Below are 55,508 nucleotides of genomic sequence, written 5' to 3' on the forward strand. Positions count from 1 at the left end.
CGCAGCAACTGGCCGCGGCGGCGCCAGGAGCCCACGTGGTCAAGGCTTTCAACCTCTGCCACGAGGACGTCTGGCGCATGCGGCCGCCCGTCTTCGACGGGCGACCACTGGCCGTACCGGTCTGCGGGGACGACGAGACAGCCCTCGCGCGCGTACGCGAGTTGGTGCGGGACGTCGGCTGCGAACCCGTGGCCGGCGGCGGTCTCGAACGTGCGGGACTCCTGGAAGCGACCGCTGCGCTGTTCATCGCCCTGTGGGTCGGCGAGGGAGCGGATGCCCAGGCAATCGCACCTCCGCTGGCATACGCGGCCGGACCGAGCCACCAGGAAACGGAAGGCGGCACGGGGGCTTTCCGTCAGGAGTTCTCATAGCAGCAGAGCGGGGACACGGAAACACCGCGCCCAAACGTCTGACCTGCACACATACGGCTGTGGCCCGCGAACACACCAGGTGCTCGCGGGTCACAGCCTCAGGAAGACCAGCTGGTTCAGACAGTGTCCGGGGCGACGCCCTGCGCGCGGGCGAGAGCAGACAGGACCCGTTCAATCGTGTCCAGACGGTCGGTGATCGACCGCTCTCCCGGCGCGCCGACGGCGTTGGCGAGGGAATCGATGTTCCCGAACGCCGTGCGCTGCTGCTCACGGATCTTCGTCAGCTGCGTCCGGCCAGTGCGGAACGCCTCCGCCTCCAGGTCCCGCAGCCGCTCGTCGTGCGTCGCCGTCTCATTCGCCATGCCCACTGTCCTGCAAGGCCCGCGCAGCCCGATCAGCCGCCCTGGCGAACGAGCAGGACCGACGTGATCAGGTAGAAGATCGGCAGGCCGACTGTGGGCATGTCGGTGTAATGCCCGCAGTCGGCCGGGCTTCGCCCTTGGAGAGGAGCCTGGCCCATCAGGCCGTCACCAGGTGACGCCCTTCTCGGTCAAACCCATACTGGAAACGCTCGCCTGGGTAGATGTGCTCGGTGTTCAGCTCTGGTCTCCGAGCCTGTCGGGCCCCAGCTCCGGCTCAAGACCGACTTCACCTGCGGCAGCCGGGCTGGGGCCCGCGCGCCATGAGTCGGTGCCAGCGCGGCAACGGCGCCGGCCGGATACCGGTCCGTCCATGCCCTCGTATCGGCCGGCCCAGTGGCGGGGCCAGGGATGGTTCTCGATCCAGTAGCTGAGCAGACTGGCGGCGGCCACCCCGGCGCCGTAGGCGGGACCGCGGAGGAAGTGTCCGGCGGCCGCTCGGCGCTGCCTGCTGGCCCACGGGCCGCGCCGGGAGCGGGGTGGCGGGTCGGCGGGCGGTGTGGGTGTGGTCACGGGCGGGTCCCTTCTGCGGACACAGCGAAGGGAGCCTTCCCGGGCGAGGACGGCGCCCTGGGTGGGCTCCCTTCTGCGGCTGTGTGCGATCAGTGGCTGGTGAGTTCGCGCAGTTGGTCGGCCAGATGCCGGCCACATTGTCAGTTCGTGACGTAGGCCACACCGCCCTGCGGTTTAGTCGCAGGTGAGGCCCCTCCTCGTACGGGTGGAACTCACCAAAATACCTGCCACGCAAAGGGGTTTGATGCTAGGGCAGCTCAGCTGTGCGCAGGCTGCCAGACCCACGCATGTGAGCGGATACGGCGGCCCCCTGCACTGGGAAGCCGGAGCGTCCAGCGGCCGGACAAGTCGAACGGGTCGGCGAGTCGCCGCCCCCTGAACGAGGACTGGACCCGCCGCTACGGGGGAGAGCGACGGGCCAGCCAGCCCCACGGTCCCACACCGCCGGCCGACGCGCACCCCGTTCGTGAAGCAGAAGCAGGAGTCCTCAGCCGAGGCCCAGCCTGCTGAGCGCGGTGGTCCAGTCAGTAACGATGGCCTGCTGCGCAGCCGCCAGGGTGACCTTCCCCGAGCAGACGGCCGTGTGCAGCTTCGTCTCCACGGGGTCCTTCTTGTTGTTGATGCCGCCGCCGGGCTTGTGTCCCGGATCGGCGGGCTCCGCCCACAAGTTGCGGGTGTCGTTGGGGTCGCCCCCGAGCTGCAGGGAAAGCAGGTGGTCGTACTCGGCATCCTTGAGGCTGCCCGTGTAGCTGTAGGAGGCGGCGTTGAGCCTTTTCTCCTTGCCGGTGACAGAGGCCGGCGGGCGAACCCCCTTGGTGTAGCCGCCCTTGGCGCAGGCCGTCGACGTCAAGTTCGCCTGCGTCACCGCCGGCGAGATCGCACCCGGCGTGCACGACCGGTCCTCGAGGGGCTCGCCCTTCTCGTACCAGTAGTGACAGCTGCCTGCGGGCGGCGGCTGCTGCTACTGCACCGTGTACGTCGTCTGCGGCCCCGCACCCACCGGGATCTTCGTCGTACCTGCTGGTACGGCATTCTCAGAGGGCCCCGCCGCCGCTCCGCCCTTCCCTGAGGTGTCCGCCTCGGAGTGTGAGCCCGATGAACAACCTGCCAGCAGCAGGAAGGAGAGCAGCCCCGGCGGCACGGCGCGGCGGATGGAACCCATGACGTCCCCTCACGAACGAGCGACAACTGGGCACATGCTGCCCCACCCGGAGGTTCGCCTACCGCCCACCCCCAGGCGCACAGAGGCTCGGGGACCGGCGCACCCGTGCCAACCGCATCCGCTCCGCCGGCACTGACGCACCCCGACATCGCGGCTCCGCAGCCGTCTTGAAGTTGAATCACGGCATGCGGAAATGAGGTGGATGGGCGCTGATCGCCATGTCTGAGACGGGAGTGGAGCGTCCGGTTCGTCGCTGTGGATCGTGTCGGATGAGCAGTACGCCCTGACCCGACCCAAGGTCCAGGTGCAGATCTATCCCACGATTGGCCCAGTCAGACACTCTTCAAATGGACCACATGTCCGGACCACTGCTGCATAGGCTCGGCACCAATGCGGCTGACACCACGAGCGACCTCTGCAGGGATCCCGAGATCGACACTGCTGCCTGCTGTGGATTTCCGGCTCGTACCTCCTGGTCGGCCGGACTGAGTGAGAGGACAAAGATCTGCTGTGAAGGCGTGCGGAGTATCCGGGGCCGAGAAGGAAGCCGCCCTGCTGGAGTTGCCCGAACCGTCATCGCCCGGGCCCGGTCAGATCCTGGTGGCGGTTGAAGCGGCCGGTGTCGGCCCGTGGGACGAACTGCTCAACGGCGCCGGCTGGGACGTGGGACTGCGCCCCCCGGCGGCACTGGGAGTGGAGGGCGCGGGCAAGGTACTGGCCGTCGGCGCGGGTGTCACCGGGTTTGCCGTGGGCGACCGGGTGCTCGCCCACGAGGCCCCACTGCCCGGGGGAAGCGGCTTCTGGGCCGAACGCGTTCTGATCAACGCGGATCACACGGCGGCCTGCCCACCCGGGCTGGACGCCGTGCACGCGGCGGCGCTGCCGGTCAACGGACTCACCGCGTGGCAGGCCCTGGAGAAGCTGGACCTCAGCCGAGGACAGCGGCTCCTGATCACCAACGGAGGCGGGGCCACCGGCGCCCTGGCCATCCAGCTCGCCGCGGCCAAGGGCATCGAGGTGACCGCGACCGCCTCTGCTGCCGCCACACAGCGCCTGCTCGGTCTGGGAGCGCTGGAGGTCGTCGACTACCACGACCCGAACTGGCCGGCCAAGGCACGCGGCGGGTTCGACGCCGCCCTCACCATCGCCACCGGCACGGCGGACGCCGCGCTGCCTTTGGTGCGGGACGGCGGCCGACTGTGCTCCCTGACCTCCGACGCGCCTCCGCAGGAACGAGGCATCACGAGTTGGGACCTCTACCTCGAGCCCAACGCCGCGCAGCTGGTCCAGATGGCGGAGCAGGTCGCCGCGGGAACCTTGAAACTCGCACCGCAACCCCTGCCGCTGAGTGAGGGACCGGCTGCGTTCGCCCGGGTGGTATCCGGACGGGCCGGCGGTAAGAAGATCGTGCTCACCCTGCCATGACCCGACCGGGCACCGCCCGATAGGACCACGACTGGGAGGACCTCGCCGCCTTCGACGGCGCCCCCATCACCCAGCCGTCCCTGTTCATCGGCGGCAGCCTGGACGCTTCCACGACATGGCTCGCCTACGCGATCAAGGAGTACCCGGTCACGCTGCCGAGCCTGGTCTCCTCCCACCTCCTCGACGGCTGCGGCCACTGGATCCAGCAAGAACGGCCCGACGAGGTCAACCGACTCCTGACCGCCTGGCTCGCTGCCTTGCCCACCTGACGCACCCCCCAGCGGCGCCCAGTGCTGTCGAAACACGGGTTCTGGCTCGCTTTCCGTGAAGCGGTCACACACTGTTCAGTGACGTCGGCCGCTGAGATGATCGCTGCTCAGCCATAGCTGAGGAGTCGGGGCCCCAGATGAGTAGCTGGTCGCCAGAGGTAGATGAGGTGTTGAAGGCGTCGGGATGGACGCCTGGACGGAAGGTAGACACGGCCCGCTGGCGATCCATGTTCGAAGCGGTCGCCCTCTCCATGCACGACGCTGCGGAAGCCTTCCTGCAAGAGTTCGGCGGTTTGACTGTGAACGTCAGCGGACCAGGGATCAGCTGTGCACGCACGCCATTCGAGCTGGACCCCGAGCTGGCCTGGGGCGAGGATGACCGATTCACGGAGTGGGGCGAAGCGATCGGGCGCCGTCTTTACCCGCTCGGCGAGCTGGACCACGGCCGGTTCTTCCTGGGCATCGATGAAGTGGGCGTGATCTATCTCGTCGCGACCTGGGTTGCCAGCTTCGGACCGATGCCTCACGCCATGGAGAACTTGGTTCTCGGCGTGGCTCCTCGCCGAATCGATGAGGGGTACGAGCCAGCGGGACAGCCGTCCTGACGCGTCGGTCACCCGTAGAGCGGTACTCGCTTTCGGAGGAGCAGGAATCCGGCACCGCCGAACATCTGCCGTTTAGGCATCTTGATCCGGTTGACGTGGCCCTCTACGACACCCGAATTCCAGGGCAGGGTGAGACCGGCGATGACAGCGTCGCGGGCTCGGTCGATACCAGCGGCGAGTGTGTGGAGGCCGGGCAGACCGGTCACGCCAGCCCTTTGGCCTGCGACTTCAGGTTGGCGGATGCTCACGCAGTGGAGTGGATGCCGGGCATCGTCGGTGCGCACCACGGCATCGGGTGCGCGGCATCGGTGCGCTCAGTGGCCGGCCTCCCGGCCGCGGTGCGGTCCGGGCTCCTGCGGGCGGTGCGCCCGCTGGTCGTCCTCGCGCACCGGGTGCACCGGGTGCGTTCCATCGGCATCGTCCTGTTCGGCGTCGCGGTCCGTGCGAGCGCGGGAGGCGTCAGCCGCCTTGGTGAACGCGGCCCGGAGGTGGCGCAGCCGCTCGGCCGTGAGGTCGAGGGCTTCCACGTCCGTGCGGGACGCCCGCAAGGCCCGCAGCGCCGTCATGTCGACCGCCTCCCGAGGTTCGGCCTCCGGCTCCTGGTCGTCGTGCTCGGGGTCGGTGGCCCGAGCAGCTGCTCGGGCATCGCCGGCTGCTGGTGCGCGACGACGTCGTACGCCCGGCCCCGCGCGACGGTGACGGTGGTGCGCAGCTTCTCGCGGAGCACCGCGCCGGCGAGGACGGCCCGCTCGTACTGCAACGGGACACCGGGTATCTCCCACTCCCCCGGCTCCAGGTCCGAAGGCCGGGGCGCGGCCGACGTGCCCGGGTCGGCCAGGGGCTGCCGGTCACGGTCCTGTGCGGTGGTCGGCGGACGTCGGGCGGTGGCCGCTACGCCGTGGTGTGGCGGCGTCTGCGGACGACGTACACACCGAGGGCGGTGAGGACCAGCAGGCCACCGGACGCGCCGAGCCAGCCGGTGCCGGGGCCCGCGGTGACGCTGTGCTTGGCGACCGGACGGCCAGTGACGATCAGCTGGCCGGTCCTCTTCACCCGGCCGTGGTGCGCGACCACGGTGACCGGGTACGTGCCGGACGTGAGACCGGTGCGAACGGTGGCCATGGCGTAGTAGCGCGGGTCGTCGCCGTCCGCGGCCTTGGTGTCGTCGCGCCGAAGGTTGACCGGTTTGGTGAACGCCGGGGAGGTGGCGGAGAGCCGGTTCTCCTCGCCGGGGTCCGGATACGTGTCCTTCCACAGCACGTAGACCCTTCCTCCGGCGCGGACCCGGTAGCCGTGCTCGCTGGCGGTGTCGAGGTCGAACGTCGGGGAGAAGACCGGACCGCGGGCCTTGCCCAGGTAGTCGCTGTCACCCGGCCGTGCAGCCCGTACCGTGAGGGACTTCTCGGCGACCCGGCGGCCATCCGGTCCGTACAGGTCGAAGGCGTACGTACCGTCCTTCACGTCCGGGCGGAGGTACGGCTGGCCGGTGAACAGGCGGGGGGTGTAGTGGTCGTACCGGTTGTCGTGGACGAGCCGGACCGGATCGGCCAGTGCGGTGGAACGCACGGTGAAGTCGGTACCGGTCTCTCCCGGGTACAGGTCGTCGAACTCCGTGTCGATCTGCTCCCCCGGCCGGGCGGCTGTGCCGTAGAGAGCCCGCACCTCGAACGACGGACGCATGGACGGCAGAACTCGGATCTTGTTCCGGGCCACGGCACGGTCACCGATCTTCGCGACGAGCGGATACACACCCGGCTTGTCGGACATGGCCAGCGTGACCACCGCGTCGAAGCGACCGTCGTCGTCGGACCACTTGAAGGCGACCGGGCCGGAGAACGCCGACGAGGTGGCGGTCACGGCCTTCGATCCCCGCGGCACCCCCTCCAGGGACAGGTCCACGAGTTGCCCGGGGCGGGCCCAGTCACTGCCGAACATCTCCACGTCGAGCTTCGGACCGGAGGCGGCGAACGCGATCCCCGTCGAGACACCGCCACACAGCAGGATCCCCGACACCAGCGCGGCCACCCGCCTGGACCATCCCATTGCGCTCCCCTACTCGTCGTGACGGCTCCGGCTCCCCGCCGGGGGCCCGTCGCACATGTAGACGTAAGAAACAGGACAGTTGGTTGTCCGCCGGACACACTGACACACCAGGCGCACAGTCCGTGGCCCGCCGCCATGGTGAGGCGGCGAGCCACGACGGATACGGCGAACCGGGCGGTCGGTCCACCAGGTTGACCGCGCACGCCGAGGTCGCGCAGACCTCCTCGACGATCTCGGCCAGCACCGGCTGTGGAATGGAGTCGTCCAGGGTCAGTGCGACCAGTGCGTCGCCGCCCTCGGTGGTACGGGCCACCTGCATGCCGACGATGTTGATCCCGGCGTCACCGAGGATCCGGCCGATGATGCCCACGATGCCGGGGCCTGATCCCGCCCCACACACCACTCACACCCGGAACAGCGGAGAGCAGCAGGCGTCGCTACGGGTCGCTGACGGCACCAGATCCCGGGCTGAGCGCGGGGGTCGTGCCGTCCTGTCGGAACGGTGCCCTGTCGGCTGGAATGTTCACCGCTGTGCGGGCTCTTGGATGTGCTGACGCACGGCGGACACGGTGTGGGTGGTCTGCGGTCCGGATCGGGAGCCTGTTCCCGGGCGGCGGAGCGGACAGGGAGGGTGTCGGAGATGTCCGGCCTGTTCGCGACCGCTCCGAAGAGCGCTGTGATCCGGTCGGCGAAGTCAGGGCCCGGTAGAGGGATATCCGAGTCGGGTTCACGCAGCCGGCCGACAGTGACGGCCGTGGAGACGTAGGCCATGAGTTCGGTGACGGCGGCCGTCCGGGGAGCGCGGACGGTGTCCTTGGCCAGGTGCCGCAGGACCCTGAGAAGGGTCGTGATGGACGTGCTGGTGACGGCGTGCGCGCCGGGGTGCCGTACCGGTGCCGACCAGCGCTCCCGGTGCCTCTGGAAGTCGGCTGATTCAGGTGGCGGTTGCAGTCTGACGCCGAAGCAAGGCATACCGCGCTCAAGGTTCACGATCAGCAGATCTGGTTTCGGTGACGCTCAGGGGCTGGGTACGGTGCGTTTCGGATCGGCCTATGCCGAAATCGAGAGCTGGTCGGACACGAGCATCAATGCCTACGTTCCGAACGGCCTTTCATTGGGGACGTTCAAGGTTTCAGTGAATGGCGCCAGCGGAGCCGATGCCGGTGGATCCTCGTTCGACGTCGACGTCGTGGACCTGGGTACTGCGCTGCCACGGACGGGTTGGACCGAAACGGCTTCAAACGCAAGTGCTGGCGACGCGCCCGGAAACATGCTGACTGGACCAAGGTTTCTTCCATGACAATCGGCCAACGCGTCCAGGCGGTGTCCTTCCCGACGCAGACAGCTCGCTACATCAAGGTCATCAATACCGGCAATGTCGCGAGTAACTGGTGGTCGATCGCAGAGTTCAACGTATACGACTGACCTCGGGCGCGGCCCCGTGCGTGTTCGGTGCAGAGTTCTTCGACGCCGAGCTCGAGAGGCTGCCGAGCTACGTGTCGACTCGGTTTCGCACCCTGCTCTGTGCGCTCCGCCCGGCGTACAACACGGTGGGTGTCACCGACGGCACAGTGACACCCAAGGGCAACGTCTACAACCACGTGAGCAGTTGCTTGGCTCGGGCATTGGTCTCCGCCGGCATGACGCCTGGCAGCCGGTCACCAACGGAACCGTGCAGTCGGCGCGGTCGTCAGCTCTTGACGGATCGCACTGACTCTGGAGTTGGGCTGCGCATGCCCGCCCGGTCGGTGTCCTTGGCGAAGGTCAGATCTGTCGCCGTCAGGGGCGCTTGGGCAGGCAGGTGGGGGCGGGGCAGAGCCGTGGGCGGGTCGGCGCCCAGGCGTTCGCAGGTCAGCGCGGAGACGAGGACCGCTTCGTCCATGGCGATCTTCAGCACGCCCGGGTCGGCTGCGGCCAGCGTCTGCGGGGTGTGCAGTCCGTGGCGGGTCAGCGCGCCGAGCAGCCCTGCGGTGAACGCGTCGCCCGCGCCGACGGTGTCCACCACCGCGACCTTGCGGCCGGGACTGCTCAGGCTTCCCGCACCGGCGTGGAAGGCGTGAGCGCCGTCGGGCCCGTCGGTGATGACGACGAGCAGTGCGCCCAGTTCAAGCCAGTGAGCGGCGGTCCGCTCGATCGGCGCGTCCGGGTAGAGCCACTCGATGTCCTCGCGGCTGGCCTTGACCAGGTGGGCGATGCCGACGCCGCGTTCGACGACCTCCCTGCCGTGCTCCGGGTCGCCAAGCAGGGCGGGGCGGACGTTGGGGTCGTAGCTGATCAGTACCGTGCCCTCGGCGCGCAGGCGCTGGACGACGGAGTGGATGTGCTCGGCGGCCGGCGGGGTCCAGGAGGCGACCGAGCCGAAGTGCAGTACGGCGGTGTCCTGCGGGGTGCGGGCGGCCTCCGTATCGGTCCACTGCCAGTCCGCGGTGCCGTCCAGGTAGAAGTCGTAACTCGCCCTTCCCTCCGCGTCCATGGAAACCACGGCGAGCGTGGTGGGCTCGGCGGCTGCCGGGGCGTAGGTCAGGTCGACACCCTCGACGGTGGCATGCGTGCGCAGCATCCTGCCGAAGGTGTTGTCGGCCAGGCGGGCCATGAGCGCGGTGCGGTGTCCGAGCCGGGCCAGGCCGACTGCGACATTGAACGGGCTGCCGCCGGGCCGGGCGCGATAGTCCCCGGGCGCGTCGAGTTGGACCAGATCGATGAGGGCCTCGCCGATCACGGTCACGATCGGGGACGGCTTCGGCACATGCGTCGGCTCAGTCATGGAACGGCCCTTCGGCTGGGATCTCGCCGGAGCCCCGCTGGATCAGCCGGGTCGGCACGGTGACGGTGCGGGTGGGCGACTCGTCGCCGTCCAGCCTGCGGAAGAGCATCTCGGCGGCCGTCCTGCCCACCTGCTCGACGTCCTGGGCGATGACGGAGATGCCCGGGCTGAGGATGTCGGCCAGGGGGAAGTCGTCGAAGCCCACCTGGGCGACGGTGTCCTGCAGGCCCATGGCGCGCAGTGCGCGGACGGCGCCGACGGTCACGAAGTTCTGGCTGGTGAACAGCGCCGTCGGTGGATCGGGCAGCGCCAGGACCTGCTCGGTCGCGGCGATCGCGGCCTCCTCGCTGGACCCGACGTGGCGGACGATGTCGTCGTCGTACTCGATGTGCGCGACTTCCAGGGCGTGCCGGTAGCCGTTGAAGCGCTGGGCTGCGGTGGGGATGGAGGCCCGGTCGCCGAGGTAGGCGATGCGGCGGTGGCCGGTCTTCAGCAGGTGGTTGACGGCGGTGATGGCGCCCTGCCGGTTCTCGGAGACGACGGCGTCCGCGTCGAGAAGGCCGGCCTCGCGGTCGACGAAGACCATCCGGGTGCCGGTGCGCTGCTCGCTGATGAGGTAGCTCTGGTCGCGCCCCGCAGGAACGATCACCAGCCCGTCGACCCGGCGGTCGATGAGCGCCTGGGCCAGTTCCCGTTCGCGGGCCGGATCCTCGTCGAGGCTGCCGACCAGCACCAGCACTCCGCGTTCCCGGGCGACGTTCTCCACGGTGCGGGTCAGGACGGCGGAGAAGGGGTTCGCCGCGTCCTCGACGAGCATGCCGATGGTGGCGGTGCGGCCGTCGCCGCGGCGCAGGCTGCTGGCGGTGAGGTTGGGGCGGTAGCCCAGTTTGTCGGCAGCCTCGCGGACCCTGGTGACGATCGCCGGATCGACGGTGGGGACGTCGTTGAACACGCGCGAGACGGTCTTGATGGCCACTCCGGCCAGCGCCGCGACCTCACGCATGGTGGGGCGGCTACGGGTGGACCGGGGCGCGGCCTCGCCCTGAGTCATCGTTGTCTCCAACCGGTTGTGCGTTACCTACTCGTTGCCCGCGCATGTCTATCAGCGTCTTGACGGGCTCGTCCATACAGGCCCAGTATCTCGCCCAGTCAACGTTGTCTCAGCGTCGGCCAAAAGACGGCTCCGAAAGGGATCAAGCCATGAACATCTCCACCAGCCAGGTGCCGAGCCGCCGCGGTCGGCGTACCCGGGCGGCAGCGATCGGTGTCACCGTCTGCCTCGGCGCCACGCTCGTGGCCTGCGGTTCTTCGAACGGGAGCTCCTCGTCGTCCGCGTCGGGCGGCGGCAAGGTGGGGGTTTCGCTGATTCTGAAGACGCTCACCAACCCGTACTTCGTGAGCATGGAGAAGGACGCCAAGACCCAGGCGGCCAAGGACAACGTGAGTCTCACGGTGGCGGCGGGCAACAGCGACGGTGACACCCAGACCCAGATCACCGCCATCGACAACGCCATATCGCGCGGCGACAAGGGCATCCTCATCACCACCAACGGCGACGCTGTGAACGCCGCCCTGAACCGGGCCAAGCAGGCCGGCCTGTTCGTGATCGCCCTGGACACCGCGCCCAACCCGCCCAGCACCGCGGACATCACCTATGCCACCGACAACGAGCAGGCGGGCAAGCTCGACGGCCAGTACGCGGCGGCCGCCCTGAACGGCAAGCCGGCGGTCATCGCCATGCTCGACCTGTTCAACAACCAGGTCGTCTCCGTGGACATCAACCGCGACCACGGCTTCCTGGAGGGCATGGGCATCGACCCGGGCAGCAAGACCGAGAACGGCAAGGAAGCCAAGTCCGGCAAGTACACCGGCGGCAAGGGCGGCGGCTACACGATCGCCTGCCACCAGCCGACCCAGGGCGCCATCGACGGCGGCCGTACCGCGATGGAGAACTGTCTGTCGGCCAACCCGAACATCAACGTCGTCTACGCGATCAACGAGCCCGCGGGCGAGGGCGCGTACAACGCGCTCAAGGCGGCCGGCAAGGAGAAGAACGTCGCGATCTACGCGATCGACGGCAGCTGCGCGGGCCTGAAGAATCTCACCAGCGGCGAGTTCGCCGCCGACGCGGTGCAGTACCCGGGCAAGATGGCGGCCCTCGGCGTGGACTCGATCGCCAAGCTGGCCCGTGGCGGCAGCAAGCCCAGCGTGACCAACGGCAAGTCCTTCTACGACACCGGCACCGCCCTCGCCGCCGCAAAGCCCCTGGGCGGCCTGACCGTGCAGTCCCCGTCGCAGGCCGCCTCCGCCTGCTGGGGCAGCTGACGCCCCGAGCGGGTGCCACCGCCCCCGACCGGGCGACTGCCCCCGAGTCAGGCGACTGCCCCGAGCCGGGTGCGGCACCGGAAGCCGTTCTGACGGCACCGGCGCCGCACCCGCACCACACGAGCCCATGAGCCCGTACCAGGGAAGACACCGGAAGGACCCCCTGTGACCACTCACGTGGACCCTCAAGCCGCACCGGCACCGGCGGAGGAGTTCCTCAACCGGCCCGCCACCCTCAGCCAGCGCATCCACTCGGTGCTGCACCGTCAGCCGGCGCTCAGCCCGGCCATCGTCCTGGTGCTCGCCGCCGTGGTGTTCTCCCTGGTGAACGAACGCTTCTATGCGTTGCAGAACCTCTCGCTGGTGGCCCAGCAAGTGGCCGTCATCGGTTCGCTCGCCGTCGGACAGACGGTCATCATCCTCACCGCCGGCATCGACCTGTCGATCGGCGCCGTCATGGTGCTGGCCTCGCTGCTGATGTCGAAGCTCGTCGCGGACAGCCACTGGCCCGGTTGGCTCGCCCTGCTGGCCGGTGCGGTCGTCGCGATAGCCGCCCAGGCCGTCAACGGGCTGCTGGTGACCAAGATCAAGCTGCCTCCCTTCATCGTCACGCTCGGCACCCTCAGCGTCTTCACCGCGATCACCCTCATCTACGCCAAGGGCCAGACCATCTCGCTGCAGCCGGGCAACATCCTCATGTGGAGCGGCCAGACGGTCTCCCTCGGCCAGCTGAACCTGACCTACGGCGTGCTGCTCATGATCGCCCTGTACGCGGTGGTCGGCTACGCCCTGCGCTACACCGCCTGGGGACGCCACCTCTACGCGGTCGGCGACGACATCGAGGCGGCCCGCCTCGCCGGCATCTCCGTCAACCGTGTCCTGCTCAGCGCCTACATGCTGGCCGGGCTCACCATCGCCGTGGCGGCGTGGGTCCTCGTCGGCCGGGTCGGCGGCGGCGACCCCAACAGCGGCCTGAACGCCAACCTGCAGTCCATCACCGCCGTCGTCATCGGCGGCACCAGCCTCTTCGGCGGACGCGGAGTGGTCTTCGGCTCGCTGATCGGCGCGCTGATCGTCCAGGTCTTCGTCAACGGCCTCGCCTTGGCCGGCATCGACCCGAACTACCAAGTCCTCGCAGTCGGCGTCCTCGTGATCGCGGCTGTCTCCGTCGACCAGTGGATCCGGAGTGTGAAGTCGTGACGACCGCCACCGCCCCCGTTCTCGAGGCCAAGGGCCTGGTCAAGGTCTTCGGCAGGGTCGTCGGCCTGAACGACGTCGACCTCACCCTCTACCCCGGCGAGGTCCTCGCCGTCATCGGCGACAACGGCGCCGGCAAGTCCACCCTGATCAAGTGCCTGTCCGGGGCCCTCGTACCCGACCAGGGAAGCATCCTCGTCGACGGCAAGGAGGTCCACTTCAAGCGGCCCCAGGACGCCCGCGACGCCGGTATCGAGACGGTCTACCAGACCCTCGCCGTGGCCCCTGCCCTGGACATCGCCAGCAACCTCTTCCTCGCCCGCGAGATCCGCCGCAAGGGCATCCTCGGCTCAGTGTTCCGCATGCTCGACACCGGCGAGATGAAGAAGCAGGCCGCCGACCACATCAAGCGGCTCGGCATCGGCACCCTGCAGAACATCAACCAGGCGGTGGAGACGCTCTCCGGCGGCCAGCGCCAGTCCGTCGCCGTCGCCCGCACCGCGGCCTTCGGCGGCCGGGTGGTGATCCTCGACGAACCCACCGCCGCCCTCGGCGTCCGCGAGACCGGACAGGTCCTCAAACTCGTCCGCGACCTGCGCGACCAGGGCCTCGGCGTCATCCTCATCAGCCACAACATGCCCAACGTCTTCGAGGTCGCCGACCGCATCCACATCCAGCGACTCGGCGGCTGCGCGGGCGTCATCACCCCGCAGTCCCACTCGATGGAGGACGCGGTGGCCATCATGACGGGCGCGAAGAAGCTCGCTCCCGAGGCGAGCTGAAGGGAACCACAGGGGACATGACCGCCGAGTACCGGATCACCGAGGACCGCCTCGGCGGCGAACCCACCCTCGTCGTCTCCGCGCCGGACGGTTCGGCACACGCCGTGCTCGCCCTGCGCGGAGCGACCCTGCTGAGCTGGCAGGTCAGGTGCGGAGAGGCCGGCCCGCTGAAGGAGTTGACGGACGGCTACCGCGACGAAAAGGAACTCCTCTGTCAGGACGGCGTACGCGCCGGCCTGATGGCCCCCTTCACCAACCGCGTAGCCAACGGCCGCTACCGCTACGACGGACACGACCACGACCTGCTCCCCGGCCGCCACGGGGACCGCACGATCTACCACGGCTTCGCCCGCGAGACACCGTTCGAACTCGTCCACGCCACCACGACGGCCGACTCCGCCCGACTGCTGCTGCGCACCACGAGTATCAGACCGGGCCGGTACCCCGGCTACCCCTTCGCCCTCGACCTCGAAGCCGAATACACCATCACCGGCCGCGAGTTGAGCATGGTGATCCGGGCGACGAACATGGGCGACACCACCGCCCCCTACGCGGCGGGTTGGCATCCGTACTTCGCTCTGTCGCAGTCCATCGATGACCTGGTCCTGCAGATCCCCGCGCACACCGTGATCCGCACCGACGCCTCCCTCATCCCACTGGCGGGCGACGCCGCCCTGCTCCCTCTCGACCAGTGCCCCGAGATGGACTTCCGGATGCCGAAACGACTCGGCGACGCGGTCATCGATGCCTGCTTCGCGGACCTGACTCCCGGCCCTGGCGGCCGGATCGAGACAGTACTGACCACCCCCCCGACCGGCGAGGAACTGCGGGTCTGGCAGTACAGCGGGAACATGCACGTCTTCACCGGAGACACCCTGGCCCGCGACCGGCGCGCCTCCATCGCACTCGAACCCGTCGAGACGATGACCAACGCCTTCAACCGCACCGAACACGCCACCGCCCTTGCCCTGGAACCCGGTCAGCGAAGGGAGTTCAGCTTCGGGGTCGTGTACGGGGCTTCGGGAACCCAAGGCTGAGCTGGGGCCCGCCGGTAAGCCTTGTTGGACTCGAACCCACAACCAATGGATCAAGAGTCCTGGCCAAGGCTTGCCGGGTGGTTCCGGATGCTGCTTCGCTTTCCGGAACCACCTGGTCAAAGCAGGTGTGCCGTGATGCCCGGTGCGGCTCGTGACGGCCCGTGTCGCAGTGTTCGCTCACGCATCGCTCACGCAGAAGAGCCCGGCTGAGCAGCGGTTCCGCGCGAAGACCGACCGCCGCCGCACAGGGCCCGATCACCTGCTGCCAGCGGGCGCGTCCCGTGATCGGGCGGCAGAATGGATCCGTCCCGGCCACTGGATGGCGCGAGGAGCGGACATGGAGATCAAGCCTCGGGCGGTCGTCCTCCCCAAGGAGACGGATCATCTCGAACAGGGGAAGTACGGGCCCGTTTTCCCCAGGACTCCGGCGTGCTACGGGTTCACCATCGTCGCGCGGGTCAAGCCCGGTCACGCCGATGCGATGCGCCAGTACGGCTACGCGCTGGCCGAGGCGCTGGAACAGGATCCGTACCTTCTGGCGCCGTTGAAGCTGCACTACCTGCGCTGGGTGCTCTTCGACGACGACACCCGCTTCATGTACCAGGGGATCTTCGACACCGACTTCGACAAGTACACCGAGGACGCCATCGCGCTGTTCTCGAAGGCGGGCGTGAGCACGGCGTTCGAGCATCTGGAGGGGTTCCCGGAGGACTGGCGGACCAATCCGGAGGCGTTCGTCAGGTTCGTCCGTGAGCACCACTGTCCGAGCTTCATCGAGTACGGGGAGTATCCGTACGTGACGGCGGACGAGATCAAGAAGGCGTTGCGGATCAAGAGCGCTCTGTCGGAGATGCTCGACCAGATGCAGTGAGGCTGGGAGCTGGGCGATGAGCGAGACCAGAACAGCGCGGGTCTACAACCAGCGGCACGTTCCGAGGAAGTACACGCCGACCGGGCGGCGTGTGAGCGTCTACGTGTCGTGGAGCTATCCGGCCGAGGCGGGCCGGAACGCGGCCGAGCTGGACAACCGGTTCTCCACCCTGACGGAGGTGCGCCGGGTGGCGTGGCCTGCGTACGAGGACCCGAAGTGGTCGGACCCCTATCGGTTCCAGCAGGGCATCGCGGGCTCGCTGGAGCTGTTCTTCTGGGCCTGGGTGCCGTTCCAGGACTTCGTCGAGGAGGTGACGGGGCATCCCGTCCCGGTCTACCAACGCATTGACCAGGCCGGATTCCATACCCCGCTGGATGAGCGGGTGCTCGACGACACAGACGTGCTGTTCGTCTTCGGACTGGACCACATGATCACCAGGCAGGAAGCCGAGCCGGGGGAGATAGGGGCGCTGCGGGCCTTCCTCGCCCGGGAGGAAGCCCGCCTGGTTCTGGGGCCCCACCACGACGTGGGCGCGTCGGACGATCTGTCCGTGCGGGAGGTGGAGTACCGCCACCACGGCGATCCCCTGGTGCCGCGCCAGCAACGGTTCGCCACCTACGTCAGGGACGTGATGAAGGGCCTGGGCGTGCCGGTCATCAACCGGTACGGGCTGCGTCCCGCCACCGGTGAGGGCAACCGGATCGCTCCTTTGTCGACCGTCAGGGATCTGGACGAGAAGGGGTGGCTGAACGGGGTCACGAACTTCAACTTCCACATGCACCTGCCGCACTATGCGGTGACCAGTGATGAGCCGAAGGCCATCCATGTGCTGGCCCGGCAGCCGATCGACACTTCCCGGCCCCATCCGTTCACCGACGAGGGGAACAGCGAGTTCAACATGTTCCTGTGGATGCCCCCGGGCGGTGACCGCGCGGCCGATGTGCTGCTGGCCGACTCGACGATCTTCAGCACGCTCTTCGGCGCCGACGACAGCCTGCGGAATTTCTGGCGCAACCTCGTCTCGTAGCGATGCCGCAGGGAGGCCGACGTGAGCGCACCCACCCACGTCACACTCGAAGTCGACGACATCCAGCGCGGGGTCCTCAGCCCACGCCCCACCCCGTATGCGGCGACGTACCTCGTCTTCCGCATCGACGACCGCGCCCAGGGCCGGGAGCTGATGCGGCGGGCGAGCGCGGCGGTGACCTCCGCCGCCGACACCTCCAGTCCCCTGGGGGACACCTGGGTCAGTGTCGCCGTTACTTGCTGGGGCCTTGAGGCCCTGGGCGTGCCACGCTCATCGCTGGAGTCGTTCGCCTGGGAGTTCCGGCAAGGCATGGCGGCACGCGCACGAGCGCTGCGCGACGAGGGCGACAGCAGCCCACAGCACTGGGAAGCACCGCTCGGTACCCGCGACGTCCATGTGGTGATCACGGCGATCGCACCCGACCCCCCTCGCCTGGAGGCGGCCATCGACCGCGCCCGTCCCGCCTACGAGCGTCTCTCCGGCGTGACGGCCATCTGGAGGCAGGACTGCTACGCGCTGCCCACCGGGAAGGAACACTTCGGCTACCTCGACGGCGTCAGCCATCCAGCCGTGGAAGGCAGCGGCATCCCAGGGTCCAACAGGCTGGAAGCGCCCCTGAAGAGCGGCGAGTTCGTGCTCGGCTACCCGGATGAGATCGGCGGTGTCCAGACGCCTCAGCCGGCCGTGCTCGGGCGCAACGGCAGTTATGCGGTCTTCCGCAAGCTCCACCAGGACGTCGCCGAGTTCAGACGGTATCTGAGGGACAACTCCGCCGGCCCCGAGGACGAGGAGCTGATTGCGGCGAAGATCATGGGCCGCTGGCGCAGCGGGGCCCCACTGGCGCTCGCCCCGCGGCACGACGATCCCGGCCTCGGCACCGACCCCCACCGCCGCAACACCTTCCTGTACCAGCAGGACGACCCGACGGGATTCACCACGCCCGGCAGCTGCCACATCCGCCGGGCCAACCCGCGCGACGCCTCGGTGGCCGGGGAGGTACGGCTGCACCGCATGATCCGGCGCGGCGCCGTCTACGGACCGCCGCTGTCGGAAGGCGTACTGAAGGATGACGGAGCGGACCGCGGTCTGATGTTCGCGTTCATCGGCGCCCACCTGGGCCGGCAGTTCGAGTTCGTCCAGTCGCAGTGGATGAACGACGGCGTCTTCTTCGGGGCCGGCAACACGAAAGACCCCGTCGTCGGCGCCGCCGAGGGGCAGACCGGCTACACCATCCCCCGACGGCCCGTGCGGCGCCGCCTGGCCCCGCTGCCCCGGTTCGTCGTCACCTGTGGAGGCGAGTACTGCTTCCTGCCGAGCCTGAGCGCCCTGCGCTGGCTCGGGGACCTCCACGACTGACCGGGCGGACAAGCGCCATGGACACCCTGCATCTCGTCCTCAACTCGGTCACCGTCATCTTCATCGCGGCCACCATGTTCGCCGCCGGCCTGCGCGCCACCGTCCCGGCACTGCGTGGCGTCTTCGCCGACGTCCCCCTGCTGTTGCTGGCACTGATCGCCAACATGGTGGTCATCCCGCTGCTCGGCTGGGGCATCGGTGCACTGTTCGGTCTCCCCTCGGCCGCCTTCATCGCCCTCGTCCTGATCGCCTCCTCCCCCGGCGGCCCCTTCGGGGCGAAACTGGCGACCATCCAGCAGGGCGACATCGTCGCGGGCGCGGCAATGCAGGTACTGCTCGCCTCCCTCGGCAGCCTCACCTTCGCCCCCACCGCCAACGCCATCCTCACCGCCGCAGACATCGGCACCAAGGTCTCCCTCGACGTCGGCGCGCTGGTGCGAACGGTGGCGCTCCTGCAACTCGTCCCCTTCGCCATCGGCCTGCTCATGCGCCGCTACGCCGAACCCACCGCACAGGCATGGCACCCCACGGCAGCCGCGGTCTCCAACATCACGTTCCTGATCGTGTTGGCGGGCATGCTGCTCGGCAGCTGGCACGACGTCGCCGACCTCTTCGGCTCACTCGCCCTGCTCGCGGGCTTCCTGCTCGCCGTCTTCGCCTTCGCCCTGGGAACCCTGCTGGCCACCGGCCCGATGACACGCCGCACCACCATGGGCGGCGTCGCCTCGGTGCGCAACGCAGGCCCGGCCCTGGCCGCCATCGGCCTCGCCTTCGCCGACCAGCCCGCCGTCCTGGGCGCACTCGCCGCGATCCTCCTCAGCGGCCTCGCGGCAGCCCTCCCGATCGCCACGCTGCTCAGCAGGCGCAGGAGTGCTCCGGAGACGCCGCAGGAACTCGCTGATCAGGCGGCCACTCAGTGATTCGCTTCCCGCAAAGGCCGACAGCATGGACTGGGCGGCCAGAGAGGCGGCGAAGAGCTGCACCCGCACGTGCAGCCGGAGTCCGCGAGCTGGTTCCGGATCCGACGACAACCGTGGCCAGCGGCCCAGGGCCCCCGGCGCTCCTCCGACTCTTTCCATCCGTCGAGTGACACCTGAAGACCACCGCTGAGGTAGCGGTACAGGGCGCTGGCAGTGGTATCGACGAATTCCCGGGGGATGGCCTCGGCATCGACCCAGCGTACGTGGGCGTGCTTGCGTGGTTCGCGGTTTTCGGGCTCGCCGGTCCATTCGTGGGCTGTGAAGACGACGGTGACGAAGCCGTTGGGGGCTTCCACGCCCCAGGCACCGTGAATGATGTGGGCGACCTTGAGAAACTCCGGCTTCACGATCAGGCCGGTCTCCTCGTACAGCTCGCGCACCGCGGTCTCGGTGATCGGCTCACCGGGCTCGCTCTTGCCGACGGACGGGTGGGTCATGCAGGCTCGGAGGGCTCGATGAGCCCTGGGCCACGCAAGTGGTTGACGGCCGATGCAGAGCACGAGGCCGGGCCTTTGCACGTAGGAAGGTCCGTCGGTCACTACGGCTTTCGATCGCCAGCCAGACCACTGTCGCCATGCGACGCGGACCGGAGGACTCCGTAGCGACGTGAACTTTCCGGGTGTCGGCGTTTCAGCCGGGGCGGCTGATCGCTGCCATTGATCAGGCACCCTGTGCGGTCACCGTTAATGTCGCGGAGGCGAGGGCACGACCGCGGAGGCGGCCGTGCGCCTACGGATGCCCAGCGACCCACGATGGATGCGATGTTGGTGGCCGGTGACGGTCGCCGCCCGCGCACACTGGGCGCCCCGGCAGCCGATGAACTCGGCAGCAAGTCCTGCGAGGATCATCCGACGCACAGGCCACCACCTGTGAACAGACGTGGACGCCCATGATCCAGTCAAGCTCACAGCGCACCCCCCGATGCGCTCCCCCAGGCCGCCCGCGAGACGGCAACCAGTCGACTGCGGTCAACGGCCGACGGTACCATGATCGCACACTTCTCGAACATGTGTACCGATAATCGAGTGTGAGGCGACACCTGCAGGTGAAGGGCCGACCCGACCTGCTCGGCACTGACCCATCAACGAGAACGCAATGCCCGACCGACGCGCCCCCACCCCGTTGGCGGCCGGCCCCCGGCGGGTCTGCTGTGCCCCTTGCGCCGTCTACCGCATCCGGGGTGCGCCCACGTGAACGGTGTCGCAGAACACCGGGACCACATGCCTGCCCTGTGGGTCGGTGATGTGCAGGGATGCGCCGTAGTCGGTGTGCGCGGGGTGCGGTGGTAGAACCTCGATGCGTGGGTCGTCCTCGACCGGGATGGAGCAGGAACCGTCTGCGGCAGGGGCCGCAAGGTAGAAGAGCGGGAAGTCGACCGTCTTGTCATGATCCAGCACCAGCCGGACCGGCGCCTTCGCTTTCGGCTCCGACCAGACGGCCGGCCCTTTGCCCGCGTAAGCGTGCAGCTCCGGGTAGCCGTTGAAGGCGCAGGGTGCGGTGCTGGTGTTGGTCGCGCTCAGCAGAGCCGTCGGCGCCTTACTCGACTTGTCGGCAAGGCGCGTCAGTCTCCACCGCAACTGCTTCATGGCGCACGCGGCACCTGACCGCACGGCTGCCGAGGCCGAGGGCGACGCGGACGTCCGTGACGGCTCAGAGGCCGGCGCTGTCGTCCGTGACGGTCCCGAGGTTGGCCGCGCGGCAACACGGTGTTCTGGACCGCATGCCGCAGCAGCCACAACCACTGCCAGGCTGATCGCGGAGACCACCGCTGTTCGCCGTGCCATGAGTACATCCCCCTGGTGACGCATCCCTGCAGAGGCTGGGTGCCCCCACTTCTGCCTCCCGGTCAGGGAGATGCACGCGCCTGCATGAAGGTTCCCGAGTCTGACGCCCCCAGGTGGATCGTCGTCACCCAACGACCCCGGGCAAGCCCACCGCTGCGCCTTCGGCACCGGAGTCGGCGAAGGCGGCTCGTGATCGTATGGCTCAACGGAACCCATGGCGCAGGCAAGACGACGACCAGTGGGCTCGTGCAGCAGCTGATCCCGGATTCACGGGTGTTCGACGCCGAGAAGGTGAGCGAGACGCTCATGGACATCACACCGGGGCTGCCCGCTACGGACAACTTCCAGCACTGGCCGCCATGGCGGCCGCTCGTAGTCGAGACCGCCCGCCGCGTACTCGACTGCATCGGCTGCACTCTGGTGGTGCCCATGACGGTCCTGGTCGAGCAGTACTGGCGCGAGATCAGCATGGGCCTTGCCCAGCATGCCACCATCTCAGTTCGGCACTTCGTCCTCCATTCCCGGTGGCGTCGAACTACAGAGTGAAGGACCAGGACCGGTCCGCTGCGTCGATGACGCCGGTGCGCAGCTGCTCGTCGCGGTGCCGAGCGAGGATCTCAACGGTCTCGTGGAGGCCGAGGGTCGTCCGGCCGCGCTTCAACGACCATCTCAGCCTTGTCCGAGTGATGCCGGCGCCCATCCACTGGGGCACCCGCTCGTCCTCGGTGGCCATGCGCTGACTGTAGGGAGCGAACGCGGGCGTTGCCACCGGACTCTGCACCAAGGACAGGCACTCGGTGGGTGTGCGGCAGAGCGCAGCTGTCACGAAGGGCTGACGAACGGCATTGCGTCAGCCCACTCCCAGAATGCGTGGCCGGCGTTGACTGCTGCCTCCATGACGGCGAACAGTCTGGAGGTTTCGGCGTCGGGCGGGACGTCGACAGCGATGAAGCGTGCGCCGTTCCACTCACTCAGAAGGTCTGCCGCGATGATTTCGGTCTTGATCTCGTCAGCGGCTTTCTGGAGATCGGCGGGCGGTAGATCAGGAGTGAACAGGAGCCGCAGCGTGCGATGCGAAGAGTTCCTGACCACCTCGCTGACGTAGTCGTCGTCGTTGAGCACCACAACGTCACCCAGAGCGATCCCGTAGGTGGAGAAGGGAATGCAGGCGACCTCGTAGCTCCCGTCGTTGACCGCCCTGAGCCAGAGCTGCTCGACCTGTCCGTCCAGGCCGAAGGGCGCCAGGTCGGCGCGCGCGATGTAGTTGGTCGAGGCGCGTCCGACCGGTTGCTCATGGACGACGAACTGCATGACGGTTCCCCCGATGACCAGCCCCGACGGTCTGCCATGATGCCGGAGCCCGTCACTGCTGTTGTCGGCGGGGTGCAGGCAGCCCGAGTGGGACCGGTCCGGTCCGGTCCGCTCGAAGCGCCGGGCCGGCGACACCGTCGACCAGGTCTTGGCCGGAGCTGACGTCAGCCCGTCCGCGCTCCACTACGCCCGCAGCCGCGCCCCTGATCTGGCCGTTGCCGCCCAGCACCAGACCCGGTTCGACGCGTACGTCCTCGACGCCCTGCGCGGTGTCGACCCGGATGGCGTCACTGCTGCCGTCTGATCTGCGCAAATAGAGGGTTTCCCCGCCGTCTCGGACCCGACACCACCGCCAGGGCCGGACCCGATCAACCTCACCAACGCAGTCCTCAACGCGACCCGGCCCGAAAACCGTCCCGCCGTCACACAGGCGACGGACGACGTGGTCGGCGACGTTCCCGCCTCCGAGGACACCGCCCCGTGACCACCAGCCACGCCCCCAGGGAGGCGACAATGAAGCCCACCCAGCCTCAGCCCCGGCGCACCGCCCTCGAGCGGTTCCCCGGCCGGAGGCTCCCGCGGCTCCTGGCCGGCGGAAGAGTACGCCGCCGCTCGACGCACCCAAGGCTGGCCGGACGCCCGGGTCGTGATGGACCTGCGCGGCGACCAGTTCCTCGTGGTCACCGACACCCCCACCCAGTATCAGAGTCCCCGTGCGCGCCGCGCCCCGCCCTTCCTGGCCGGGCGCGGCGCACCCACGCGTTCCCGTTCCTTCACCACCGAGCAGGAGACGCCCTTGCCGACGGGCTCCCCGTCCCAGCCGCCGCCGACCGGATCGAAGGACATCCGTGACCGGCTCCGAGACCCGGCCGCGGTCCGGTGCATCCTCGACCTGGACGGACTCCCCCGCGTCCAGGACGCGTCCTTGGAGCGTACGGGGAGGGCGCCGGCTTTGAGGTCCTGCACATGCTCGGCCGCACAGGGACAGGCAACCTGGGCACCTGCTGGGGGTGAAGGAGATTCCCGAGGTATACCCCAAAGTCCGCCTTCTCAGCCTGGCGGCTTGCCGACAACGATGTTCCGTCCCCCGTTCCACGGGACATCAGGGTTCCGACGGCCGCCGACCGGTCAGAAGTACGAAGGGACGTAGTTGTAGCAGTAGTTGCGATCGCCGTAGTAGCTGTCCCCGTCGAGCAGCAGCCAGCCGCCGGTGCCCTTGCCCACGATGCCGTCCTGGCTCAGACCGTGACCCGAAACTCCCTGGTACCACTCGACCCACTTCTTCGTCTGGGGTCCCCAGAGGTGGTCTTCCGGCAATGGGCGACCCTTGCCCTTCGACTGTGCCACGTCGTTGACCAGGTGCTGAACGCACCAGACCCCATGGATGTTGTTGGGGTAGCCGTCACCGATGTACGAGGCACTCGGCGAAGCCGAGGCCTGAGTGGCGAGCGCACCGGTCATGCCGGTGAGAAGCAATGCGGTACCTATGGCGGTCGCCGCCACCTTGCGGATACGCGTGCCGTTCATGATGCTTCCTCTGCTTCCTCTCGTTCGACGGTGTGCCCGACCCGACCAGATTCGCGAAGTACCGTGTTGCTGTCGGGCAGGTGGAGCCGGCCCAAGCATCGATGCCGCCCAGCGGATCGATCACCCATCCCCGTCCGGACTCCCCCGCCGGCATCGGCCTGGCTCCGACCACTGCCTGAGGCCGCTGTGGCCTAAAGGCTTTTCAGGGACGGCGTCCGATTTACGCCTTCTTGCTCCGGCCTCTGATGGTCGAGACTCGGCAAGCTCCGTACAACTCCATGGTCGGCAGTCCGCCCGGAGCGCCGCAAAGGATTCGGTCCTGCCCGAACAGTGCAGCTCCGGTGCAGGCTGACGCCAGCTGACCCAGGGGAGTTCGATGCTTTGCGTGCACTTCACGCTGGAGGACCTTCTGCGGGTCACCTTGGCGCCGGCTCCGGCACCGCTGATGGAACTGGTCCTTGCCACAGCCATGCTGCAACATCAGGGCATCGACCCGGTCTTCTCCCGATGGCAGCAACGAACGCTCCGGACTTTCCCGCGCACCGCACGCCCTCTTCTGGAACTCGTACCGCCGACGGGGAAGGGACCGCTGTTCCTTGACCCCCTCAGCCGGGGGCTCGATGACGGGCTGGACCAGGTCCGGTCGAGCCCCACCGCGTTCGTGCGCGCCGAACTGCAACGTGTATGTGCCGCCGGTCGCCCGCAGACTCCGTGGAAAGTCCACCTCGCCGAACAGGACCAAGTTGCCTGGCAGTTGCTTCAAGACGCGGTACGCGCCGGGTACAACGGTCTCCTGGCCCCCGCCTGGGACCGAATCACCTCCGGGTTCGACGCGGAGCAGGCATGGCGCGCGCAGATTCTCGCCCGGCACGGGATCCGCGCGATGCTGGCCGGTCTGACCTCCGGGATCCGCTGGCGCGGAGCCGTCCTGGAGATCGACTCCCCCGAGGACCGTGAGATCCACCTGGACGGGCGCGGCATCACCCTGCTGCCTTCGGCGTCCTGGGCCGGCCGGCCTCTGGTCGGCGACTACCCCCACCGTCCTGCGCTGCTGGTGTACCGCGCGGTGACTCCGCTGACGCTGCTGGAGGAACCCGCGACCAACGATCCGGTAGCCGCCCTCCTGGGACGCACCCGGTCCGCCATCCTGGCCCTGCTCACCCGGCAGCGCACCACCACCGAGGTGGCACGTGACCTCCGCATCAGCAAGTCCTCCGTCTCCGAGCACGCCAAGGCGCTTCGGCATGCGGGCTTGATTGTCAGCCAACGCGAAGGCCAAGCCGTTTGGCACACCTGCACGCCACTTGGGCTGGTGCTCATCAGCGGGAGCAGCGCAACCGAGGCCGCTGATCTCGCGCGGTGAGTGGCGGGCGCCTGCGGGGGCAGCCTTCGAAACGCAGAACAGGCCGTGGTGGGCGTCGTCCCCCGCCCATTGTGGTCCCTGTGCGGCCGCGTGATGCCGAGGCTGGCTGCGTGTCCTCTTGCTCGCAGGCAACCGAACCGCGTCAACCGCAAACCCTGGCCGCAAGCACCCCGACCATCCCTGCGGCTGCGAGTGGGACGACGCCTGGTGCATGGTCTGGGTACCCAACACTGAACCCGGGTTGAGGCGAACTGAGGGCGACTGCCGACGGCCAACGCCCGGACCGTAGCGGCGACGCCGAACAGCAGACGAGGGTCGACCGGTGGCCAGTTGCCGGACGCGCCCCCCACGAAGGCGATATGTCCGTCGACGGCGACTGACTTCAGCGACTGCTCCAGCGTTCCGGCGGTGTCGACGACGCGGTCGACCCCTCGCCCGGCGGTGATTTCGCGGGTCGCGGTGTGCCAGTTCGGGATGTCGCGGTAGTTGATGACCTCGTCGGCTCCCAGATCGCGAAGGCGCTGTTCCCTTGTCCGTGCGGTTTGTCGTGGCGATCACTCTCGCGCCCAGGAGTTTGGCGAACTGCACCGCGAACAGCGACACGCCGCCGGAGGCGGTGGTCAGCACGGTCTGTCCGCGCTGGATTCCGCGGCCGTCGCCGGTCAGGGCGTTCCATGCCGTGACGGCGGCGCAGGGTAGAGTTGCCGCCTCGGCGTAGGAGAGATGGTCGGGGATGGGCACGAGGGCGTCCTCGGAGAGGATGGCCGGCTCGGTCAGCATTCCGTCGAGCGAGCCACCGAGTTGCGGCAGGTATGCCGGTTCCAGCGGGCCGTCCAGCCACCGCGGGAACAGTGCCGCGGTGACGCGGTCGCCTGGGCGCACCCGCCGGACATCCGGCCCAACGGCGACGACTTCCCCGGCACCGTCTGAGACCGGTATGACGTCCGGTTTGACGGGTAGCACGTACTGCCCTCGTAGCACCAGAAGTTCGCGGTAGCTGAGTGAGGTGGCGTGGACCGCGACCGCGACCTTCCCCTCCCTGGGTGTGCGTGGTTCGTACGCTCGCAGCGACAGGCCATCAGTCCCCCCGCCGGTGCTGACGTGGTAGCTGCACACCATCGATGGAGTATCGCCATCATTGCGGTCATCATTCGATGAACTGGTACTCGCTGACGATGCGGCCGTCGGGGCCGAGCATGAGGATCTCCAGCCCAACGCAGGCGACCTCACCACCGTCCCGGGGTGCCATCTCCCAGTTGAACTACGCGGCGCGGCGGCGCTCTGCATGTTCCCCTCGGTCGCGAATGGTCGGCGTGCGGCAACGACCCTGCTGCGCCGGCTGTCGCGCGGCAATACCTCGCAGGGAATCGCGGATCAGGAGCCGAGCGGGTTACACAAGACGGATGATCAGCGAATCGACCTGAGGCGGGCTCGCCGACGCGTTGCGTGAGTGGCGCACTCGGCGACGCGTCAGCCAGCTGGAACTGGCCATGCGCGCCGGAACCACGCAGCGGCACGTCAGCTTCATCGAGAGCGGACGGTCGGCCCCCGGCCGATCAATGATCATCCCGCCGGCCGAATCCCTGGAGGTGCCGATCCGCGAGCGCAATGAACTGCTCCTCGCGGCCGGATTCGCACCGGTCTACCCGCAGACCCGCCTGGACGACCCTCAACTGGAACCGATTCGCACCGCCCTCGAACGGATCCTGCACGGCCACCTGCCGTACCCGGCGGTGGTCGTCGACCGGCACGGTGACCTCGCCTCGGCCAACGCCGCCTTCCACGCGCTCACCGCCGGTGTGGCCCCGCATCTGCTCGTGACGCCGGTCAGCGTGCCCCGGTTGTTGCTGCATCCGCAGGGCCTCGCACCACGCATCGTCAACCTCGACGAGTGGGCGTGGCCCATCATCGACCGCATCCAGGCCGAGAGCGTGCGCAATCCAGACGACCAACTCCAGCGCCTGCCTGCGAACTCACCGACCTTGCACCACCACGTCCGCGCGAGTCACCGCACCACTTCGGTTTCGCCGTACCGCTGCGCCTCGGGGCACATGATCCGGCCAACGACAGGGAGCTAAGGCTCATCACCACGCTCATCCACTTCGGCACCGCCATCGACGTCACCATCGCCGAACTACGACTTGAGGCGTTCCTGCCGGCTGATCAAGCGACCAGCGCCATGCTGGCCGAACTCCTCGAGCGGTAGCCGATCCGCCCGGCACAGCCCCGCGCAGCGGCCGAACCGCCAACCCGTCATGCGCTCGCTCGCCGCATACGGCCACTGATCCCTTGCAATTGAACGTCCAGTTGCGGACCGCCAGCGGCGCATCCGCACGACCGCGCACACCACAGCCCCGACGACGGCCTTGGGGACTACTCGCGCCCGGTGGCAGCAGGGCGGCGAGGTTGCCAGGCCGGTCACGCCGCACGCGTGCCTGTCGCGCGCGAGCAGGGCGCCCACTGCCGTAGGTCGAGTTCCTCGGCAGACTGCGCCGTGAGCCGCGCCATCACTGGCACGTGCGCGTCAGGGAGCTGCTGGTTGCCCCGTAGCCGCCTCGATGATCCAGGTGTCCAACGGCGCCCGTCTGGATGGACCGCGTCCTCGCCGACGACCTGCCCGCGCCGCACTCCCTGGTCGCCGGGCTCCGCCGGGACCAGGACCGGATGAGAACGGCTCCGAGGCCGTGATCACGCCTACGACGCCGTGATCACCACATCGGGTCGGCCTGACGCCGCGACGATCGCTTCAGCTAGGCTTCCACTCGCGCAGCCGGTATTGAGCAGGTCAGGGGGAGATTGTGAGCCGACCACTGCTCTTCCTCGACGTGGATGGGCCCCTCAACCCTTATGCGGCGAAGCCGGAGAAGCGCCCTGACGGCTACACCACACTCAGGGTGCCCCAAGGCAGTGGGACTCCGGAGGAACACAGAGAACTCTCGCTCCGTCGGCGCCCCCTGCGCGTCTGGCTCAATCCAGAGCACGGACGAGACCTGCTCCGGCTCGACTACGAGCTGTGCTGGGCCACCACATGGACGGCGGATGCCAACCGGTGGATCGCCCCGGTGCTCGGCCTTCCCGAACTCCCGTACGTCGACTTTGGCGACACCTTGTTCCAAGACCGTCCCGACGGCGTTCACTGGAAGACTGCTCCCCTGGTGGACTACGCCAACGGCCGCCCCTTCGCCTGGGTGGACGATGAACAGAGCGATCTGGACCAGGCGTACGTGACCGCCCACCACCGTGCCGGTGGACTTCTCCACCACGTCAACCCGCGGGTCGGTCTTCGCGAGGACGACTTCCGGGCTCTTGCTGATTTCGCCCGGTCTTTGGGCACTTCACAAGCCAGCGGCTGAGCCTGTCCTCAGTCCGCCAGACATCCTGTCCCAACTCCGCGATCATTTGAGGAGGGCGGCGAAGGCAGTGGCGGCTGCCGCAGTCCGGGCGAAGCGCACAAGACAGGGGTTCTCGCGGAGATCACCGACAGTTCGTGGTCTTCGCACCGGCTCCCGCCGGCGACCCGCCCGGCACCGAGCGCGACTCCACCCAATCGGGGGTTGAGTCCGATGACCGGCTGTCAGCGGCCAGTTCGTTCGGCTCTGATCCACTTGTTGTGGTCCGGTCGCCAAGGGTGACGATGCTTAGTCTGAGAGGAGGATTTGGCGTCGGAGTAGGAGGTCGCGCGGATAGACACGGTTGGGGACACCGGCAACAGAACGGGCACAGATCCCGGTGATCATGGAGTTGCGATGCTCTGTGATCACTGGGGAGACCTGCGCCCGCACTGCCATCATGGCTCACCGAACCACTCTGGGACCTATTCGCGGCCTTGCTGCCCGAGCGGCCGGAGTACACCCGGACCATCCACTGGGCTGCCACCGCCGACGCATCAGCGACCGGATCGTCTTCGACAAGATGCTGCAGCTGCTGCGCTTCGGCTGTTCTTACGAGGCGATCGCCGACACGACCTGCTCGGCCACCACGGTCCGCAGCCGCCGCGACGAGCGCATACAACTTGGGCCTATTCGCCAGGCTCAAGCAGATCGCGCTCGACTCCTACGACCGGATCGTGAGCCTCGTCCTCGATCAGATCGCCGTGGACGGCTCCATCACAAAGGCTCCCGGAGGCGGCGAGGTGGCCGAGCCTTCCCCGGTCGACCGCGGCAAACAGGGCCTGAAACGCTCGGGAATGACGGACGGATACGGCATTCCGCTGGGCCGTGTCCTGGCCGGTGCCAACCGCCACGACTCCCCGCCGCTCGCCCCCGACCCTGGACCGCCTGGACGAGCTGGGCCCGTTACCCGACGACGTCACCGTGAGCCTGGACGCCGGCTACGACTCGGACAGACCCGCACGGTGCTCGACGAACGCGGCCTGCACGGCCGCATCGCGCACAAAGGCGAGAAGGCACCCATCCAGGCCAGTCAGCGTTGGCACGTGGAGCGCACCCACGCCTGGCAGAACACCTTCGTGGTCTCCGTCTCCGCGGTGGCATACAACTGCAACAACAGCGCCTCCTGGCAGACGAGTTGGCGTAGACGCACTTCGAGCTACCAAGAGGCCCTGTTCCCATGCCTGGCACCGGCCGCAATCACCCGATCGAGACTCCCGTCCGACAGACACCACTCAAGATCGAAAAGACAACAGCTCAAAGTCATGGACGGCATGGCCGAATGGCAGAACCGACCCCTCGACCGCGTCTACCCGGGTCCTGTTCGTGGAGGCCATCAACGTCGAGATCAGGGGCGGGCAGGTCGCAAACCGTCCCATCTACCTGGTGATGGCGGTGACCGTGGACGGCACCCGCGACATCCTCGGCATCTGGGCCGGCGACGGGGGCGAGGGCGCCAGGTTCGATCTGAGGCGGCGCTGCGCGTAGCGTCAGTCGGTGCAGGTAGCGGCGGCGGGCGTCGGACGACCGTAGACCCCATGCCAGCAGTATGCCGGTGGACAGTGCTGTCACGTGGCCGACGGGAGTGACCCCCAGCGTGGTCAGGCCGCTCGTGATGTGCGGTGCGCGCACCGCGAGCGCGGCGAGCGCGGTCCATCGGTGCCACCGCCGAGCCCCCGCTGCCACCACGGCGGCCAGGGCCGAGACGATCACGTACGACGGGCCGACGTCCACCGTCGCACGCAGCGCAGGCTCTGCTTGGCCGGCCGCGATCCGCGCTGCCAGCAGCCCTTCGCTCACCAGTGTGCCGAGGACCTGGCTGGCCGCGATCAGCGCGACCGCCCGCATGTTGCCGAACCGGATGACGAGAAACGCCAGCATGGCCCCGGCCAGGGCGATGCTGCGTAGACAGGCCCAGGGATCGGCGCCGAACAGAAAGGCGGAGGCGATGAGCGCCTCCATAGGATGATCACCCATATTGGCCAGGCTGGTCGATGCCCAGGCGTTCACCGCGTGATCACCGCCGTACGTCAGGGACGACGCGGCGGCGAGCAGGGCGAAGCCCCAGGGCACAGGGGGAAGCCATCGGCGGGCGGGCGTCCGGGAGAGATCCATGTGGCCGACCCTGGCAGAGGGTGCCCGCCCCGCGGATCTGGCCATGGAATGACCGGCTGATCTCTGTCTGTGGACAGAGGCGGATGATCGCCCTCCCGGCTAGGGTCGGATGCGTGCGAGGCATGATGGTGAGGCATGACGCGGGGTCCTGTGCCAGGAGGCTGACGCCGACTCAGCTGGTCGGGCTGGATGTGCTTTTGGCCATGGTCCTGATGGCGTCGAACGTCTTGTGGTGGACGCTTGGCACGCACCGCACGGGCTGGCCGGCATGGCAGACCGTGCTGACGTGCTCGTTGGGCGTGGCCGTCGCCGTCCGGCGGCTGCTGCCACTGCCTGCACTGGCGGTGGCTTCGGTGGTGATGGCCACCGACGGCGCGCTCAGCCTGACGGGGGTGCTGGCGACTGCCTTGCTGGTGTACGGGGTGGCGGTCGCCCGACCCACGCGTGTCGCGGCGTACGCGAGCGCGGTGGCAGGCGCCGCTCAACTCGCCTTGATGATCCCTATGCAGGGCATAACAGGCCACGACTACTGGGGGTGGCCGGGGATGAGCCAAAGCCTCATCGTCGAGGCCGCCGCCTGGGCGATCGGATGGTCCACCAGACAGGGCCGCGCCTACACCCGAGGCCTGGTCGAGCAGGCCGAAGAGCGGGCACAGCTCCTCCTCGTCGAGGAACGCATGCGCATCGCCCGGGAGTTGCACGACGTCGTCGCGCACAGCCTGAGCATCGTTGCGGTCCAGGCGGGCGTCGGCCACCACGTCATCGGCAGCCGACCTGACGAGGCCGCGAAATCCCTCTCCGCGATCGAGACCACCAGCAGGGCCGCCCTGGGAGAGCTGCGTTCACTGCTAAGTGTCCTGCGCGATGACGACGCTGCCGAATGGCTGCCCGGCGGCCTCGACGACCTAAACACACTCATCGAACAGACCCGACGGGCCGGCGTCCAGGTCGACTTGACGACCAGCGGTCACCCGCACGCCCTGCCCCGAGGCCTGGACCGCGCCGCCTACCGCATCGTGCAGGAAGCCCTGACCAACGTCGTCAAGCATGCCCGCACCAGCCACGCCCGGGCGACGGTCGCCTACGCGTCGGGCCAGGTCGCTCTCACGGTCGTCGATGCCGGAGCCGGCCGCACGACCACCCCGATCACCGAGGGCCACGGCCTGACCGGCATGAAGGAACGCGCCGCGCTCTACGGCGGCGAGGTCCACGCCGGCCCGCTCTCCCCGCACGGCTTTCGCGTCACCGCCAGGCTGCCGTACGCCACGGACGAGCGAACAGCCCAATTCCCCGTGGGCGCCGGCCTGGAGGGCGCATGACGGTGCGGGTCGTCGTGGTGGACGACGAGACGCTGGTGCGTGCCGGGTTCCGGGTGCTGATCGAGTCGGAAAACGATCTCCAGGTCGTCGGCGAGGCGGCCGACGGGACCCAGGCGGTCAGGGTGATCCGCGAACAACGCCCCGACGTCGCCCTGATGGACATCCGAATGCCCGGGCTCAATGGCATCGAGGCCATCCGCGCGCTGCTCGGCGGCCCGTCTCCGGTGCCCGTCCACGTCCTGGTGCTCACCACCTTCGACCTGGACGAGTACGTCTTCGAGGCGCTCCGCGCAGGCGCCGCGGGCTTCCTTCTCAAGGACACTCCACCCGCTCGCTTGATCGACGCCGTGCGGGTGATCGCCACCGGGGAGTCGCTGCTGTCACCCGGCGTCACCCGCAAGCTCATCGAGACCTACGTCCGCCGCCCCGGCTACCCCGGTCCGGTCACCCGCACCCTGGACGGTGTGACCGGCCGCGAGCGGGACGTGCTGGGCTTGATCGCACGTGGCCTGTCCAACCACGAGATCGCAGCCGAGCTGTATCTGACCGTCGGCACGGTCAAGACCCACGTCAGCCACCTGCTGACGAAGCTGGGGGCCAGGGACCGGGCCCAACTCGTCATCGCCGCCTACGAAAGCGGACTGGCAGGGCCAGCACGTCGTTGAAGCAGGACGAGCAGGACCCAGTTGTTAGGCGGGAGGTTCACGCCTCGGCCGGAGTCGCGCACCGCGAGCAGTTCGACCGCTGCCCCAGACGCCTCAAGCAGTGGGTGCTGCGGCAGAACGCCGGGGGTCCGCCCGGTAGTCAGCGAGATCCTCACTGTTGGGGAAGGTCATGAGGTGGGCCTCGACCTGATCGTCCAGAGTGCGCAGTCGGCGCTCAAGACGCCCTCCATACTCGGCAAGGAGAGGCAGGACAGCCCCTTCATAAGCGTCGAAGGCGCCCAAGCCCCCTTCAGGTAGCCGCGCGAGCATCAAGCAGGTGACGGCCATGGCTCCCTCATAGCGGTCTGTAACCGTGTGATCTTCTGAGCCTGGCTGGAGTACACACCCTCAACGCCCCCAGCGGCCGCCTATCCGCGCGACCTCTGAGCAGGTTTGGCCACGCTCCCGATCAAGGGTGGCCGTCTCCAAGGCTATGTCCACAGTTCCGTGAAACGGCCAGGTGCCGGCAGGGTGGCCAGGATCGATTGTCATAGGGTCGTGGCAGAGTGTGCGGCCATGGAGATCGACACGTTCTGGCACGTCATCGAAGCCGCGCAAGCCGAGGCTGCCGCGACGGGCGAGCCATTTGACGAGGTTCTCGTCAAGCAGCTCGCGGATAGACCGCGGCAGGAGATCCTGGAGTATGCGGAACGCTTCGATGAGCTGCACGACGCCCTGTATCGCTGGGATGTGTGGGCGGCTGCTTACCTCATCGGAGGCGGGTGCTCCGACGACAGTTTCATGGACTTCCGCGCTGGTGTGATCGCCTTGGGCTGTCAGTGGTACCAGCGCGTAGCCACTGACCCCGACAGCCTCGCTGCGCATCCTGATGTGGTTCAGGCGGCGAACGTCCGGGACCGTTCCGAGGTGCTGTTCTACGAGGACGTGAACTATGCAGCCAGCGGGGCATTCGAGCGGATCACGGGTGATGCGGATGCCTTCTACGAAGCCTGGCACGGTTTCCGCGGGGCTGATGCAGAGAGCGACAACGCGGTTGATATGGGCGAGGATTTCGACTTCGACGACGACAGGGAGATGAGCCGTCGGCTTCCCCGTCTGGCCGCCCTATTCATTGGCACAAGCCCCTGAAAAGGGGCTCCCGCAGTTCCGTGATGCTCATGGCTGGGTGAGGATACGGGCTCGGAGGAGTTCGAAGGAGGCCCTGCCGCACATGGCCCGTTTGAGCGTTTTCACCCGGTTCACATGTCCTTCGACCACCCCGGAACTCCACGGAAAGGTGAGTCCGGCGGTGACGGCGTCGAGGTCCTGGCGGAGGAAGCCGGCGAAGCCCTTCATAGGATTCGGCGCGTCCTGCTCGGCCTGCCGAATCCACTCCCAGTTTCCCCACGCGTCGCTGCGGCCGCCCGTGAGCAGATGACTTACCGGGACATTCTCGCCGAGCTGCTGATAGCCGAGTGCGACGACCGGGCCCGCCGACGTTCCGAGTGTCGGATCAAAGCGGCTGGCTTTCCCCGCCAGAAGTCCCTCCAGTTGTCTGGGGTAACGGTGAAGACATCTTGCAAGAGTCGCAGTTCACCACACTGCGGACGCGTCGGGAAGGCGGCTGAGGTTCATCCTCTGCCCAGGGCGCCTGTCCTTGGAGGTAAGCCGCTGTCCTGTTGGAGTGGCGCTTCAGTAGGATCACGTCATGACTGCCGATGCCCCGCTCACCCGAGAGTCGTTCCGGCGCCTCCATCCGATGAACACCCCCCGGCCGGTGTCTCAGTTGCCGGATCGAGTCTGGACAGACGAGGACTGGGACCGGATCCGGCGCGGATATCGAGCCCGGGACATGGATGAGAAGTGGAACGTCTTCGTTGAAGGCGATGTCCTTTTCATGCACCGGAGTTGGACCGGACACGGCGTCTATGAGGCGACCTTCGCCCCTGCGCCTGGTGGTGGGAGGAGGATCGCCTCTGCTGTTGCGGAGGCCGATCGCGAGCGCTATCGGAGCAGGGGGGACGAGTACGACTGCCTGATGATGGAGCTGGTTATCAGTGCGATCGTCCTTGGTGAGCCCGCCGCCGAACTCCGTGCCGATCTCGTGGAGTTGACTGCTCGGTCCTCGGGAAAGAGCGGTCTTCCCTCCGGTGTGGTGGAGCACAGTGCTCTGGGATTGCGCTCTGGATCGTAACCCCTGAGGCCCATCGAGTGCTGTCATGATGTCGGGCCATGTGAAGGGATCACCGTTACAAGCGCAGGATCTCGCCGTGTGCGGCGGCCAGTCGTTGTTCGAGAGCGTGGCCGCCTCCGCGCGGTAGTGCCCAGGGTAACGAGTCCGCGAGCCTCGCCGACTGCCAGTGCCTCATTGGCGAGCCAGGCTAGCGCGTCCGGGGGCAAGGCGCAGGTCGTCGGTGAACGGTCACCAAGGGGACAAACAGGCCGGTGAGGTTCACTTCGGGTCTCATGCGCCCAGCCTGACCAACAAACGTCCGACAGATACCCCTCTCGCTGCACTGCCCTACCACCAACTCGCCTGCGACAGAGGCGCCTTGTCGCAGAACGTCCAGACCACGGGGAGCACGCGCGGCCGCATAGCGCCCCACACGTGCCTCACCCGCCCCGCTCTCTGCTCCCGTGCTCCCTCCCAGACATACCGGCCACGCAGCCGCGACCGCCCACGACGCCCCACCCCCACAGACAGGCCCTGGAGCAGCGCCACCCGACGTCGTTGCCGCCGGCCGAGATCGGACAGATGAACGAGACCGACACCGACACCCCAGGACACCGGCGCATGAAGCGGACTCGACCCAACCGACGCCGCAGCAAAAACAGCTGCCCGCCGCGGACGAACCAGGACCCGTCCGCGGCGGGCAGCTGACGCCCTTCTCCTATGCATTCACCGCTCAGCGGTCAGCCGGAGATCGATCCGCAGGAACGATCGAACGCGAGGCGTGTCACGCGGCTTGGAAATCGCTTCTGACAGGATCAGTTACTGGTACAGGCGCTCCAGGTACCGCGAGCCGTAGTACGCCTCCAGTTCCTCCACGCTTTCCGGACGGCGATCGTGTGCCTTCGCGAGCACCGCGCGGGACGGCGCCGCTTCCGGCCGCCAGGTCTCCGGTTGCCAGGCTCCGCCGCGCAGGAGGGCCCTCGGGCAGTGGTAGAAGACCTGGTCGATCTCGACCAGCAGAGCCAGCTGTGGGCGATTCCCCTTCACCACCATGTCGTCGAAGAAGGGCGCATTGCGCAGGATGCGCGCGCGGCCGTTGATGCGCAGCGTGTCGGGGCGGCCGGGGATCAGGTAGAGCAGCCCCACGTGGGGATTGGCCAGGATGTTGCGGAACCCGTCGGCCCGGCGGTTCCCGGGACGTTCGGGGATCGCGATCGTCGTGTCGTCCAGCACGAGCGTGAACCCGGCCGGGTCACCCTTCGGTGACGCGTCGCAGCTGCCGTCGGCGCCCGAGGTCGCCACCACGCACAGCGGCGACACGGCCAGCCACTTGCGGTCGTGCTCGTGCAGGCTTGGCCGGACCTTGACCAGCGCGCCCGGTGTCGGTTCGCCGAGCAGTTCCCCCAGCTCGTCCGGTGACGTCACCTCGTCCAGGTCTGTGAGCAGCACGGACCTCATCCCCCTCCAAGTGGTACGCGAACAGGTCGAGCGTAGACGACGGCTCGCTACCAGTAGCGGGTGTGAGGCCCCCAGGAATCCGCACGACAGCACCCGTGCGGAGGCCAGGCCTTGACGCCCAGGGGTTCCTCTGAACCGGCTGCGGCACGGCCGCGTGTCACGCGGTTGGGAAATCGCTTCTCGGGCCACACCGGCCCCGGACCGCCTGATGAGGTCGGAGTAGGCCGAACTCCAGTCACTCAGCCCCAGGTCTCGCCGGTGACGAGGTTGGGGCCGAAGTAGCGGGTGGCGATGGACACGAGCGGTGGCAGCGGGCCGTCCTCCGCCCTGTGCTTGAAGGTGTGCACCAGGCATGGGCGCACAGGGTGCATTGGTCCAACCTGCCCTGGAACGCGACCCATTGGAGTCAACCACGACCCGGAACTGTCCGCACTGGCAGCAGCCGGTAACCACCGTCGCGCTGCTGGCGACCCCGGAAGCCGCCCTCCCCTCAGTTCCCACGGTCATCCCCGACATCGTTCCGCTGCGAAGGGTTCCATGACGTCCACCGACCGTCACTGATCATGCAAGAACGGATCTGTGTTGCCGAGGATCTCCAGGTTGACCCGGCGGGACTCGGGGTCCAGCCGCCGGCAGACCCGCTCAACCGCTTCTCCGAGTTGGTCCATGCCGGACAGAAACGACAGCCGCTGGGCCTTGGGCAGGTCAGACAGCCGCTGAACACCCGGCTCGTCCGCGAGGAGAACCGAGTATCCGGGCAGGAACTGAACGTCGCCGATCACCGCGACGCCAGACACAAGTTGCCGCAGCACCCCGCGAGCCAGGCGCCGCCACCGAGGGTGAGTGCGGCACAGGTGACCGCTCCCATGAAGACGATCAGCCGCAGCGTGCCGTCTCCGCTTTTCATTACTTCCTCGCCGATTCGCAACATGCGCGCTTGGGCATTGCGCCCCCCGATTAATTCTCCTGACCCCCGGCAGGCCCGAGCATCCGTGGACGGGAATACAGATCAGCGCTGGATGGGATTCTGGGAACAAGCTCCGGTACGTCACCGTCCAGCCGAACCTCGTGGCCGAGGTACGCGCTGACACAGCGGTAGACCGCGGCCGGCACCGGCACCCAGTGCGCTACCTGTATTCGGAACGACCTCACCACTGGCCACATCGCGGTGGCGGAGTGAGCGATGCGTCGGCGCCTGATGCCGCATGAGACATGAGGAAGTCGGCAGAAGGACGGCTACCGCGCCCAGCCTGCCGAGAGCCCGCGCGGGACAGGCAGTGCCCGTCGCGGCCGGTGGACTCCGCTCGGCTGGGGTGGGTGCTGGGCATCATCGGTGCGCACCGCAGCATCGGGAGCGCGGCATCGGGAGCGCGGCATCGGGTGCGCTCAGTGGCCGGCCTCCCGGCCGCGGTGCGGTCCGGGCTGCTGCGGGCGGTACTCCTGCTGGCCGTCCTCGCGCAGCGGGCGCACTCCGTCGGCGTCGTCCCACTCGGCGTAGTGGTCCGCAAGGGCGCGGGAGTCGTCGGCCGCCTTGGTGGACGCATCCTGGAGGTGTCGCAGACGCTCGGCCGTCAGATCGAGGGCTCCACGTCCGTGCGCGATTCCCGCAAGGCCCGCAGCGCCGTCGGGTCGATCGCCTCCCGGGGTCCGGCTGGTCGCCGTGCTCGAGGTCGGCGGCCGGGAGCGCGAGCAGTTGCTCGGGGATCGCCGCGTGCTGGTGCGCGACGACGTCGTACGCCCGCCCCCGTGCGGCGACGGTGGTGCGCAGCTTCTCGCGGAGCACCGCGACGGCGAGGACGGCCTGCTCGTGCTGCTACGGGACGCGGGGATCTCCTTCTCGCACCTCAGCCATCACGATCGTGCCCTGTTCCTGGTCAGCGCTCGCGAGCTCGCAGGCGGCGCAGCATGCGGGGGTCCTCGAAGCCGACCGCGCGGGCGGCGGCATCGACCGTGGCGCCGTGGCTGATGAGGTGCTCGGCGCGTTCCAGACGGAGGGTCTGCTGATAGCGCAGAGGGGTGAGGCCGCCGGTGGCGCGGGTGAAGAGGCGGGTGAGGGTGCGTTCGCTGACGCCCACGGCCGCGGCCAGGGCGGACAGGGGCAACGGTTGGTCGAAGCGGGCGTCGAGCAGGTCCTGGGCGTGGTGCACGGTGTCGTCGAGGTGGGACCGGTACCGGAGCATGGCGCTGGCCTGCGGTTCATGGCCGTTGCGCCGCGCGTAGACGACCATGTCCCGGGCCACCTGGGCGGCGACGGCGGGGCCGTGCCGGGTGGCGACCAGGTGCAGGGCCAGGTCGATGCCGCTGGCGATGCCGGCCGAGGTGACCACCCGGTCGTCGGCGGTATACAGGACATCGCGAACGACCGTCGCCCCGGGGTAGCGGCGTGCAAGCTCGTCCTGCACATCGTGGTGGGTCGTGCAGTGGCGGCCGTCGAGCAGGCCGGCTCGGCCGAGCGCCTCGGCTCCGGCGCAGACGCTGGCAACGGTCCCGCCCCTGGCGTGGTGGTCCCGGAGGGACTGCAGGGAGGCCGCGCCGATGGCAGGACCGCCAGCCAGGGTGAGCGCCCGCCAGCCGGGCACCACGATCAGGTCCTCGGGGCCGAGCTCGGGCCAGTCGAGCCGGGCCAGCAGGGGCAGGCCCTGAGCGGTGGGGACCAGTGGCTGCTCGGCGACGTAGCTGAGGGTGTAGGGGTGCCCGAAGTCGGCGGCCGTGGAAAAGACCTGCGCGGGGCCTGCCAGGTCCAGTAGATGGAGTCCGGGCACCAGGAGGAAGACGATGTGGCTCACTGTCCGGTCATCATGCCCGAGGTCGGGCCGAGGCCTCCAGCTGCCCGACAGTGGTGATGGTGGCGAAGCGTCCGGCAAGGGCGTACTCGGTGCGCCTGATGATGTCTTCGGCGCTCAGGGTGCGGGGGTCCGCAAGCAGTTCGGCGACGCTCTGGTCGGCGGGAGCGTCACGGTGCGGGATGGGATTGGTTGCGGTCGCGTCGATGACGAAGGTGACCCGGTAGCCGAGGTCGCTCGCGACGCGGGTGGTGGTCTCCACACACTGCTCGGTTCGGATGCCACAGACAGTGAGCTCGCGGATGCCGCGCTCTGTGAGGAGCTGCTGCAGGTTGGTGGTGGTGAAGGCGTTGTGCGAGGTCTTGTGGATCAGTGGTTCCGTGTCCCGACGCTGCAACTCCTCCATCAGCCGGACATGGCCGAGGGCAGGGTCGAAGACATCGCTGCTGCCGGGCTCGGCATGCAGCACCCACACCACCAGGTCCCCGGCTTGGCGGGCCAGCCGGACAAGGCGGTCCACCTGGTCGGCGATCTTCGGGTTGGAGATGGTCTCCCAGAGCCGGCGGGCGCGAAAGGATTCCTGGACATCGATGACGATCAGTGCTCGGGTCATGCTCCCCAGCCTGACCGGCGGCGACGGAGTGGCGACAGGCCTCATCGGGTCCGGGTACGGACCGATCCGGTCACAGCTGGGGGCATGACCACTCGCTGCGTGCGCGCCACCACACCCCCTTTGTCATCACTGTCAGCGGCACCCTCGCGCCGCTTCCGCCAGCGAGCCGACGGCGCCGGACCCGACGTAGGGGCCCGCCCAAGTGGCGGGAGCGCCGTCCACTGACCCGGCCGGATGACTTTTCGACAGTTCCACGGCCGAGTAATGCACGTCAGCGCCTTGGATGTGGAGCCTGTTCCCACCACCACGGCGTCCGCTACTGGTTCAATTAGCCCTGCACCCCACACCATCGGTCGCCTGCTCCGCACGCAGAAAAGGCGACCTGCGCGCTGTCGCCCGGCTCAACGAGCCGACGCGGAAGCTGCCGTCGGGTCAGTGACTGCCGCCACCGCGGTCAACGCGTTGGCCACACCGCCTACCGGCCGCCCCGCCGGGGAATCCACGGGGGCTCAGATGGCCGAGCCGATCATTCGTTCCCCGCCTCCGCTCCGTCCTACCCACGGTGAGTCTCTTCGGTCGGTTCCGTGGCAAGGCCGATCGAAGAGAACCCCGCCTGTGCCAGCCGTGGGTCAGCAGGCGTCGGCGAGTTCTTCGATCTGGTCGGCCAGACGCTGGTCGGGTGGTGGAACTCGCAGCATGCTTCCTCGACTTTGAGGCGTTTCACGACTCTGCTGCTTAATTCAGGGTTGGGTGTGGCTCTCTCCTCGCGGGTCGCATTGAGCTGCTCGTTGGGTGACAAGGGCCTGCCCGACTCTCTGCTGCGCTCCTCGCAGCAGCAACCGCCTGCCGCGGCTCCCGCTTCACCGGCGCGTGAGCACGCGGAACTCGTTGCCGTCGGGGTCGGCCAGCAGCACTGCGCCGTCCCCGCAGTGGGCGGAGTCGAGACGCTTCGCCCCGAGGGAGAGCAGGCGCTCGACCTCCGCTTGCTGATCGGCGTCCGGTGCGAGGTCGAAGTGCAGGTCCTTGCCGGGGTCCGGCATGAGCGGCGGACCACCCCACGTGATCTTCGTACCGCCGTTCGGTGACTGGATGGCGGTCTCCTCGTCCTGGTCCCAGACCAGCGGCCAGCCCAGCGCCTCGCTCCAGAAGTAGCCCACGGTCTGCGAACCATCGCAGGCGAGCGCTCCGATGAAGCCGCAGCCGGCGAGGAAATTGTTGCCCGGCTCGATGACACAGAACTCGTTGCCCTCGGGGTCGGCGAGTACCACATGGGACGCGTCCGGTCCCTGGCCGACGTCAGCGTGCTGCGCACCGAAGTCGAGCGCCCTGGCCACGGTGTCCTGCTGGTCCTCCAGGGAGGAGCTGGTCAGGTCGAAGTGCAGCCGGTTCTGGGCGGCCTTCTGCTTTTGGGAGGGACGGAAGCCGAGGCGGTAGCCGGTGTCATTCCCGTACAGCAGGGCGACGCCATCGTAAGGATCGTCGGCTCTCTCCAAGCCCAGGACGCCGGACCAGAAATACGCTAGGCGCTCGGGCTGGTGCGCGTCGAAGGAGATTGCGAAGAGTCGGCTGCTCATTGCGCCACGCATCCTTGGTCCGTTGAGTGCCAACGGTCGGCAGGGCGCCATGTCAGCGCCTCGAACGAGGATCCTATGAGCGGGCCGGCCGGCCTCAGTTGCAGCCGAGTATTCCGCGGCCCCGGAGCCGGAGCTGCACCCTTCGGGGTTCGGCCTGCGAGCTGGCGGCTGAGGCGGGTGAGTGGTCCGGGGCGTGAAGGAGGGTTGGCCGGGGTTCCAGTGGGCGCGTCGAGGCGGATGACGCTGACGACGGTGGCGGAGAAGGCGTGTTGGAGACGGACCTCAGGCAGACCGCAGTAGCGGGCCCTGCGCAGGCCAGTGACGTCGACGGCCTGGTTGATGGTGCCCTCGATACCGGCGCGAAGTGCGTACTTGGTCTTCCAGGTCTTGGTGGTCTGCTCGGCCCGGGCACTGGCCAGGGTCTCGTGGAGTTCCGGAGGGCGGAGGCTGAGGATGCGAACGCCTCGATGAACGGCTCATCCGCAAGCACTTCGCCCAGCCGGTCCCGCACCCGCATCCCCAACGTCCCATGAGGGAACGCCGCCCGCGCGACCACCACGGTCTGTGCCGGGATCTCTGGCAGCTCCTTCGGCTGTAACGACATGGAGTCCACTCCCCGGGGCCCAGGACGCGACCAGGGCCACAGAGGCGATCATGCCGCACACGCGACGCTCACTCAGCCAAATTGCGCAGCAGAGTCAGGGCCTGTCTCAAATTCCGGCTCATTTGATCTTGTGGCAAGATCGCAGGATGCTACGACTAACCGACTTCATCATCGATTGCCCGGACACAATGAAGCTGGCAGCCTTCTACTCTGAGGTGATGGGGCTCCCGGTCAAGGAGGGCAGTAACGAGAACTGGGCCGGTATCCAGCTCGGCGAGATCGAACTGGCCTTCATCCAGGTGGAGGACTACCGCGCCCCGCAGTGGCCCGACAGCGAGCACCCCAAGCAGTTCCACCTCGACTTCGAAGTCGACGACATCGAGGCCGAACAGCGCCGCGTCCTGGCCCTCGGCGCGACCCTGCAGCGGGACTGCATCGGCCTCGATGGCTACGGCTTCCGCGTCTACGCCGACCCTATCGGTCACCCCTTCTGCCTCTGCCGCAACAAGGGTGTCATCTGGACCGATCAGGGCCTCATCTGGCCCAAGCGCGATTAGTACTCCAGCCGTAGATCGTGATTTGGGTGGTGAGGGGCGCCGAGGCAGCAGGTGGCCAGCGTCGATCATCTCGCCCGAGATCGCTCACGCCGTCGCGGGCGTCGGCTCCTTCTCCGTCTACCCGAGTTCACCGAGACGGAGGGCATCTCTCATCTCGCTGAGCTTCGCGGTCGTGGCCGGGGTCCGCTCCTGCGCTTGTTCAGCGAGTCGGAGGGCGTCGTCAATCTCGCTGAGCTTCACGGAGGACAGGACGGCCGCCCGCTCGATCAGGTCGTCCCGGGACACAGTGGTCAGCCACGTGCACGGGGTGAAGCCTGGACGCGGGAACGCGAGCCGCAGCACGCCTTCGAACGGCAGTCCTTCACCGGCGCCGACCGTCACTTCGATGCCCAGACCGCTGATGTCGACGCCCGCCGGAGCGACGACCTGCATCACCCGGATCCCGGACGTGTCGTCTCCCGACAACAGTACGACCAACCTCCGCTCGTCGAACTGGACCCACCAGACTTCGCCACGTTGCACAAGTCCTCCAGACACATGACGGCAGACAGACGCTGCGCGACCCTGACGCGCTGTGGAGACGGTGATGGCGATATTTGAAAATCCCCACCCCGTGCTCACGGGTTGGACGAACCTGCTGAGTTGATCTCCCCACCCGCCAGGGCGGGGTAGCAGCCGTTCAACGGGCTTCTGGCCGTGAACGCGGGCGCTGCGTCTGACGGCGGTCGGCGAGGGGCTCACCACTGGGTGATGAGCGGCGTGTCCGGTTCGTGCTGCCTCCAGTCTTCGGTGAGGCGGACGAGGCGGGCGGGGGCGGCGATGCCGCGCACCGTTGCGATCTTACCTCCTGTGATGTCGAACGTCACGGCACCGATGACCTGGTCGCCGATCACGAAAAGGATGGCGGGGGCGCCGTTGACGAGCGCGTAGTGGACGGCGGGCGTGCCGCCGGCGAGTCGCCGTTTCGCGGGTGTGGGTTTGAAGCCGGCTCGTGCGACGGCGGCGATGCGCTGCGCAGTGTCGAACTGCAGCAGCTTCTCGGTCAGGCCGGCGCCGTCGGAGATCGCGGTGGCGTCGTCGGTGAGCAGCGCGACCAGCCGTTCGGTGCGGCCCGAGGAGGCGGCGGCGAGGAATTCCTCGACGATCCTGCGGGCGGATGCCGGATCGACTTCGTCTTCGCCGCCGCGGCGCGCACTGGTGATGCGGCGTCGGGCCCGGTGGAGGTGCTGCTGGCCTGCGGACTCGGTGAGGTCGAGGATCTCGGCGATCTCGGCGTGACTGTGGGAGAACGCTTCACGCAGGACGTAGACGGCCCGCTCTACGGGTGAGAGGCGTTCCATGAGCGTCAGCACGGCGAGGGAGACCGATTCGCGCTGCTCGAAGGTGTCGGCCGGGCCGAGCATCGGATCGCCGTCGAGGAGCGGTTCGGGCAGCCAGGCACCCGCGGTGCGTTCGCGGCGGGCCTGCGCCGAGCGGAGCCGGTCCAGGCAGAGGTTGGTGACGACCTTGGTCAGCCATGCTTCCGGCACCTTGATCCGCTGCCGGTCGGCGGCTTGCCAGTGCAGGAACGCGTCCTGCACTGCGTCCTCGGCATCGACGGCGGAGCCCAGCAGCCGGTATGCCAGCGAGGCTAGCCGGTTCCGGCTGGCCTCGAACCGGCTGGTGTCGAAGTGATCGGTCGCGGTGTTGTCCACGCGGATCACCCTAAGCGGCTACGCGAAGCGCCTTGTCGGCGGACGCGTCCGACGCGGCGGCCAGGCGGTGCCTGCGCTTGGGCAGGCCGAAGGTCGGGTGAGAGGTGGTCCACAGCGACATCTTGAGGATGGCCGCCTTGATCCGCGCGGCCTTCCGGCCGCCCACGTACTTCGGCTTTGCGCGCCCTTCGTCGTCGACCATCTGCAGGATCCCGTCTCGCCGCCCGAGGCTGATGTGGTTGCCCAGGTACTCCAGCTTGGTGTTCGGGATCTTGCGGCCGGTCAGGCGTCCCACGATCGCGGCCGTGGCCTGCATGCCGGTGTAGCCGGCCGAAGCGCAGGACATCGGCAGCGGTCGGCCGTTGTCGCCTACGGCGTAGGCGCTGTCGCCGGCGGCGTAGACGTTCGGATGCGAGAGGGACCGCATGGTGCGATCGACGATGATCCGACCGTCCTCGGTGACCTCCAGCCCGCTGGTGGCGGCGATGGGGCTGACCGCGAACCCGGCCGTCCACACGGTTGCGTCGGACGCCAGGGCGGTGCCGTCGGCACACAGCACGCGCGCCGCCTCGACGGCTTCGACCTCGGTGTGCTCCAGGACGGTGATGCCCAGCCGGTCGCAAGCCTGGCGCAGGTGGCTGCGGGCTCCGGCGGAGAGTGGGGCGCCCAGCTCTCCGCGGGCAACCAACGCCACCGACAGGCCGGGCCGCGTTTCGGCGATCTCGGTGGCGGTCTCGATGCCGGTCAACCCGTCCCCGACGACCAGCACACGCCCGCCTTCGCCCTGCCTGCCCAGGCTGTCCAGGCGCTCGCGCAGGCGCAACGCCGAGGGCCGGCTGGCGACGTCGAAAGCGTGCTCGGCCGCGCCGGGGACGCCGTGGTCGGCGCCGTGGCTGCCGAGCGCGTAGACAAGCGTGTCGTAGTCGAGTTCACCGCCGCCGCCGTCGGCGTCGGCCACGGCGACGACCTGGCGCTCGGGGTCGACAGCGGTGACGCGGGCCAGGCGCAGCCGGACCCCCGTGCCCACGAAGACGTCGGCGAGGTGGGGAGCCTTGATCTCCCGGCCGGCCGCGAGCTGGTGCAGCCGCAGCCGCTGGACGAAATCCGGCTCGGCGTTGACCACGGTGATCTCGGCGTCCGCTGGGGACAACCGGCGGGCCAGGGTCCCGGCCACGTAGGACCCGGCATAGCCGGCGCCGAGGACGACGATGCGGTGCTTCATGTCTCGCTCCTGTCGGTTCGCTTGCTCCCGGCGACTTGAGCGGGACAGCGCCCCGATTGCTGACAGGAACCGCGTGTGGCATGGGTCACAGGCCGGGGGGCGATGCTCTGCCAGAGTCTCGAAATGTTAGTTCGGAGAACTCGCTGCACCCATGCAGCTGTCCGGCGATGGCGCGTCAGAGAGCGCAACAGTGACGAGTGCGCGAGCAGGTCCCGATCGTGCACCCCTGGGACCGCCCGGCCCGGTCTGGGACCCTCCCCTGGGACGGGCGACTCCGGGACTTCGTTGCCACGTCAACCAAGTGGGGGGATTGATCGTGCCTGGGAAATTTCACGGCTCTGGCCGCAGTTCCGTGAATCCCCAGGTCAGCAGTAGGAACGCGGGATCGTTTCGGCAGCGTACTTCCTGCCGTGGCGAGCAAGGCGGTTGAGGATGTGTTGCTTCCCGGGATCGATGTGCGGGTGGAGGGGATGAGCGACTCCTCCGGCATCCTGATGGTGGAGGCGGTGTCGACGGCCCGTCCAGGCCGGTGCCCGAACTGTCGCAAGCAGGCCCGCCGCGTGCACAGCACTTATCAACGCTCCCTGGATGAGCGGCCGTTGGGCTCACGCCGAGTCATCGTCCGGCTGCGGGTGCGCCGGTACTTCTGCGACCGGAAGAGCTGTTCCCGTACGACGTTCGTCGAGCAGGTGCCGGGTCTGTCCACGCGCTACCGCCGTTCCAGTACCGGGCTTGCGGGCTGGCTGCGGTCGATCGCGATCGAGCTCGGCGGCCGTCCCGCCGCACGGCTGTGTCGCCGACTGCGGCTGACCGCGGGCCGAACCCGGCTGCTCAGGCTGCTGACGGCGCCGACGGTATCGGACTGTGCCCCGCGGGTGCTGGGGGTGGACGAGTTTGCCTTCCGCAAGGGCTGCACCTACGGCACCGTGCTGGTCGACGTCGAGGCCGGCCGGGTCGTGGACGTATTGCCCGACCGCACCTCCGAGACGTTCGCGACCTGGCTCACCGAGCATCCCGGAGCCGAGATCATCTGCCGGGACCGGGCCACTGCCTACATCAAGGCGGTCAAGGAAGCCGCCCCCAACGCCCTCGAAGTCGCGGATCGCTGGCACCTGCTGCAGACCCTGTCCGCCGCGGTGGAGAAGACCTGCCACCAGCACTGCGACTGCCTGCGCATACGTGCCGAGGAGGAGACGGTGACCAAGGTGCCGGAGGCGGCCCCGATGCTGTTACCGCCCGCGGAACTGCCCCGCACCCAGCTCATCGAACGCACCCGCCACCGCTACGAGGACATCCACCGCCTGCTGGAGCAACGCTGGACGTTCAGCGCCATCGCCCGTCGGCTGAACCTCGACCGCAAGACCGTGCGCCGCTTTCGTGACACTGACCTCGACGAGCTGCTGGCCTCCGCCCGCGACCGCCGCCCCAACGGCGTCCTGGAGCCCTTCAAGGCATACCTCAACGCTCGCTTCACCGAGGCGCAAGGCCAGCGGCACGCGGCTGTTCCTGGAGATCCAGGCTCGCGGCTACCGTGGCAGCCGCCAGGTGGTCCGCAAACACCTCGCCGCCCTTCGCGCGGGCACCGCCGAACCGATCCGGGCCGACATCCCGAGCCCTCGCAAGATCACCTCGTGGATCATGCGGCCCCGGGGGACGCTCACCGAAAGCCAGGACGAGCGCCTCCTTCAGGTCCGGCTCGCCTGCCCGGACATCACCCGGGCCTGCGACCTCGCCCGGGCCTTCGCAGATCTGGTGCGTCACCGGCGCGGATTCCTGCTGCTGGAGTGGATCCGCCAGGCCGAACAGGACGCACCGAAGCCGATGCAGGGCTTCGCCGGCCTCCTCCGCCAGGACCTCGACGCCGTCACTGCTGGACTTACGCTGCCGTGGAGTTCCGGTGCTGTCGAAGGGAACGTGAACCGCGTCAAAGCGCTCAAGCCAGCGATGTATGGCCGGGCCTCGTTCAGCCTCCTCCGGACCCGCATCCTGATCCTCCCATGAGATGGTGAGGCCGCACGCAACGGGCGTGCACCCACGGACTCCAGAGGACTCCTGCATGCCTGAGCGTGGTCTCGATTCATCCTGGCTGCATGCGTGGTGTCAACAGGTTTCACAAGGCGTGAGCCAGCTGATGGAAACCTTCGAGAAGACGCACGGCTACCCCGCGGGGGACAACGAGGTGGCGCTGGCCGACGATGAGACGCAGGCCGCGGTCACCCTCCTGACGAACCACCGGTCGGAATGTGTGGCCCTGCTGTCGCTCTTCGCCGTGATCGACAGCGTGTCTCTGCCCGACATCGGCAACGGGTACTTCATCCACCCGCCCGCTACCGTGACTGCGCACCTGGACGAGTACGGCGCGGTCCCCCTCGAGAATGGCGATCATGGACTCGTCTTCGGGAGCGACGGCGGCGGCAATCTCTTCGCTCTCGCGGCCAACGGCACGGTCCACAAGTCCAGGACTGCATCCTGGAACGACGAGTTCTATGCCGTGGCCGCCAGTCTGTGCGACTTCCTTGAGCAACTTCGCGATGTCATTGATCAGTTCGCCGCCACGGGCCACCCCGGGGCTCTCTGAACTTCACGCACTGCCTGTCCACACGCGTCCTTCGTGGGTTCACGGAACTGCGGCCAGAGCCGATTTCACGCATCCGCATCAACGGGTGCGGCCACCGTTGATCATCGGTGTGTGAAGACTGAAGATCATGCGGTGGCCGCAGGTCACAGCGTAGACCCTGCCCGCTGGCAGGAGGCGTTCGAGGGCCTGACGGCCCAGATCGCGGGCCGGTTCGCACGGGTCGAACCCCGACGTCGGGTCGGGCGGTTGGTGCTCGGGCTGCTGTCGGACCTGCCGCGCAAAAACTGCTGGACCATCGCAGAGTGGGCCGGAGAGAGCACCCCGGACGCCATGCAGCACCTGCTCGGGCGGGCCAAGTGGGACGCCGACCAGGTCCGCGACGACGTGCGGGCCTACGTGGTGGAGCATCTGCGGGACGACCAAGCGGTTCTGGTGGTCGACGAGACCGGCGACGTGAAGAAGGGCACCGACACCGTCGGTGTCCAGCGCCAGTACACCGGCACCGCGGCAGGATCGAGAACGCGCAGGTCGCCGTCTATCTCGTCTACGCCGGCCGCCGCGGACACGCCGCGGTAGACCGGGAACTGCACGTTCCGCGTTCCTGGACCTCGGACCCCGACCGCTGCCGGGCCGCCGGACTCGGTGACAAGACAGAATTCGCTACCAAACCGCAGCTTGCCGCCCGCATGGTCACCCGATTCCTGGACGTCGGCCACCGGGCCGCCTGGGTCGCGGGAGGCGAGGTCTACGGCGGCAACCCGACGCTACGCGCCGCGCTGGAAGAACGCGGCACCGGCTACGTCCTCGGGGTGGCCTGCTCGCACGAAGTCACCACAGGCGCCGGGAAGTTCCGCGCGGACACGCTGGCCAGGAAGGTTCCCAAGAGGGCCTGGCAGAAGCTGTCCGCAGGGAGCGGAGCCAAGGGCCACCGCTTCTACGATTGGGCCGTCATCGACCTCACCGACCTCCGGCTCGGGAGCCGGCAGTTGCTGATCCGCCGCAACCGCAGTACCGGCGAACTCCCGTACTACCGCTGCCACTCGCCGGCCGCCGCAGTGCCGCTAACCACCCTGGTGCGCGTCGCTGGATCAAGGTGGCGGGTCGAGGAGTTTTTCCAGTCCGGCAAGGGCCTGGCGGCCTTGGACGAGCACCAGGTCCGCCGCTACCCGTCCTGGTCCCGCTGGGTCACCCTGGCCATGCTCGCGCACGCCTTCCTCGCCGTCGTCCGCGCGAACGAACACGACCGTCGATCCCGCACCAGACGCCCTCATACCGCTCACCTGCAACGAGATCCAACGGCTGTTCATCACGCTCGTCATCCGGCCCGCCTTTGACCCGGTCCACCGGCTCGGCTGGTCCGAAGGGCGACGCCGCCACCAGGCCCGATCCCGGACCAGCCACTACCGGCGGCAAGCCGCTCGAACGTGAAGATCACGATTTACGGCTGGAGTACTAGGCCGTTTCTCTCGGATCATCCTATCGTTGGTCTGATGTGCCGTTGAGTAACGTGCAGTGGGCGCGCATCGAGCCGTTGTTGCCGGACCGGACGCCGAAGCGCGGCGGACGATGGCGCGATCACCGGCAGGTGATTGACGACGCGATCGCTTGGAAGTTCCAGACCGGCTCGCAGTGGGTTCACCTGCCCGCCGAGTACGGCTCCTGGAAAGGCGCCTACACCCGGCTGAGGAACTGGGCGATCGACGGCACCTGGGAGAAGGTCTTCACCGCCCTGCTCGCACAGGCCGACGCGGAAGACGACCTGGACTGGGTCGTCGCAGTGGACTCCACCATCGTGCGTGCCCACCAGAACGCCGCCGGGGCCCGCAAAAGGGGGCCCCGGCCGACGAGCCCGCCCACCATGCCATCGGACGCTCCCGCGGCGGGCTGACCACGACGATCCGCCTCGCCGCGGACGGCCGCTGCCGCCCACTGTGTTTCCACCTCACACCCGGTCAGGCAGGCAATGCGCCAGCGTTCGAGCACGTGATGGCTGCCCTGCGGGTCCCCAGGACGATCGGGCGTCCGCGCACCCGCCCCCTCGTGGTCCTGGCGGACCGGGCCTACTCGTCCCGGGCCATCCGCCAGCACCTGCGCCGTCGCGGGATCCGTGCCGTGATCCCCCAGCCGGCCGACCAGGTCGCCAACCGCCAACGCAAGGCCGCACCGGCGGCCGACCACCGGCCTTCGACCGCAACGCCTACAAACAGCGCAACACGGTCGAACGATGTATCAACCGCCTGAAGAACTGGCGCGGCCTGGCCGCCCGCTACGAGAAGGCCGCCACCGTCTACCAGGCCGGACTCCGCATCGCAGGCATCTTCATCTGGTCCGCCCGCTGATCCGAAAAGAAAACCCTAGTCGTCGGTAGGTTCATCGATCGGCCAGGCGATCTCCAGGCGGTTGTTCGGGTCTTCCGGTGTCCCGGTCCACCGGAGGTAGATCATCCGGACCGGGCCCGCGAAAGCAAAGCCGTGCTCGGTGATCCAGTTGGCGACGGCGTCGTACGCGCCGAGGATGTGCGGGAACACGGCGGCCGCTCCCTCGACCTCCGTGCAGGCGAGGGTGCTCTCGGGCAGCTCGCGCACGGTCATGCCCTCGCGCAGGTCCGTAGGCTGCGCGCCGGCCTCCCAGAACGGCAGGCACGCCTCGACGAGCGTCTCGTTCTCGTCGTCGCACACTCCGTGGAAGCGGACGAAAGCGGGCCCGGTGAAGGTGAGCGGGCCGCGGCCGGCGACCTCGTACATCTCCTGGTATGCGCCGCGGAGGAAGGTGTCAAGCCCGGAGTTGTCCAGGGTCGCCCCGCAGACGAGGATCCGTTCGGCGGGGCCCTGGCGCACGGTGACGCGGTGGGTCATCTCTGCTCCTTCGATCAGTTGGCTCAACAGGCTGTGGACCACGGAACGCTGGACCTCCAGCCGCCGCTCGGCCGCACACAGATGCGCTTGCAGGGCGGCGACCAGCTCCTCCTCGCCGCTGCCGAGCAGCCGACGCACCTCCTCGACCGGAATGTCCAGCTGCCGCAGCGCCCTGATCGACTGCGCCGTACGCACCTGGTCACGCTGGAAGTACCGGTAGCCGCTCACCGGATCGACGAACGTCGGCACCAGCACGCCACTGGCGTCGTAGTGCCGAAGCGCAGTGACCGAGAGGCCACTGGCCTGCGAGAACTGCCCGATCGGCAGCAGGTTTCTCTTGTCCACGGCTCTGACTGTGCCGTCTCGCGTTACCCGAGAGTCAAGCCGGTCCCCGGATGACGGCTTTACCGCCATCGCCAAGGTGCGCCGGGGCATCCCCACACGCCGGAGTTCCGCGACGGTCTGATCCGAAAGACACGACCTCGGCCGTGTTTCGGAAGTGATTCGTGTGCATAGGGTGTCGTCATGTCGCTGAGCCGCATAGCCCTCTTGTCCGGCCGTTCGATCGAGCTCACCGAGCTCCGAATGTCTTCGACCTACGGAGGGATGTTGGAGGGCTACCCGTGCAAGCTCATCAACGACATGAAGGTCAGCGGCCTCCAGCGGCAGGCTGAACGTGCGTTTCCCTCCACGCCGGTCTATCTGATTCCGCCGTCCCGCGAGTACCCGGACCAGACCGTCGGAGCCTTCGGCCCCGTCGAGGTGCTGCCTAGTGTGGCCTGCCTCGGTGCCTTCCGCTCGACAGCGATCGCTTCTGAGCTCGACCCGGTGCTGCACCGTTCCGCGCTCACCGTGGTCTGGTTCCAGGCCGGCTTGGATGTCCCGTCGGGCGAGGACGCCAACCTTGCGCTTCGCAGCATTCGCTGGGAGGAGCTGGCCCAGGACTACGAGCTCTAGCGACGGGTGCCGATCACAGCCACTATTGATGGCCGCGATGAGGACGGTCGCCGCGTGGCCGGACCGCCAGTTTGTCGTAGCGCGTGGCAACCGCGCGATGCCTCTTGAGGCGGTTGATCCCGCACTCGACCGCGTGACGCTCGCGGTAGTCGGCCGAATCGAAGCGTGGCGGTCGGCCGCCGTGGGAGCCGAGCTTCTGGCAGTTCCGTGCCTGGCCGGCCTTGTGGGGGATGGTGCAGCGGATCCCACGGCGGCGCAGGTAGGCGCGGTTCTTGCGGCAGGCGTACGCCTTGTCAGCCCGCACGCGATCGGGGCGGACACGTAGCCGGCCCAGCCCGATGCGGGGCACGCGGACCTTTTTCCAGCACGGTTCGAACTGCGGCGAGTCTCCACGCCGGCCTGCCGTCACCACGATTGACATGGGCTTCTGGTCTTGCTCGACGGCCAGGTGCTGCTTGGTGGTGAACCTTCCGCGTGAACGTCCCAGCCCGTGATCACCAGGCTCGGCGAACACGCCACCCGGCGGTTCTTTCTGCAGATCGCCCCGTGTTCGGGCCCCGGCCGCATGCTGATGGGCACGGCATACCGTGGAGTCGGCGCTCAGGTCCCACGTGATCGCACCCTTCGCGTCGGCCAAGGGCTGCAGGCGGGTGAGGACCCGGTGCCAGGTGCCATCCCGCTGCCACCGGCGGAACAGGTCGTAGATCCTGCCCCACGGCCTGTATTCAACGGGTACGTCTCGCCACGGAACACCGGTCCGGACCCGGAACCGTATGCCGTTGATCAACTGCCGCCGAGACCAGACGGTCGGCCGCCCCGCGAACCGTGATCATTCATCGCTCAAGATCCACTTTCGGTACACGGCCTAGCGCGAGCTACTGCGCGCCCCAGTTCGTCGTGCGCGGCGAGGTTTGGGCCTGCTGGGGGATTGGGTGCGGCTCAGCAGTGCGTCCCCGCGGTCTGCGGAAGATCAGGAATGCCGAGACGTGGTCCTTGTGGTCGTGGCTGAACGAAGCCTGGTCCAGCTGCCGGCCCAGCTCTTCCACGGCCTCGATCTGCTCGGCCACGCCGGACAGCGGGCCCGCGAAGTTGCTCTGCAGCGCGCCTTGATTGACCCGGCATACGAACACGGTGCGGCCTTCGGAGATGGCGCGCCGCGCGTGCTCCTTGATGGCGTTCGCCTCGGCGTCTTTGATCCACCCCATGATGTTCCCCTCCCCTTGGGCAGCCGCTGGTGGGGCGGCTGGCGAGGTGCACGGTAGCGCCGGGTCGGCTGCAGCTGCAGGAGAACGGCCAGGCAGCGGGAGCGGCAAGGTCGGGAGGGCGCGCTTCCTACCGGCTGCGAGGTCGACAGCCAGCTGCCCCTGGTTCCCCCAGTGCGGCGCGCCACTGTCGATGGAGTGGGGCCCGTGTTTGGCAGTCGGTTCCGCGACGACTTCGATAGCAGGAGGGGCCCTCACCCCTTGTCGAGGTGAGGGCCAGCACTCATGAGCGGCGCCAGAGGTCAGCGCTTGAACATGTCCTTGATCTTCTCCTTGGCCTGACGGGCATCGCCCTTGGACTTCTCCGCCTGGCCCTCGGCGACCATCGGGTCATCGACGGCGGCTCGTCCCGTGGCCCTCTTGATTTTTCCCTTGGCCTGCTCGGCCTTGGCCTTGGCCTTTTCGCCAGCCGACATGGCAGACACGCCTCCTGCCGTGGTTAATGTTTTGTCCGCGTTCAACGGCGAGTCCCGTGTGCCCAGCACCGCCCCTCACAAACGGGTGATACGACCATGAAAGGGCGGTAGGCCGCGGTCCGGACGCGCCGAGATCAGGCGCTGTGCGGCCGTCGCCCCGAGGCCTTCTTCGCCGTCGTGTTCTTCGCCGTCGTGTTCTTTGCCGCAGCCTTCTTGGCCGGCTGCTTCCTCGCGGAGGTCTTCCTCGGCTTCGGCATCTCGTGCACGTCGGCCTGGCCGGCGCCCCCGCCACGGGAAGCCTGGACCTTCTCCACCGACTCGTTCAGCGCGGCCATGAGGACGAGCACCTGGGTCGGCTGCTCCGACACCGGGGTCTCGGGGAGCGGCTTTTCCTCGCGCTTGGCCTCGATGATGTTGGCCATGGCGTCCGTGGAGCGGTCTTGGAACTCGGGGCCCACCAGGTCCGTCCACGGTCATGTTGTCCATGAGGGCGAGGGCGCCCTCGATCTCCTCCTCGGACACTTCGGCTGGCTCCGGAAGCAGCTCGGTGGGGTCGCGGATCTCGTCCGGCCAGTGCATGGCGTGAAGCACGAGGACGTCGTCGCGGACGCGGAGCAGCCCATGTCTCTCCCTGCCGGACCAGGCGTACTTTGCGACGGCCACCTTGGCCGAGCGCCCGAGGGCTCGGACGAGGAGTGTGTACGGCTTGGCTGCGACCGGGCTGGATGGCTGGAGGTAGTAGCCTTCGGCGATCTTCAGGGGGTCGATGGACTCCAGGGGCACGAAAGCGTCGATCTCGATGGCCTTCGCTGTGGGGAGCGGGAGGTCACTCAGTTCCTCGTCCGTGATCGGGATGACCTGCGTCTTCGACAGCTCGTAACCCTTGCCGATCTCGTACTGGTCGACCTCGCGGTCCTCCAGCTCGCAGATCTTGCGGTAGCGGACCCGGCCCTGGTCCTCGAGGTGGTACTGGTGGAATCGGATGCTGTGGTCCTCGGTCGCGCCGACCACATTGATCGGCACGCTGACCAGGCCGAAGCTGACAGCGCCTGACCATATGGTGCGGGGTATCGGTAGACCTCCGTGATTGCCCCGAGCATCATCAGCCTACGAACCACTCCGGCGTCCCGCATGCGCGCTCCCGGCCCGCGCCGCACCCTGAAAAGGTGACCGAGACACCGCAGGTCGTCGTCCACCCGCAGGCCGAGGACGAAAGCCAGCCGTGCGAGAGCGTGCCGCGCTTACTGGTGTCTCGCGCAAGGCTGCGGTCAGGTGAATGCGGACGTTGTCCCAGATCAGCACGATCGGACCACCCAGTTGGATTCTGCGCGGACCAGCAGGGCACGAAAGTCCCGCGAGCCGAAACCCTTCGGTTGGTCCTTGCGCCCGCGGTATTCGCGGACTGCGTAGATCGACCGCGATCGTTCGCCGGTTAGCAGGTCTTGCCCACCATGGACACCCGGCCCGAGCCCCGGCCTCTGCCCCGTACCATCGGCGTCCGGCCGATCCGGCCTCAAGTCCTGGCACGTGGCAGCGACTGGCCGGCCTCGTCTTCGAAGACTGTTCAGCCATCGCAAGCCGCCGCGGTGCCGCGCGGCCAGACCTCAACTCTCGCTCCAGCCTGGCGACCTGGGCATCGCTAAGCCTCGGACGGCCGGGCGACCCCTTCGAGGTGACACGAGCCGCCCTACCCTCACGCCACTGCTGCCGCCACCGCTCCACCATCATTCAGACGCCCGAAGAGTGCATGCGATGACCTTGTTCCTGTCCCCTGGCTTCGAACCGAGCCACCGCATCCAGCCGTACCCGCTCATGGGCTGCCCTCTCGGCGTCGGTCAATCCGCCGCCCTGCGCGTACCTCTCGGTGTCAGCAGTACAGCGCATCGAACTCCACGCTGAGGCTGAACGATCCGACATCACCCAATCAAGTTCCTCGAAGCAATCCGCGCCCTCAAGCGCCGGCTCTCCGATGTCGTCTACCGGGCCTTACGCCGCGACGCTCACCTCGCCGCTGAGCGCTACTGATCACGCAAGCGCCACTGGCAAGCCAGAGGGACGGGAACACAACGGGGTCTGCCGCACGATCGGGTGACATCTGAACTGGCTTGCCCTATGGGGCTGGTGGGAAGGATGTCGCTGTGCCCAAGCCTTATCCCGAAGAGTT

The 55,508-nt window shown here is 68.2% G+C and carries 48 protein-coding genes and 20 pseudogenes (1 of these 68 only partly in view); 34 read left to right on the forward strand and 34 right to left on the reverse strand.

Features of this window, described 5'->3' with window-relative positions; all coding sequences use genetic code 11:
* Positions 1-371 carry the 3' portion of an NADPH-dependent F420 reductase gene (locus ACWDEN_RS33235; RefSeq protein WP_450861537.1) on the forward strand. The gene continues 325 nt to the left of window position 1, outside the view, so 371 of the gene's 696 nt are visible here — the last part of the coding sequence; its start codon lies off the left edge, out of view; it ends in the stop codon at positions 369-371.
* Positions 372-487: 116 nt separating this feature from the next.
* On the opposite strand, the gene ACWDEN_RS33240 is transcribed toward ACWDEN_RS33235, so the two are convergent.
* A complete protein-coding gene (locus ACWDEN_RS33240) occupies positions 488-733 on the reverse strand; it encodes a hypothetical protein (protein WP_450861539.1) in 246 nt (81 codons plus the stop codon).
* A gap of 1,057 nt (positions 734-1,790) precedes the next feature.
* Positions 1,791-2,168 carry a hypothetical protein gene (locus ACWDEN_RS33245; RefSeq protein WP_351622955.1) on the reverse strand — a complete coding sequence of 126 codons (378 nt, stop codon included), beginning with the start codon at positions 2,166-2,168 and terminating at the stop codon, positions 1,791-1,793.
* A gap of 807 nt (positions 2,169-2,975) precedes the next feature.
* On the opposite strand from ACWDEN_RS33245, the gene ACWDEN_RS33250 reads away from it, so the two are divergent.
* From ACWDEN_RS33250 to ACWDEN_RS33260, 3 genes and pseudogenes are all read left to right on the forward strand, one after another.
* Complete coding sequence (locus ACWDEN_RS33250) at positions 2,976-3,890, forward strand: NADP-dependent oxidoreductase (RefSeq protein WP_450861541.1); 915 nt, start codon at positions 2,976-2,978, stop codon at positions 3,888-3,890.
* 23 nt (positions 3,891-3,913) lie between these two features.
* Positions 3,914-4,159: pseudogene (locus tag ACWDEN_RS33255) on the forward strand (alpha/beta fold hydrolase); the annotation flags it as partial.
* A 137-nt stretch (positions 4,160-4,296) separates the two neighbouring features.
* Positions 4,297-4,764 (forward strand): SUKH-3 domain-containing protein, encoded by a 468-nt coding sequence (locus ACWDEN_RS33260; RefSeq protein ID WP_450861543.1) that lies wholly within the window; start codon positions 4,297-4,299, stop codon positions 4,762-4,764.
* A 314-nt stretch (positions 4,765-5,078) separates the two neighbouring features.
* On the opposite strand, the gene ACWDEN_RS33265 is transcribed toward ACWDEN_RS33260, so the two are convergent.
* The 4 genes and pseudogenes from ACWDEN_RS33265 to ACWDEN_RS33280 all read right to left on the reverse strand — a co-directional run.
* A complete protein-coding gene (locus ACWDEN_RS33265; protein WP_450861545.1) occupies positions 5,079-5,330 on the reverse strand; it encodes a hypothetical protein in 252 nt (83 codons plus the stop codon).
* A complete protein-coding gene (locus ACWDEN_RS33270) occupies positions 5,327-5,524 on the reverse strand; it encodes a hypothetical protein (protein ID WP_450861546.1) in 198 nt (65 codons plus the stop codon). The genes ACWDEN_RS33265 and ACWDEN_RS33270 overlap by 4 nt, the downstream gene beginning before the upstream one ends.
* Before the next feature lie 131 nt (positions 5,525-5,655).
* Complete coding sequence (locus ACWDEN_RS33275) at positions 5,656-6,807, reverse strand: hypothetical protein (RefSeq protein WP_450861548.1); 1,152 nt, start codon at positions 6,805-6,807, stop codon at positions 5,656-5,658.
* Between the two features lie 184 nt (positions 6,808-6,991).
* A pseudogene (locus ACWDEN_RS33280) lies at positions 6,992-7,186 on the reverse strand (ACT domain-containing protein); the annotation flags it as partial.
* A 471-nt stretch (positions 7,187-7,657) separates the two neighbouring features.
* On the opposite strand from ACWDEN_RS33280, the gene ACWDEN_RS33285 reads away from it, so the two are divergent.
* Both ACWDEN_RS33285 and ACWDEN_RS33290 read left to right on the forward strand, forming a co-directional pair.
* Positions 7,658-8,107 carry an IPT/TIG domain-containing protein gene (locus ACWDEN_RS33285; RefSeq protein WP_450861550.1) on the forward strand — a complete coding sequence of 150 codons (450 nt, stop codon included), beginning with the start codon at positions 7,658-7,660 and terminating at the stop codon, positions 8,105-8,107.
* The gene (locus ACWDEN_RS33290; protein WP_450861552.1) at positions 8,104-8,232 is read left to right on the forward strand and encodes a hypothetical protein; all 129 of its coding nucleotides are present in this window, start codon (positions 8,104-8,106) and stop codon (positions 8,230-8,232) included. Before ACWDEN_RS33285 ends, ACWDEN_RS33290 begins: the two co-directional genes overlap by 4 nt.
* A 265-nt stretch (positions 8,233-8,497) precedes the next feature.
* Here the strand turns inward: ACWDEN_RS33290 and ACWDEN_RS33295 are convergent, their stop codons facing one another.
* Together ACWDEN_RS33295 and ACWDEN_RS33300 are read right to left on the reverse strand one after the other, a co-directional pair.
* A complete protein-coding gene (locus ACWDEN_RS33295) occupies positions 8,498-9,571 on the reverse strand; it encodes a carbohydrate kinase family protein (protein ID WP_450861554.1) in 1,074 nt (357 codons plus the stop codon).
* Positions 9,564-10,622 carry a LacI family DNA-binding transcriptional regulator gene (locus ACWDEN_RS33300; RefSeq protein ID WP_450861556.1) on the reverse strand — a complete coding sequence of 353 codons (1,059 nt, stop codon included), beginning with the start codon at positions 10,620-10,622 and terminating at the stop codon, positions 9,564-9,566. The genes ACWDEN_RS33295 and ACWDEN_RS33300 overlap by 8 nt, the downstream gene beginning before the upstream one ends.
* 149 nt (positions 10,623-10,771) lie before the next feature.
* Between ACWDEN_RS33300 and ACWDEN_RS33305 the strand changes: the two genes are divergently transcribed.
* The 8 genes from ACWDEN_RS33305 to ACWDEN_RS33340 all read left to right on the forward strand — a co-directional run bounded on the left by ACWDEN_RS33305 (position 10,772) and on the right by ACWDEN_RS33340 (position 19,086).
* A complete protein-coding gene (locus tag ACWDEN_RS33305; protein ID WP_351619305.1) occupies positions 10,772-11,896 on the forward strand; it encodes a substrate-binding domain-containing protein in 1,125 nt (374 codons plus the stop codon).
* A 165-nt stretch (positions 11,897-12,061) separates the two neighbouring features.
* Positions 12,062-13,096, forward strand: a complete 1,035-nt coding sequence (locus ACWDEN_RS33310; protein ID WP_067041074.1) for an ABC transporter permease — start codon at positions 12,062-12,064, stop codon at positions 13,094-13,096.
* Positions 13,093-13,875, forward strand: coding sequence for an ATP-binding cassette domain-containing protein (locus tag ACWDEN_RS33315; RefSeq protein WP_351617015.1), 783 nt, complete (start codon positions 13,093-13,095; stop codon positions 13,873-13,875). The genes ACWDEN_RS33310 and ACWDEN_RS33315 overlap by 4 nt, the downstream gene beginning before the upstream one ends.
* 17 nt (positions 13,876-13,892) lie before the next feature.
* Positions 13,893-14,912: an aldose epimerase family protein gene (locus ACWDEN_RS33320; RefSeq protein WP_450861559.1), complete on the forward strand. Its 1,020-nt coding sequence runs from the start codon at positions 13,893-13,895 to the stop codon at positions 14,910-14,912.
* Between the two features lie 337 nt (positions 14,913-15,249).
* Positions 15,250-15,783 carry a hypothetical protein gene (locus tag ACWDEN_RS33325; RefSeq protein WP_351617020.1) on the forward strand — a complete coding sequence of 178 codons (534 nt, stop codon included), beginning with the start codon at positions 15,250-15,252 and terminating at the stop codon, positions 15,781-15,783.
* Positions 15,784-15,799: 16 nt separating this feature from the next.
* Complete coding sequence (locus ACWDEN_RS33330; RefSeq protein WP_450861561.1) at positions 15,800-16,810, forward strand: hypothetical protein; 1,011 nt, start codon at positions 15,800-15,802, stop codon at positions 16,808-16,810.
* A 21-nt stretch (positions 16,811-16,831) separates the two neighbouring features.
* On the forward strand, positions 16,832-18,166 hold the full coding sequence (locus ACWDEN_RS33335; protein ID WP_450861563.1) for a Dyp-type peroxidase: 1,335 nt from the start codon (positions 16,832-16,834) through the stop codon (positions 18,164-18,166).
* A 17-nt stretch (positions 18,167-18,183) separates the two neighbouring features.
* Complete coding sequence (locus ACWDEN_RS33340) at positions 18,184-19,086, forward strand: bile acid:sodium symporter family protein (RefSeq protein ID WP_450861565.1); 903 nt, start codon at positions 18,184-18,186, stop codon at positions 19,084-19,086.
* A gap of 155 nt (positions 19,087-19,241) precedes the next feature.
* Here ACWDEN_RS33340 and ACWDEN_RS33345 read toward each other — a convergent pair.
* Positions 19,242-19,568: pseudogene (locus ACWDEN_RS33345) on the reverse strand (NUDIX domain-containing protein); the annotation flags it as partial.
* A 744-nt stretch (positions 19,569-20,312) separates the two neighbouring features.
* Positions 20,313-20,732, reverse strand: a complete 420-nt coding sequence (locus tag ACWDEN_RS33350) for a DUF4232 domain-containing protein (RefSeq protein WP_450861567.1) — start codon at positions 20,730-20,732, stop codon at positions 20,313-20,315.
* A 387-nt stretch (positions 20,733-21,119) separates the two neighbouring features.
* Here ACWDEN_RS33350 and ACWDEN_RS33355 point away from each other — a divergent pair.
* Positions 21,120-21,452, forward strand: a pseudogene (locus ACWDEN_RS33355) (ATP-binding protein); the annotation flags it as partial.
* Positions 21,453-21,465: 13 nt separating this feature from the next.
* Here ACWDEN_RS33355 and ACWDEN_RS33360 read toward each other — a convergent pair.
* Together ACWDEN_RS33360 and ACWDEN_RS33365 are read right to left on the reverse strand one after the other, a co-directional pair.
* Entirely contained in the window at positions 21,466-21,663 is a 198-nt protein-coding gene (locus tag ACWDEN_RS33360; RefSeq protein WP_351617031.1) for a hypothetical protein, read from the reverse strand.
* Between the two features lie 89 nt (positions 21,664-21,752).
* The gene (locus ACWDEN_RS33365; protein WP_351617034.1) at positions 21,753-22,241 is read right to left on the reverse strand and encodes a DUF4265 domain-containing protein; all 489 of its coding nucleotides are present in this window, start codon (positions 22,239-22,241) and stop codon (positions 21,753-21,755) included.
* Between the two features lie 148 nt (positions 22,242-22,389).
* Between ACWDEN_RS33365 and ACWDEN_RS33370 the strand changes: the two genes are divergently transcribed.
* Positions 22,390-22,545 carry a hypothetical protein gene (locus tag ACWDEN_RS33370; RefSeq protein WP_351617036.1) on the forward strand — a complete coding sequence of 52 codons (156 nt, stop codon included), beginning with the start codon at positions 22,390-22,392 and terminating at the stop codon, positions 22,543-22,545.
* Positions 22,546-22,754: 209 nt separating this feature from the next.
* Positions 22,755-22,938: pseudogene (locus tag ACWDEN_RS33375) on the forward strand (hypothetical protein); the annotation flags it as partial.
* Between the two features lie 5 nt (positions 22,939-22,943).
* Here the strand turns inward: ACWDEN_RS33375 and ACWDEN_RS33380 are convergent.
* Together ACWDEN_RS33380 and ACWDEN_RS33385 are read right to left on the reverse strand one after the other, a co-directional pair.
* Entirely contained in the window at positions 22,944-23,087 is a 144-nt protein-coding gene (locus tag ACWDEN_RS33380) for a hypothetical protein (RefSeq protein WP_351617089.1), read from the reverse strand.
* A gap of 282 nt (positions 23,088-23,369) precedes the next feature.
* Positions 23,370-23,768, reverse strand: a complete 399-nt coding sequence (locus ACWDEN_RS33385; RefSeq protein ID WP_351617038.1) for a hypothetical protein — start codon at positions 23,766-23,768, stop codon at positions 23,370-23,372.
* Between the two features lie 385 nt (positions 23,769-24,153).
* On the opposite strand from ACWDEN_RS33385, the gene ACWDEN_RS33390 reads away from it, so the two are divergent.
* Positions 24,154-25,131, forward strand: a complete 978-nt coding sequence (locus ACWDEN_RS33390) for a winged helix-turn-helix domain-containing protein (RefSeq protein ID WP_450861570.1) — start codon at positions 24,154-24,156, stop codon at positions 25,129-25,131.
* 308 nt (positions 25,132-25,439) lie between these two features.
* Here ACWDEN_RS33390 and ACWDEN_RS33395 read toward each other — a convergent pair.
* Positions 25,440-25,640: pseudogene (locus tag ACWDEN_RS33395) on the reverse strand (zinc-binding dehydrogenase); the annotation flags it as partial.
* A 277-nt stretch (positions 25,641-25,917) separates the two neighbouring features.
* Positions 25,918-26,250, reverse strand: a pseudogene (locus tag ACWDEN_RS33400) (alcohol dehydrogenase catalytic domain-containing protein); the annotation flags it as partial.
* Between the two features lie 323 nt (positions 26,251-26,573).
* On the opposite strand from ACWDEN_RS33400, the pseudogene ACWDEN_RS33405 reads away from it, so the two are divergent.
* The 4 genes and pseudogenes from ACWDEN_RS33405 to ACWDEN_RS33420 all read left to right on the forward strand — a co-directional run.
* Positions 26,574-27,337: pseudogene (locus ACWDEN_RS33405) on the forward strand (helix-turn-helix domain-containing protein).
* A 592-nt stretch (positions 27,338-27,929) separates the two neighbouring features.
* Positions 27,930-28,484, forward strand: a complete 555-nt coding sequence (locus ACWDEN_RS33410) for a hypothetical protein (protein WP_450861572.1) — start codon at positions 27,930-27,932, stop codon at positions 28,482-28,484.
* Positions 28,485-28,891: 407 nt separating this feature from the next.
* Positions 28,892-29,593: pseudogene (locus ACWDEN_RS33415) on the forward strand (IS5 family transposase); the annotation flags it as partial.
* 186 nt (positions 29,594-29,779) lie between these two features.
* A pseudogene (locus ACWDEN_RS33420) lies at positions 29,780-29,984 on the forward strand (transposase); the annotation flags it as partial.
* 96 nt (positions 29,985-30,080) lie between these two features.
* Here ACWDEN_RS33420 and ACWDEN_RS33425 read toward each other — a convergent pair.
* Positions 30,081-30,680, reverse strand: a pseudogene (locus tag ACWDEN_RS33425) (rhomboid-like protein); the annotation flags it as partial.
* Between the two features lie 38 nt (positions 30,681-30,718).
* Here ACWDEN_RS33425 and ACWDEN_RS33430 point away from each other — a divergent pair.
* The 3 genes from ACWDEN_RS33430 (at position 30,719) to ACWDEN_RS33440 (ending at position 33,747) form a co-directional block, all read left to right on the forward strand.
* Entirely contained in the window at positions 30,719-31,954 is a 1,236-nt protein-coding gene (locus tag ACWDEN_RS33430; protein ID WP_450861574.1) for a sensor histidine kinase, read from the forward strand.
* Positions 31,951-32,619: a response regulator transcription factor gene (locus ACWDEN_RS33435; RefSeq protein WP_351617052.1), complete on the forward strand. Its 669-nt coding sequence runs from the start codon at positions 31,951-31,953 to the stop codon at positions 32,617-32,619. The genes ACWDEN_RS33430 and ACWDEN_RS33435 overlap by 4 nt, the downstream gene beginning before the upstream one ends.
* A gap of 555 nt (positions 32,620-33,174) precedes the next feature.
* Positions 33,175-33,747, forward strand: a complete 573-nt coding sequence (locus tag ACWDEN_RS33440) for a DUF4240 domain-containing protein (protein WP_351617055.1) — start codon at positions 33,175-33,177, stop codon at positions 33,745-33,747.
* A gap of 27 nt (positions 33,748-33,774) precedes the next feature.
* Here ACWDEN_RS33440 and ACWDEN_RS33445 read toward each other — a convergent pair.
* Positions 33,775-33,945, reverse strand: a pseudogene (locus tag ACWDEN_RS33445) (ISL3 family transposase); the annotation flags it as partial.
* 63 nt (positions 33,946-34,008) lie between these two features.
* On the opposite strand from ACWDEN_RS33445, the pseudogene ACWDEN_RS33450 reads away from it, so the two are divergent.
* A pseudogene (locus ACWDEN_RS33450) lies at positions 34,009-34,149 on the forward strand (IS21-like element helper ATPase IstB); the annotation flags it as partial.
* 226 nt (positions 34,150-34,375) lie between these two features.
* Positions 34,376-34,792 carry a hypothetical protein gene (locus ACWDEN_RS33455; RefSeq protein WP_351617057.1) on the forward strand — a complete coding sequence of 139 codons (417 nt, stop codon included), beginning with the start codon at positions 34,376-34,378 and terminating at the stop codon, positions 34,790-34,792.
* Positions 34,793-35,590: 798 nt separating this feature from the next.
* Here ACWDEN_RS33455 and ACWDEN_RS33460 read toward each other — a convergent pair.
* The 7 genes and pseudogenes from ACWDEN_RS33460 to ACWDEN_RS33490 form a co-directional block, all read right to left on the reverse strand.
* Positions 35,591-36,220 (reverse strand): pyridoxamine 5'-phosphate oxidase family protein, encoded by a 630-nt coding sequence (locus ACWDEN_RS33460; RefSeq protein ID WP_450861577.1) that lies wholly within the window; start codon positions 36,218-36,220, stop codon positions 35,591-35,593.
* A 248-nt stretch (positions 36,221-36,468) separates the two neighbouring features.
* Positions 36,469-36,600: a hypothetical protein gene (locus ACWDEN_RS33465; RefSeq protein WP_351617060.1), complete on the reverse strand. Its 132-nt coding sequence runs from the start codon at positions 36,598-36,600 to the stop codon at positions 36,469-36,471.
* A gap of 192 nt (positions 36,601-36,792) precedes the next feature.
* Positions 36,793-37,083, reverse strand: a pseudogene (locus tag ACWDEN_RS33470) (hypothetical protein); the annotation flags it as partial.
* A gap of 1,020 nt (positions 37,084-38,103) precedes the next feature.
* Positions 38,104-39,015, reverse strand: a complete 912-nt coding sequence (locus ACWDEN_RS33475) for a GlxA family transcriptional regulator (RefSeq protein ID WP_450861579.1) — start codon at positions 39,013-39,015, stop codon at positions 38,104-38,106.
* Positions 39,016-39,025: 10 nt separating this feature from the next.
* The gene (locus tag ACWDEN_RS33480; protein ID WP_450861581.1) at positions 39,026-39,625 is read right to left on the reverse strand and encodes an isochorismatase family protein; all 600 of its coding nucleotides are present in this window, start codon (positions 39,623-39,625) and stop codon (positions 39,026-39,028) included.
* Between the two features lie 860 nt (positions 39,626-40,485).
* The gene (locus tag ACWDEN_RS33485; RefSeq protein ID WP_450861583.1) at positions 40,486-41,199 is read right to left on the reverse strand and encodes a VOC family protein; all 714 of its coding nucleotides are present in this window, start codon (positions 41,197-41,199) and stop codon (positions 40,486-40,488) included.
* Positions 41,196-41,654 (reverse strand): transposase, encoded by a 459-nt coding sequence (locus ACWDEN_RS33490; RefSeq protein ID WP_450861601.1) that lies wholly within the window; start codon positions 41,652-41,654, stop codon positions 41,196-41,198. Before ACWDEN_RS33490 ends, ACWDEN_RS33485 begins: the two co-directional genes overlap by 4 nt.
* Before the next feature lie 295 nt (positions 41,655-41,949).
* Between ACWDEN_RS33490 and ACWDEN_RS33495 the strand changes: the two genes are divergently transcribed.
* Positions 41,950-42,360, forward strand: coding sequence for a VOC family protein (locus ACWDEN_RS33495; protein WP_351617073.1), 411 nt, complete (start codon positions 41,950-41,952; stop codon positions 42,358-42,360).
* A gap of 117 nt (positions 42,361-42,477) precedes the next feature.
* Here ACWDEN_RS33495 and ACWDEN_RS33500 read toward each other — a convergent pair whose 3' ends face one another.
* The 3 genes from ACWDEN_RS33500 to ACWDEN_RS33510 form a co-directional block, all read right to left on the reverse strand.
* On the reverse strand, positions 42,478-42,882 hold the full coding sequence (locus ACWDEN_RS33500) for an mRNA interferase PemK (protein WP_033215986.1): 405 nt from the start codon (positions 42,880-42,882) through the stop codon (positions 42,478-42,480).
* A 215-nt stretch (positions 42,883-43,097) separates the two neighbouring features.
* Positions 43,098-44,054, reverse strand: coding sequence for a sigma-70 family RNA polymerase sigma factor (locus tag ACWDEN_RS33505; RefSeq protein WP_351617079.1), 957 nt, complete (start codon positions 44,052-44,054; stop codon positions 43,098-43,100).
* A gap of 10 nt (positions 44,055-44,064) precedes the next feature.
* A complete protein-coding gene (locus ACWDEN_RS33510; RefSeq protein WP_450861586.1) occupies positions 44,065-45,276 on the reverse strand; it encodes an NAD(P)/FAD-dependent oxidoreductase in 1,212 nt (403 codons plus the stop codon).
* A gap of 494 nt (positions 45,277-45,770) precedes the next feature.
* Here ACWDEN_RS33510 and ACWDEN_RS33515 point away from each other — a divergent pair.
* The 5 genes and pseudogenes from ACWDEN_RS33515 to ACWDEN_RS33535 form a co-directional block, all read left to right on the forward strand.
* Positions 45,771-46,598: pseudogene (locus tag ACWDEN_RS33515) on the forward strand (ISL3 family transposase); the annotation flags it as partial.
* Between the two features lie 223 nt (positions 46,599-46,821).
* Positions 46,822-47,277, forward strand: coding sequence for an ISL3 family transposase (locus ACWDEN_RS33520; RefSeq protein ID WP_450861603.1), 456 nt, complete (start codon positions 46,822-46,824; stop codon positions 47,275-47,277).
* A 118-nt stretch (positions 47,278-47,395) separates the two neighbouring features.
* Positions 47,396-47,854 (forward strand): SMI1/KNR4 family protein, encoded by a 459-nt coding sequence (locus ACWDEN_RS33525; RefSeq protein ID WP_450861588.1) that lies wholly within the window; start codon positions 47,396-47,398, stop codon positions 47,852-47,854.
* A 132-nt stretch (positions 47,855-47,986) separates the two neighbouring features.
* Positions 47,987-49,282: pseudogene (locus ACWDEN_RS33530) on the forward strand (IS701 family transposase).
* A gap of 64 nt (positions 49,283-49,346) precedes the next feature.
* Positions 49,347-50,193, forward strand: a pseudogene (locus ACWDEN_RS33535) (IS5 family transposase).
* Positions 50,194-50,208: 15 nt separating this feature from the next.
* Here the strand turns inward: ACWDEN_RS33535 and ACWDEN_RS33540 are convergent.
* Complete coding sequence (locus ACWDEN_RS33540; RefSeq protein ID WP_351619956.1) at positions 50,209-51,054, reverse strand: MerR family transcriptional regulator; 846 nt, start codon at positions 51,052-51,054, stop codon at positions 50,209-50,211.
* A 180-nt stretch (positions 51,055-51,234) separates the two neighbouring features.
* On the opposite strand from ACWDEN_RS33540, the gene ACWDEN_RS33545 reads away from it, so the two are divergent.
* Entirely contained in the window at positions 51,235-51,666 is a 432-nt protein-coding gene (locus ACWDEN_RS33545; RefSeq protein WP_351619959.1) for a hypothetical protein, read from the forward strand.
* 27 nt (positions 51,667-51,693) lie between these two features.
* Here the strand turns inward: ACWDEN_RS33545 and ACWDEN_RS33550 are convergent.
* The 5 genes and pseudogenes from ACWDEN_RS33550 to ACWDEN_RS33570 form a co-directional block, all read right to left on the reverse strand.
* Positions 51,694-52,486 (reverse strand): annotated as a pseudogene (locus ACWDEN_RS33550) (IS5 family transposase); the annotation flags it as partial.
* Between the two features lie 55 nt (positions 52,487-52,541).
* On the reverse strand, positions 52,542-52,871 hold the full coding sequence (locus ACWDEN_RS33555) for a hypothetical protein (RefSeq protein ID WP_351619965.1): 330 nt from the start codon (positions 52,869-52,871) through the stop codon (positions 52,542-52,544).
* Positions 52,872-53,170: 299 nt separating this feature from the next.
* Entirely contained in the window at positions 53,171-53,344 is a 174-nt protein-coding gene (locus ACWDEN_RS33560) for a CsbD family protein (protein WP_153534395.1), read from the reverse strand.
* Between the two features lie 134 nt (positions 53,345-53,478).
* Positions 53,479-54,415: pseudogene (ku, locus tag ACWDEN_RS33565) on the reverse strand (non-homologous end joining protein Ku).
* Between the two features lie 180 nt (positions 54,416-54,595).
* Positions 54,596-55,228, reverse strand: a pseudogene (locus tag ACWDEN_RS33570) (IS630 family transposase); the annotation flags it as partial.
* Positions 55,229-55,508 lie beyond the last annotated feature (280 nt).

This window comes from Streptomyces sp. NPDC001153 (assembly GCF_053598315.1).

Excerpts from the sequence above, each read along its gene's own strand:
- ACWDEN_RS33240 (WP_450861539.1), bottom strand. The coding sequence starts at position 733 with ATGGCGAATGAGACGGCGACGCACGACGAGCGGCTGCGGGACCTGGAG.
- ACWDEN_RS33260 (WP_450861543.1), top strand. The coding sequence starts at position 4,297 with ATGAGTAGCTGGTCGCCAGAGGTAGATGAGGTGTTGAAGGCGTCGGGA.
- ACWDEN_RS33265 (WP_450861545.1), bottom strand. The coding sequence starts at position 5,330 with ATGACGGCGCTGCGGGCCTTGCGGGCGTCCCGCACGGACGTGGAAGCC.
- ACWDEN_RS33275 (WP_450861548.1), bottom strand. The coding sequence starts at position 6,807 with ATGGGATGGTCCAGGCGGGTGGCCGCGCTGGTGTCGGGGATCCTGCTG.
- ACWDEN_RS33285 (WP_450861550.1), top strand. The coding sequence starts at position 7,658 with ATGGACGTGCTGGTGACGGCGTGCGCGCCGGGGTGCCGTACCGGTGCC.
- ACWDEN_RS33290 (WP_450861552.1), top strand. The coding sequence starts at position 8,104 with ATGACAATCGGCCAACGCGTCCAGGCGGTGTCCTTCCCGACGCAGACA.
- ACWDEN_RS33295 (WP_450861554.1), bottom strand. The coding sequence starts at position 9,571 with ATGACTGAGCCGACGCATGTGCCGAAGCCGTCCCCGATCGTGACCGTG.
- ACWDEN_RS33300 (WP_450861556.1), bottom strand. The coding sequence starts at position 10,622 with ATGACTCAGGGCGAGGCCGCGCCCCGGTCCACCCGTAGCCGCCCCACC.
- ACWDEN_RS33305 (WP_351619305.1), top strand. The coding sequence starts at position 10,772 with ATGAACATCTCCACCAGCCAGGTGCCGAGCCGCCGCGGTCGGCGTACC.
- ACWDEN_RS33320 (WP_450861559.1), top strand. The coding sequence starts at position 13,893 with ATGACCGCCGAGTACCGGATCACCGAGGACCGCCTCGGCGGCGAACCC.
- ACWDEN_RS33325 (WP_351617020.1), top strand. The coding sequence starts at position 15,250 with ATGGAGATCAAGCCTCGGGCGGTCGTCCTCCCCAAGGAGACGGATCAT.
- ACWDEN_RS33330 (WP_450861561.1), top strand. The coding sequence starts at position 15,800 with ATGAGCGAGACCAGAACAGCGCGGGTCTACAACCAGCGGCACGTTCCG.
- ACWDEN_RS33340 (WP_450861565.1), top strand. The coding sequence starts at position 18,184 with ATGGACACCCTGCATCTCGTCCTCAACTCGGTCACCGTCATCTTCATC.
- ACWDEN_RS33350 (WP_450861567.1), bottom strand. The coding sequence starts at position 20,732 with ATGAAGCAGTTGCGGTGGAGACTGACGCGCCTTGCCGACAAGTCGAGT.
- ACWDEN_RS33360 (WP_351617031.1), bottom strand. The coding sequence starts at position 21,663 with ATGGCCACCGAGGACGAGCGGGTGCCCCAGTGGATGGGCGCCGGCATC.
- ACWDEN_RS33365 (WP_351617034.1), bottom strand. The coding sequence starts at position 22,241 with ATGCAGTTCGTCGTCCATGAGCAACCGGTCGGACGCGCCTCGACCAAC.
- ACWDEN_RS33380 (WP_351617089.1), bottom strand. The coding sequence starts at position 23,087 with ATGTCCTTCGATCCGGTCGGCGGCGGCTGGGACGGGGAGCCCGTCGGC.
- ACWDEN_RS33385 (WP_351617038.1), bottom strand. The coding sequence starts at position 23,768 with ATGAACGGCACGCGTATCCGCAAGGTGGCGGCGACCGCCATAGGTACC.
- ACWDEN_RS33430 (WP_450861574.1), top strand. The coding sequence starts at position 30,719 with ATGATCGCCCTCCCGGCTAGGGTCGGATGCGTGCGAGGCATGATGGTG.
- ACWDEN_RS33435 (WP_351617052.1), top strand. The coding sequence starts at position 31,951 with ATGACGGTGCGGGTCGTCGTGGTGGACGACGAGACGCTGGTGCGTGCC.
- ACWDEN_RS33440 (WP_351617055.1), top strand. The coding sequence starts at position 33,175 with ATGGAGATCGACACGTTCTGGCACGTCATCGAAGCCGCGCAAGCCGAG.
- ACWDEN_RS33465 (WP_351617060.1), bottom strand. The coding sequence starts at position 36,600 with ATGCACCCTGTGCGCCCATGCCTGGTGCACACCTTCAAGCACAGGGCG.
- ACWDEN_RS33480 (WP_450861581.1), bottom strand. The coding sequence starts at position 39,625 with ATGACCCGAGCACTGATCGTCATCGATGTCCAGGAATCCTTTCGCGCC.
- ACWDEN_RS33485 (WP_450861583.1), bottom strand. The coding sequence starts at position 41,199 with ATGAGCAGCCGACTCTTCGCAATCTCCTTCGACGCGCACCAGCCCGAG.
- ACWDEN_RS33495 (WP_351617073.1), top strand. The coding sequence starts at position 41,950 with ATGCTACGACTAACCGACTTCATCATCGATTGCCCGGACACAATGAAG.
- ACWDEN_RS33510 (WP_450861586.1), bottom strand. The coding sequence starts at position 45,276 with ATGAAGCACCGCATCGTCGTCCTCGGCGCCGGCTATGCCGGGTCCTAC.
- ACWDEN_RS33545 (WP_351619959.1), top strand. The coding sequence starts at position 51,235 with ATGTCGCTGAGCCGCATAGCCCTCTTGTCCGGCCGTTCGATCGAGCTC.
- ACWDEN_RS33555 (WP_351619965.1), bottom strand. The coding sequence starts at position 52,871 with ATGGGGTGGATCAAAGACGCCGAGGCGAACGCCATCAAGGAGCACGCG.
- ACWDEN_RS33560 (WP_153534395.1), bottom strand. The coding sequence starts at position 53,344 with ATGTCGGCTGGCGAAAAGGCCAAGGCCAAGGCCGAGCAGGCCAAGGGA.